Origin of the sequence: Enterococcus sp. AZ089, assembly GCF_050547225.1 — a bacterium.
GTDB classification, from domain to species: Bacteria; Bacillota; Bacilli; order Lactobacillales; family Enterococcaceae; genus Enterococcus_D; species Enterococcus_D entomosocium.
Genome location: NZ_CP172954.1, coordinates 2,621,229 through 2,678,899, shown reverse-complemented (window position 1 = coordinate 2,678,899; position 57,671 = coordinate 2,621,229). Strand labels below are relative to the sequence as shown.

47 protein-coding genes and 1 other annotated feature (2 of these 48 cut by a window edge) are annotated in these 57,671 nt (G+C 44.9%); of the genes, 36 read left to right on the top strand and 11 right to left on the bottom strand.

Going from position 1 to position 57,671, the window contains the following annotated elements:
• From rhaD to tkt, 9 genes are all read left to right on the top strand, one after another.
• Window positions 1-648, top strand: partial view of a rhamnulose-1-phosphate aldolase gene (rhaD, locus tag IGJ01_RS12360; protein WP_430601129.1) — the 3' portion only. It extends 177 nt beyond the left edge of the window; 648 of the gene's 825 nt are visible here — the last part of the coding sequence; the start codon falls outside the window, past its left edge; the stop codon is at window positions 646-648.
• 84 nt (window positions 649-732) lie between these two features.
• Window positions 733-1,884 (top strand): lactaldehyde reductase, encoded by a 1,152-nt coding sequence (gene fucO / locus IGJ01_RS12355; protein ID WP_430601128.1) that lies wholly within the window; start codon window positions 733-735, stop codon window positions 1,882-1,884.
• A 350-nt stretch (window positions 1,885-2,234) separates the two neighbouring features.
• Entirely contained in the window at window positions 2,235-3,713 is a 1,479-nt protein-coding gene (locus IGJ01_RS12350) for a BglG family transcription antiterminator (protein WP_142437606.1), read from the top strand.
• Entirely contained in the window at window positions 3,706-4,143 is a 438-nt protein-coding gene (locus IGJ01_RS12345) for a PTS sugar transporter subunit IIA (RefSeq protein WP_008380949.1), read from the top strand. The genes IGJ01_RS12350 and IGJ01_RS12345 overlap by 8 nt, the downstream gene beginning before the upstream one ends.
• 58 nt (window positions 4,144-4,201) lie before the next feature.
• Window positions 4,202-4,654, top strand: a complete 453-nt coding sequence (locus IGJ01_RS12340) for a PTS sugar transporter subunit IIA (protein ID WP_016612612.1) — start codon at window positions 4,202-4,204, stop codon at window positions 4,652-4,654.
• A gap of 24 nt (window positions 4,655-4,678) precedes the next feature.
• A complete protein-coding gene (locus IGJ01_RS12335) occupies window positions 4,679-4,999 on the top strand; it encodes a PTS fructose transporter subunit IIB (RefSeq protein ID WP_008380953.1) in 321 nt (106 codons plus the stop codon).
• A 24-nt stretch (window positions 5,000-5,023) separates the two neighbouring features.
• Window positions 5,024-6,124 carry a PTS fructose transporter subunit IIC gene (locus IGJ01_RS12330; RefSeq protein WP_005234436.1) on the top strand — a complete coding sequence of 367 codons (1,101 nt, stop codon included), beginning with the start codon at window positions 5,024-5,026 and terminating at the stop codon, window positions 6,122-6,124.
• 71 nt (window positions 6,125-6,195) lie between these two features.
• Window positions 6,196-6,888: a D-allulose 6-phosphate 3-epimerase gene (gene alsE / locus IGJ01_RS12325; RefSeq protein ID WP_008380955.1), complete on the top strand. Its 693-nt coding sequence runs from the start codon at window positions 6,196-6,198 to the stop codon at window positions 6,886-6,888.
• A 166-nt stretch (window positions 6,889-7,054) separates the two neighbouring features.
• On the top strand, window positions 7,055-9,070 hold the full coding sequence (gene tkt, locus IGJ01_RS12320) for a transketolase (protein WP_430601127.1): 2,016 nt from the start codon (window positions 7,055-7,057) through the stop codon (window positions 9,068-9,070).
• A gap of 85 nt (window positions 9,071-9,155) precedes the next feature.
• On the opposite strand, the gene IGJ01_RS12315 is transcribed toward tkt, so the two are convergent.
• Complete coding sequence (locus IGJ01_RS12315) at window positions 9,156-10,028, bottom strand: alpha/beta hydrolase (protein ID WP_142437531.1); 873 nt, start codon at window positions 10,026-10,028, stop codon at window positions 9,156-9,158.
• Window positions 10,029-10,197: 169 nt separating this feature from the next.
• On the opposite strand from IGJ01_RS12315, the gene allC reads away from it, so the two are divergent.
• The 7 genes from allC to arcC (IGJ01_RS12280) are packed head-to-tail and all read left to right on the top strand — an operon-like array spanning window position 10,198 to window position 18,165.
• A complete protein-coding gene (allC, locus tag IGJ01_RS12310) occupies window positions 10,198-11,427 on the top strand; it encodes an allantoate deiminase (RefSeq protein ID WP_430601126.1) in 1,230 nt (409 codons plus the stop codon).
• Between the two features lie 15 nt (window positions 11,428-11,442).
• On the top strand, window positions 11,443-12,228 hold the full coding sequence (gene allE, locus IGJ01_RS12305; RefSeq protein ID WP_005225360.1) for a (S)-ureidoglycine aminohydrolase: 786 nt from the start codon (window positions 11,443-11,445) through the stop codon (window positions 12,226-12,228).
• Between the two features lie 13 nt (window positions 12,229-12,241).
• Window positions 12,242-13,318 carry an ureidoglycolate dehydrogenase gene (gene allD / locus IGJ01_RS12300; RefSeq protein ID WP_005234452.1) on the top strand — a complete coding sequence of 359 codons (1,077 nt, stop codon included), beginning with the start codon at window positions 12,242-12,244 and terminating at the stop codon, window positions 13,316-13,318.
• 8 nt (window positions 13,319-13,326) lie between these two features.
• A complete protein-coding gene (fdrA, locus tag IGJ01_RS12295; RefSeq protein WP_430601125.1) occupies window positions 13,327-15,081 on the top strand; it encodes an acyl-CoA synthetase FdrA in 1,755 nt (584 codons plus the stop codon).
• A 12-nt stretch (window positions 15,082-15,093) separates the two neighbouring features.
• A complete protein-coding gene (locus IGJ01_RS12290) occupies window positions 15,094-16,356 on the top strand; it encodes a DUF1116 domain-containing protein (protein ID WP_005234461.1) in 1,263 nt (420 codons plus the stop codon).
• 37 nt (window positions 16,357-16,393) lie between these two features.
• Window positions 16,394-17,257, top strand: coding sequence for a DUF2877 domain-containing protein (locus IGJ01_RS12285; protein ID WP_430601124.1), 864 nt, complete (start codon window positions 16,394-16,396; stop codon window positions 17,255-17,257).
• Window positions 17,230-18,165, top strand: coding sequence for a carbamate kinase (arcC, locus tag IGJ01_RS12280; protein WP_430601123.1), 936 nt, complete (start codon window positions 17,230-17,232; stop codon window positions 18,163-18,165). The genes IGJ01_RS12285 and arcC (IGJ01_RS12280) overlap by 28 nt, the downstream gene beginning before the upstream one ends.
• 30 nt (window positions 18,166-18,195) lie before the next feature.
• On the opposite strand, the gene IGJ01_RS12275 is transcribed toward arcC (IGJ01_RS12280), so the two are convergent.
• Window positions 18,196-19,827 carry a PucR family transcriptional regulator gene (locus tag IGJ01_RS12275; protein ID WP_016613699.1) on the bottom strand — a complete coding sequence of 544 codons (1,632 nt, stop codon included), beginning with the start codon at window positions 19,825-19,827 and terminating at the stop codon, window positions 18,196-18,198.
• 130 nt (window positions 19,828-19,957) lie between these two features.
• Between IGJ01_RS12275 and IGJ01_RS12270 the strand changes: the two genes are divergently transcribed.
• The 4 genes from IGJ01_RS12270 (at window position 19,958) to abc-f (ending at window position 25,692) form a co-directional block, all read left to right on the top strand.
• Window positions 19,958-21,172 carry a pyridoxal-phosphate-dependent aminotransferase family protein gene (locus IGJ01_RS12270; protein ID WP_008379221.1) on the top strand — a complete coding sequence of 405 codons (1,215 nt, stop codon included), beginning with the start codon at window positions 19,958-19,960 and terminating at the stop codon, window positions 21,170-21,172.
• Window positions 21,173-21,323: 151 nt separating this feature from the next.
• Complete coding sequence (locus tag IGJ01_RS12265) at window positions 21,324-22,574, top strand: MFS transporter (protein ID WP_005225368.1); 1,251 nt, start codon at window positions 21,324-21,326, stop codon at window positions 22,572-22,574.
• Between the two features lie 18 nt (window positions 22,575-22,592).
• Entirely contained in the window at window positions 22,593-23,861 is a 1,269-nt protein-coding gene (locus IGJ01_RS12260; RefSeq protein WP_194188768.1) for a dicarboxylate/amino acid:cation symporter, read from the top strand.
• A 361-nt stretch (window positions 23,862-24,222) separates the two neighbouring features.
• Entirely contained in the window at window positions 24,223-25,692 is a 1,470-nt protein-coding gene (gene abc-f, locus IGJ01_RS12255) for a ribosomal protection-like ABC-F family protein (protein WP_430601122.1), read from the top strand.
• A gap of 156 nt (window positions 25,693-25,848) precedes the next feature.
• Here abc-f and IGJ01_RS12250 read toward each other — a convergent pair whose 3' ends face one another.
• From IGJ01_RS12250 to IGJ01_RS12240, 3 genes are all read right to left on the bottom strand, one after another.
• Window positions 25,849-26,994 (bottom strand): cation:proton antiporter, encoded by a 1,146-nt coding sequence (locus IGJ01_RS12250; RefSeq protein ID WP_429969722.1) that lies wholly within the window; start codon window positions 26,992-26,994, stop codon window positions 25,849-25,851.
• A 204-nt stretch (window positions 26,995-27,198) separates the two neighbouring features.
• Window positions 27,199-27,996 carry an alpha/beta hydrolase gene (locus IGJ01_RS12245; RefSeq protein WP_086316442.1) on the bottom strand — a complete coding sequence of 266 codons (798 nt, stop codon included), beginning with the start codon at window positions 27,994-27,996 and terminating at the stop codon, window positions 27,199-27,201.
• Window positions 27,993-29,570, bottom strand: coding sequence for a PucR family transcriptional regulator (locus tag IGJ01_RS12240; protein WP_430601121.1), 1,578 nt, complete (start codon window positions 29,568-29,570; stop codon window positions 27,993-27,995). The genes IGJ01_RS12245 and IGJ01_RS12240 overlap by 4 nt, the downstream gene beginning before the upstream one ends.
• A 116-nt stretch (window positions 29,571-29,686) precedes the next feature.
• Between IGJ01_RS12240 and fdrA (IGJ01_RS12235) the strand changes: the two genes are divergently transcribed.
• From fdrA (IGJ01_RS12235) to IGJ01_RS12185, 11 genes are all read left to right on the top strand, one after another.
• Window positions 29,687-32,695, top strand: coding sequence for a DUF1116 domain-containing protein (fdrA, locus tag IGJ01_RS12235; RefSeq protein WP_016613690.1), 3,009 nt, complete (start codon window positions 29,687-29,689; stop codon window positions 32,693-32,695).
• Window positions 32,685-33,506 carry a DUF2877 domain-containing protein gene (locus tag IGJ01_RS12230; RefSeq protein WP_420658023.1) on the top strand — a complete coding sequence of 274 codons (822 nt, stop codon included), beginning with the start codon at window positions 32,685-32,687 and terminating at the stop codon, window positions 33,504-33,506. The genes fdrA (IGJ01_RS12235) and IGJ01_RS12230 overlap by 11 nt, the downstream gene beginning before the upstream one ends.
• Before the next feature lie 15 nt (window positions 33,507-33,521).
• Entirely contained in the window at window positions 33,522-34,772 is a 1,251-nt protein-coding gene (locus IGJ01_RS12225; RefSeq protein ID WP_008379204.1) for an MFS transporter, read from the top strand.
• On the top strand, window positions 34,769-35,701 hold the full coding sequence (gene arcC, locus IGJ01_RS12220) for a carbamate kinase (RefSeq protein ID WP_008379201.1): 933 nt from the start codon (window positions 34,769-34,771) through the stop codon (window positions 35,699-35,701). Before IGJ01_RS12225 ends, arcC (IGJ01_RS12220) begins: the two co-directional genes overlap by 4 nt.
• Before the next feature lie 13 nt (window positions 35,702-35,714).
• The gene (locus IGJ01_RS12215; protein WP_081343838.1) at window positions 35,715-36,932 is read left to right on the top strand and encodes a dicarboxylate/amino acid:cation symporter; all 1,218 of its coding nucleotides are present in this window, start codon (window positions 35,715-35,717) and stop codon (window positions 36,930-36,932) included.
• 48 nt (window positions 36,933-36,980) lie between these two features.
• A complete protein-coding gene (gene allD, locus IGJ01_RS12210) occupies window positions 36,981-38,042 on the top strand; it encodes an ureidoglycolate dehydrogenase (protein ID WP_429969723.1) in 1,062 nt (353 codons plus the stop codon).
• Window positions 38,043-38,270: 228 nt separating this feature from the next.
• Window positions 38,271-38,753, top strand: coding sequence for a single-stranded DNA-binding protein (gene ssb, locus IGJ01_RS12205; RefSeq protein WP_429969724.1), 483 nt, complete (start codon window positions 38,271-38,273; stop codon window positions 38,751-38,753).
• 293 nt (window positions 38,754-39,046) lie between these two features.
• Entirely contained in the window at window positions 39,047-39,757 is a 711-nt protein-coding gene (locus IGJ01_RS12200; RefSeq protein WP_016621451.1) for a gamma-glutamyl-gamma-aminobutyrate hydrolase family protein, read from the top strand.
• Window positions 39,758-39,785: 28 nt separating this feature from the next.
• Window positions 39,786-41,429, top strand: a complete 1,644-nt coding sequence (locus IGJ01_RS12195) for a peptide ABC transporter substrate-binding protein (protein ID WP_008379190.1) — start codon at window positions 39,786-39,788, stop codon at window positions 41,427-41,429.
• Window positions 41,430-41,892: 463 nt separating this feature from the next.
• Window positions 41,893-43,647: an ABC transporter ATP-binding protein gene (locus tag IGJ01_RS12190; RefSeq protein WP_429969726.1), complete on the top strand. Its 1,755-nt coding sequence runs from the start codon at window positions 41,893-41,895 to the stop codon at window positions 43,645-43,647.
• Window positions 43,631-45,379, top strand: coding sequence for an ABC transporter ATP-binding protein (locus IGJ01_RS12185; protein ID WP_086332607.1), 1,749 nt, complete (start codon window positions 43,631-43,633; stop codon window positions 45,377-45,379). The genes IGJ01_RS12190 and IGJ01_RS12185 overlap by 17 nt, the downstream gene beginning before the upstream one ends.
• 137 nt (window positions 45,380-45,516) lie before the next feature.
• Here the strand turns inward: IGJ01_RS12185 and IGJ01_RS12180 are convergent, their stop codons facing one another.
• On the bottom strand, window positions 45,517-46,428 hold the full coding sequence (locus IGJ01_RS12180; RefSeq protein ID WP_429967307.1) for a LysR family transcriptional regulator: 912 nt from the start codon (window positions 46,426-46,428) through the stop codon (window positions 45,517-45,519).
• A gap of 134 nt (window positions 46,429-46,562) precedes the next feature.
• Window positions 46,563-47,402 (bottom strand): MetQ/NlpA family ABC transporter substrate-binding protein, encoded by an 840-nt coding sequence (locus tag IGJ01_RS12175; protein ID WP_429969727.1) that lies wholly within the window; start codon window positions 47,400-47,402, stop codon window positions 46,563-46,565.
• A 49-nt stretch (window positions 47,403-47,451) separates the two neighbouring features.
• Window positions 47,452-47,683: a binding site (T-box leader), on the bottom strand.
• A 201-nt stretch (window positions 47,684-47,884) separates the two neighbouring features.
• Here IGJ01_RS12175 and IGJ01_RS12170 point away from each other — a divergent pair.
• On the top strand, window positions 47,885-48,490 hold the full coding sequence (locus IGJ01_RS12170; protein ID WP_016613677.1) for a short chain dehydrogenase: 606 nt from the start codon (window positions 47,885-47,887) through the stop codon (window positions 48,488-48,490).
• 82 nt (window positions 48,491-48,572) lie between these two features.
• Here IGJ01_RS12170 and IGJ01_RS12165 read toward each other — a convergent pair whose 3' ends face one another.
• Together IGJ01_RS12165 and IGJ01_RS12160 are read right to left on the bottom strand one after the other, a co-directional pair.
• A complete protein-coding gene (locus tag IGJ01_RS12165; RefSeq protein WP_194188763.1) occupies window positions 48,573-49,157 on the bottom strand; it encodes an SOS response-associated peptidase in 585 nt (194 codons plus the stop codon).
• Window positions 49,158-49,376: 219 nt separating this feature from the next.
• The gene (locus IGJ01_RS12160) at window positions 49,377-49,523 is read right to left on the bottom strand and encodes a hypothetical protein (RefSeq protein ID WP_005234527.1); all 147 of its coding nucleotides are present in this window, start codon (window positions 49,521-49,523) and stop codon (window positions 49,377-49,379) included.
• A gap of 719 nt (window positions 49,524-50,242) precedes the next feature.
• Here IGJ01_RS12160 and IGJ01_RS12155 point away from each other — a divergent pair.
• The 3 genes from IGJ01_RS12155 to IGJ01_RS12145 are packed head-to-tail and all read left to right on the top strand — an operon-like array spanning window position 50,243 to window position 54,420.
• A complete protein-coding gene (locus IGJ01_RS12155) occupies window positions 50,243-51,100 on the top strand; it encodes a PRD domain-containing protein (protein ID WP_074534926.1) in 858 nt (285 codons plus the stop codon).
• Window positions 51,090-52,961 carry a beta-glucoside-specific PTS transporter subunit IIABC gene (locus IGJ01_RS12150; RefSeq protein ID WP_430601120.1) on the top strand — a complete coding sequence of 624 codons (1,872 nt, stop codon included), beginning with the start codon at window positions 51,090-51,092 and terminating at the stop codon, window positions 52,959-52,961. The genes IGJ01_RS12155 and IGJ01_RS12150 overlap by 11 nt, the downstream gene beginning before the upstream one ends.
• Window positions 52,962-52,989: 28 nt before the next feature.
• The gene (locus tag IGJ01_RS12145; RefSeq protein ID WP_244732261.1) at window positions 52,990-54,420 is read left to right on the top strand and encodes a glycoside hydrolase family 1 protein; all 1,431 of its coding nucleotides are present in this window, start codon (window positions 52,990-52,992) and stop codon (window positions 54,418-54,420) included.
• A gap of 117 nt (window positions 54,421-54,537) precedes the next feature.
• Here the strand turns inward: IGJ01_RS12145 and IGJ01_RS12140 are convergent, their stop codons facing one another.
• Window positions 54,538-56,142, bottom strand: a complete 1,605-nt coding sequence (locus IGJ01_RS12140) for an amidohydrolase (RefSeq protein ID WP_430601119.1) — start codon at window positions 56,140-56,142, stop codon at window positions 54,538-54,540.
• Window positions 56,143-57,222: an ABC transporter substrate-binding protein gene (locus IGJ01_RS12135; protein WP_086297646.1), complete on the bottom strand. Its 1,080-nt coding sequence runs from the start codon at window positions 57,220-57,222 to the stop codon at window positions 56,143-56,145.
• Between the two features lie 267 nt (window positions 57,223-57,489).
• Here IGJ01_RS12135 and IGJ01_RS12130 point away from each other — a divergent pair, with 267 nt between their 5' ends.
• Window positions 57,490-57,671, top strand: partial view of an NADP-dependent oxidoreductase gene (locus IGJ01_RS12130; protein WP_042890454.1) — the start only. Its footprint extends 787 nt past the window's final position; the window shows 182 of its 969 coding nt (coding positions 1-182); it begins with the start codon at window positions 57,490-57,492; the stop codon falls past the right edge of the window.

Genomic DNA, 57,671 nt, shown 5'->3' with positions numbered 1-57,671 from the left:
ATTTTTGATGCCACGGCACTAGCTGGCAAGTACTTTATCGTGACAGGTTCAGGAAAATACTTTAAAAATGTAGCGGCACATCCAGCGGAAAACCTTGGTGTGATTCGGGTCAAAGAAGATGGGAAAACATTGGAATTGCTTTGGGGCTTGGAAAATGGTGCGGTGCCAACGAGTGAATTGCCAAGTCACTTCATGAGTCATATCGCTCGCTTGTCGGTCGATCCAGAAAACCGAATCATCATGCATAACCACGCATCGCATCTTTTGGCCATGAGTTTTACCCATGAGTTGGATGAACGCAGTTTCACGCGGACCTTGTGGCAAATGTGTACGGAGTGTTTGGTTGTCTTCCCAGAAGGCGTTTCCATCATTCCTTGGATGGTCCCAGGAACGAATGAAATCGGCGAAGCAACGGCTGCTAAAATGAAAGAAACCCGTTTGGTTCTTTGGCCACAACATGGCATCTACGGTGCTGGCAAAGATATGGACGAAGTCTTTGGCTTGATTGAAACGGCAGAGAAAGCTGCGGAAGTGTACACCTATGTTAAAGCGCAAGGCCCAATCTTACAAACCATTACAGATGAAAATCTGAAAAAATTGGCTGACGCTTTCAAAGTCACTCCCCGAGCAGGCTATCTTGAGGTATAAGTAATGGTAGAAGAATAGAAAAGGCTTTCAGTCTTTTCTATTTAAATTATATTGTGAATAAACAAACAAATGGAGGTAGGAAGAATGGCGAATAGAATGATTTTGAATGAAACATCGTATTTTGGAAAAGGAGCGATCGAGAACGTACCGACAGAATTCAAGGCACGAGGGTTCAAAAAAGCGGCAGTGATCACCGACAAAGATTTGGTGAAATTTGAAGTAGCAACCAAAGTGACGAAATTATTGGATGAAGCAGGTGTCGACTATGCGTTATATGATGGGATCGTGCCCAACCCAACGATCCAAAATGTCAAAGACGGCTTAGCGTTTGTCAAAGAAGCCCAAGCTGATTGTATCATTGCGATTGGCGGTGGTTCACCGATCGATACGGCAAAAGCGATTGCGATTATTGCTACGAATCCTGAATTTTCAGATGTGATTAGTTTGGAAGGCGTGGCAGACACGAAAAATCCATGCTTGCCGATTTTAGCGGTACCGACAACTTCTGGGACTGCAGCCGAGGTAACGATCAACTATGTGATTACAGATGAAGAAAATCATCGGAAATTTGTTTGTGTAGATCCTCACGATGTTCCTGTAGTAGCCTTTGTGGACAGCGATATGATGATGGGGATGCCGAAGAGTCTGGCAGCTGCAACGGGGATGGATGCCATGACCCACGCCATCGAAGGCTTCATCACCAAAGGCGCTTGGGAAATGACTGACATGCTGCACATCAAAGCAATCGAGATCATCGGGCGCTCATTGAGAGATTCCGTGAATGGCGATCAAGCAGGACGAGAAGCGATGGCACTAGGGCAATACATTGCCGGTATGGGCTTTTCAAACGTCGGCTTGGGCTTAGTCCACGGCATGGCACATCCATTGTCCGCTTGGTACAACATTCCTCACGGAGTAGCGTGCGCGTCTTTGTTGCCAACCATCATGAAATACAACAAAGACTTTACGGGTGAAAAATACCGTGAGATCGCGATCGTTTTAGGCATTGAAGGGGCAGAAACGATGTCACTTGAAGACGTCCGAGATGCTGCTTGCCAAGCAATCGATCAGTTAAGCACAGATGTGGGTATTCCAGCGACCATTTCTGAATTAGGCGTCAAAGAAGAAGATATCCCAGCCATCGCCAAAGATGCCTTGAATGATGTCTGCACACCAGGCAACCCGCGGGATACGACTTTAGAAGAGATTATTGAGCTTTATCGTTCGTTGATGTAAAAGCTCAAATCGTTCCTTTCAATGAGCGTGCTTATTTCGCTTGCTGTATAGGCGCTCAAACCTGGATTGCTCCTTAACGACGGTTGAAGGGTTTCGATAAACGGCGTTTTCCTTCTCGTTTCAGGGGAACTAGCAGCTTTTCTTTTCTTATTCCAACAGTTGAACAATGAATATTCATGATAACACTGATTTTGTTACAGCCATTTTGAAAAATGGCTGTTTTTTTTGTCCTTAACGTTGTATTGTAATTCTTATTATCGATCGTCTTTGTCCCTTGAAGGGGACAAAGGATGATAGAACGCTTACATTTCCTGGTGCTATGATAAGTGTGTAGAAAGGAGAACGGTTACATGACTGTTATGGAACAACGAAAGAGAAAAATTATCCATATTCTTTCCAATACGAGAGAATTTGTCACAGCCGATGAACTATCCGCAGCGCTTCGACTTTCTACAAAGTCGATTTATCGCATCGTAAAAGCGATCAATGAGGATGCCGCGATTGACTATGTGATTCTCTCAGAAAAAGGGAAAGGCTACCGCTTAAGTTTCCATCATCAAGAAAAGCCCCAGAGTCAGAAAGCGGAAATGCCAAATGCGCTGACACCAGTGGAACGCCGGAACAAAGTGATGGAGGAGCTATTGCTTATTTCTCCAAAAAGAAAGAATATTTTTTCCCTGTATCAGCCTTTTTATGTGAGTGAAACGGTTATCAACAGTGATGAGAAATTAATTTCTGAAGCTTTGCAGCGTTTTGAGCTGACGGTTTCCCGCAAAAATAAAATGATCGGGGTGAACGGTGCAGAAAAAAATATCCGTCGTGCATTGCAGGAGTATATCCAACAAACCCGCAATATCCGCTTGGATGATCTGCATGTGACGAATGAGGCGTTCAACCGCTATGATGCGGAGTTTGTTTTGCGACAGCTGAATTTGATTGAAAATCACCTAGGATTAGTAATACCACATCCTTATAACATTAATCTTTTTTCTCACCTGTATATCTTATTGCGACGGTTTCGCAAAGTAGGGAATTCGTTTAACGAGGATATTTTAGATGAGAAAGAGAAACAGCAAATGCAAGAAAACCCAGAATTAGCCACCATCGCCAAAGAGATCATTGGCAATAGCGAACAGTACTTGCATACGAAATTACCGGAAAACGAAAGCTATTATATGTATCAATACCTCGTCTCCTCACGGATGCAAAAGGCCACGGATGAATTAGAGGATCTGTCAGAACAAGTAAAACTAATTTCTAATGCATTTATAGAAAAAATGAGCACTCAGCTGCAGCGGTCATTTGAAGACGAGGAGTTATTCGGTAAATTGGCTCGCCATATCAAACCAATGATCAATCGGTTGCGACATGGGATCGAAGTCAAAAACAATCTTTTGGAGCAAATCAAATTAGAATATACAGATTTGTTTTTTGCTACCGAAGAGACTGCAAGAGAAATCTGCCAAGTGTACGATTTGCCAGCGCTCACAGAAGATGAAATCGGCTTTGTCACCCTTTACTTTGCTCAAGCGATCGAAGAACATCCTCAACAACTCAAGGTCATGATCGTCTGTACTACAGGAATCGGGACCTCCGAATTATTAAAAGTAAAAGTGCATAAGAAATTTCGTGAGTTAGCAATCACCGCTGTCCTACCTTCTCGTGATGTGGAAGCGGCTTTAAAGCAACACCCGGCTACGGAGATGATCATCTCAACCGTTCAATTAACGATCGATAGTCCGATTCCGGTTGTGATCGTGAGCGCCATGCTGACGATGGAAGACCAAAAACGCCTTGAAGCGATGATTGGGAGGGTGAGAAATGACTAAATTCCCTTTGTCCCTTACGTTAGTTTCAACAGAAGCAGGAGAGACGAAAGTCGATGTTTTAAGGAAGATTGCAGGTGTTAGCCAAACAATCGGGCTGACGGAGAGCAAAACCCTGCTATTTGAAGCACTGCAAGCCCGAGAAGCGAGCGGCAATACGATGATTGCTGAAGATTTTGCGCTACCACACATTGAAAGTACTGTGTTGAAAAAAAGCGGAATCGTCCTCGTCAGAGGTGAAGAAGTCCTTTGGCAGGGAACGCTGCAAGCAAAAACGATTTTTGCGATCCTGATGAAGACTAACGAAACAACCGCGGTGAAACAAGCAGTCATCCGCTTAATGAAATGTTTCGCCTATGAAGAAAATCTGCAATTCATTGCAGAAAAATCAAAAGAAGAAATCGAAGCCTTCCTTCTCAACCAATGCGGCTGATAGGAATGAATGGTCAATTCAGTAAGGCAAGAGGTACTCAACTAGAGGAGGAAAACGAATGGATATTTCAACAGTGATTGATCCAAAAATAATCAAAACCAACATGGAGGCCGCTTCTAAAGAAGAAGCCCTGCAGCAATTGAGTCAGCTTTTATATACCAATGAGTACTTGACGGATCAGGCAGCATTTTTAAAAGATGTCTATGAGCGGGAAGCAGTTGGTCAAACAGGGATTGGCAATTACATTGCCATTCCCCATGGAAAAAGTGCTCATGTGAAGGAGATCGGCGTAGCAATCGGGGTTTTAAAACAAGAGATCCCTTGGGAAACGTTGGATGGCAAGGGAGTGAAAGGAATTATCTTATTTGCCGTCGGTGATGACACGGAAGGGGCGCAAAAGCATTTGAAACTGCTCTCTTTGTTCGCTCGGAAATTAGGAAATGACGAGGTGACGGCTGCCTTGTTGAAAGCAAAAGAGCCGCAGCAAGTGATTGAAGCATTTCAAGGATAACAGAAAATTTAAGGAGGAATTATTATGAAAATCGTCGGAGTATGTGCATGTACAGTAGGGATCGCTCACACTTATATTGCGCAAGAAAAGTTAGAAAATGCGGCAAAAAAGGCAGGTTACGAGATCCATGTGGAAACACAAGGAACGATCGGCCGTGAAAATGAATTGTCACCTGAAGCGATTGCGGCTGCAGATGTCGTGATTTTAGCAGTTGACGTCAAAGTAGCAGGACGAGAACGATTTGAAGGGAAACGGATCATTCAAGTGCCGACCGAAGTTGCCATCAAGTCCCCAAGCAAATTGTTGGAAAAAGCCAAAGAGGTCGTTCAACAGCAGGCGGTCTAAGCAAACCGAAGGAGGAAGGAAACTATGGAAAAAATCAAAGCATTGAATTTAAAAGGACATTTGTTGACAGCCATCTCCTATTTGATTCCGATCGTCTGCGGTGCCGGATTCTTGATTGCCATTGGCATGGCTTTCGGCGGCACCAGTCAGGGACAACTGGTGCCAGGTGAATTTACGATTTGGGATGCTTTAGCTACGATGGGAGGCGCAGGACTCGGGTTGCTTCCGGTGGTCATTGCGACAGGAATTTCTTATGCGATTGCCGAAAAACCGGGGATCGCGCCAGGGTTTATTATTGGTTTGACAGCCAATGCCATTGGTGCAGGTTTTATTGGAGGAATCTTGGGCGGCTACTTAGCTGGATATCTAGTAATTGCTATTTTACGATTTATTAAAGTACCAAATTGGGCGAAAGGCTTGATGCCGACATTGATCATTCCCTTTTTGACCTCTTTGATCGGTGGTCTGATCATGGTCTATATTATCGGTACACCGATCACTGCCTTTACGAACTTACTAACGAACGCATTAAATAGCTTAGGCTCCTCTTCATTATTGGTTTTTGGTGCGGTCATCGGCTTGTTGAGTGGCGTTGATTATGGCGGACCAATCAATAAAACGGTCTTTGCTTTTGTTCTGACGATGCAAGCAGAAGGGATCAATGGACCGATCACTGCGTTGCAATTAGTCAATACTGCAACACCAATCGGTTTTGGTTTAGCATTCTTTATTGCAAAATTGTTCGGCAAAAACATCTATACGCCTGTAGAAGTGGAAACGTTAAAATCTGCCGTACCAATGGGTGTGATCAATATCGTTGAAGGGGTGATCCCAATCGTTATGAACGATATCGTCCGAGGGCTGATCGCAACAGCTATCGGTGGCGCTGCTGGAGGTGCTGTTTCAATGGTCTTAGGGGCAGATGCAACGGTACCGTTTGGTGGTGTGCTGATGCTGCCGACTATGACTCGTCCATGGGCTGGGGCAGTAGCTTTGTTGGTAAATATAGTAGTGACTGGGATCACCTTGGCTTTGATCAAGAAAAATGTCACTGAAGAACAAGTAGCCGCGCAAGCAGAAGTGGAAGAAGAAGAAATCGATTTAGATGATATTCAAATTTTCTAAGAAAAGCGATTCAATTGAAAGAAGAATCGTTCCTCTCAGTACAAGACTGATCGAGGAGAAAGGATAAGTCTATGAACAAAGTTGAATTTTCACCGTCACTGATGACGATGGATCTAGATAAATTTAAAGAGCAAATCACTTTTTTGAATGACCAAGTGGACTCCTATCATATTGATATTATGGATGGTCATTACGTACCCAATATTTCCCTATCCCCATGGTTTATTCAAGAGGTCCGCAAAATCAGTACGTTGCCTTTGTCCGCTCATTTGATGGTCACTGAACCTGCCTTTTGGGTGCAGCAGCTGATCGATATCAACTGTGAATGGATTTGCATGCACGCTGAAGTTTTGGATGGGTTAGCATTTCGTCTGATCGATCAAATCCATGATGCCGGATTAAAAGCCGGGATCGTCTTAAATCCTGAAACGCCAGTATCGGTCATTTTGCCTTATATCGATCGTTTGGATAAAGTCACGATCATGACGGTTGATCCAGGGTTTGCTGGCCAACGCTTTATTGAAGGGGCGTTAGATAAAATTGTTGAACTGCGGGAATTACGGGAAGAATACGACTATCACTATGTCATTGAAATGGATGGTTCCTCCAATCGGAAATCCTTCAAACGGATCGATGAAGCCAATCCAGACATCTATATTGTCGGACGCAGTGGATTGTTTGGTTTAGATGATGACATTGCCAAAGCATGGTCGATCATGGTCGCAGATTATCAAGAAATGACTGGAAAAGTTTTGAGTAGCTAAGCAAAGCCGAAAGCAAAATAACCGGACGACTCAAGTTGCGGACTGTTAAAAAGAGGAGCATTAGATGACTCCTAGCCTGTAAACTTTGGGTGTCTGGTTCTTTTCTATTGTGAAAAGGCAGTGAATAGAAACATGCTGGCTGAAGAAAGTGAAGGAGGCAATTTAATTGAAAAAATTATTTGATAAAATCGATCAATTAGGAGTGAACACCCTTCGTACATTAAGTATCGAAGCCGTACAAAAAGCCAATTCAGGACATCCAGGATTACCGATGGGGGCAGCACCCATGGCCTATGCCTTGTGGACGAAACACTTGAAAGTCAATCCAACGACTTCTCGCAACTGGGTGGATCGTGACCGCTTTGTTTTGTCTGCTGGACATGGTTCGGCTCTATTGTACAGCTTGTTGCACGTGTCTGGTTACGATGTGACCATTGAGGATCTAAAAAACTTCCGTCAATGGGATAGCCGCACGCCAGGACATCCAGAAGTCGATCACACAGACGGCGTGGAAGCAACCACTGGACCTTTAGGACAAGGGATCGCCATGGCAGTCGGTATGGCGATGGCCGAAGCCCACTTGGCTGCAACCTACAATCGCGACAAGTATCAAGTCATCGATCACTATACCTATGCCTTATGTGGCGATGGGGATTTGATGGAAGGTGTTTCGCAAGAAGCTGCATCCATGGCGGGTCACATGAAATTAGATAAACTGATCGTCTTGTACGATTCAAACGACATTTCCCTAGATGGTCCGACCTCAAAAGCCTTTACAGAAAATGTCGGTGCGCGTTTTGAGGCGTATGGCTGGCAACACATTCTCGTTGAAGACGGCAATGATTTAGAAGCGATCTCAAAAGCGATCTCAAAAGCGATCGACGAAGCAAAAGCTGAAAGCGACAAACCAACCTTGATCGAAATCAAGACTGTGATCGGATACGGTGCGCCAAATCAAGGCACCTCTGCCGTTCATGGTGCGCCGATCGGTGCCGAAGGCATTTCAGCAGCTAAAGCGATTTATGGTTGGGAATACCCAGAATTTACCGTACCTGAAGAAGTTGCCGTGCGCTTCAAAGAAACCATGATCGATGAAGGGAAAAAAGCTGAAGCAGCTTGGAACGAAACTTTCCATGCCTATGAAGCAGCCTACCCAGAACTTGCGGCGCAATTCAAACAAGCCTTTGCGGGTGAATTGCCAGCAGATTGGGATGCAGCATTACCAAGCTACGAAGTTGGCAGCTCACAAGCTAGCCGGGTATCCAGCAAAGAGATGATCCAAGCGTTGTCCAAAGCCGTCCCTAGTCTATGGGGCGGATCGGCTGACCTTTCTGGCTCCAACAACACGATGGTGGCAGCAGAAAAAGACTTTGAACCTGGCCAATACGAAGGCCGCAACATTTGGTTTGGTGTCCGAGAATTTGCGATGGCGGCAGCCATGAACGGCATCCAATTGCATGGCGGTACCCGAATCTATGGCGGGACCTTCTTCGTCTTCGTTGATTACTTGCGTCCAGCGGTGCGCTTGTCTGCGATCCAGCATGCACCTGTGATCTATGTCTTGACACATGACTCCGTGGCGGTTGGGGAAGATGGACCGACCCACGAGCCAATCGAGCAATTAGCTAGCGTCCGTTGCATGCCAAATGTCCAAGTGATTCGTCCAGCAGACGGCAATGAAACCCGTGCTGCTTGGAAACTGGCTATGACAACAACGGATAAACCAACGGTCTTAGTCTTAAGCCGACAAAACCTACCAGTGATCGAAGGCACGCAAACTGGTGCGGATGAAAATGTCGCAAAAGGTGGCTATGTGATTTCAAAACAAGCCGGTGAAACACCAGCGGGGATTTTGATCGCCACAGGTTCTGAAGTGAATCTTGCGGTCCATGCACAAGCTAAATTGGCAGAAGAAGGCATCGATGTATCGGTGGTCTCCTTACCAAGCTTTGATCTGTTTGAAGCACAAAGCTCAGAATACAAAGAAAGCGTCTTGCCAAAAGCAGTGAAGAAACGCGTAGCGATCGAAGCGGCTTCCCCATTTGGTTGGGAACGTTACACCGGTTGCCATGGAAAAGTGATCGCGATCGATCACTTCGGTGCATCCGCACCTGGCGACAAAGTATTAACAGAATTCGGCTTTAGTGTTGAAAATGTTGTGAATACCTTCAACTCACTATAATCAAAAAACAGGCGATCTTTAGAGGGAACATTCCTTTGAAGATCGCCTGTTTTTGTTTACTAAAGAAGCATGGCCAAATCTGCGCTTAATTTTTCTCTATTGTTAAAAGGAGCCATGAAATCATCTCTCGATAGCACTCATCAGCGATCGCATTTGGTGTCCGATCAAAGTCATGCTGATCTAAATCGAGCCAAAGTGTTTTGGCACGGGGGACTTGTGCTGCGAAAGCTTCGGAGGCGCTGAAGGGAACGTCTGGATCTTTTTTGCAATGAACGACAAAGCAAGGAGGAAAGTCTTTGTAAGCGGCAGCAGGAATCGCCAAGGCTGCCAGCTGTTCCCGATTGCCTAAATAACGCTGCCAGTTGCCATATTGACGGGCGGAAAGGTACAAAGGGAATCGTTTTTCTAACGTGCCGTGGGTGATTGGTTGGCTTTCGATCATAGCTTCGGCGTCGAGTGGCGGGACTTTCGGAAATTGCGTGTAAAAGCGTGCCGGCTGCAAAAATTCTTTATAAAACAACTCTTGGTATCCGTAAAATCGGATCAAGCCTTTTTGCTCCGGATGCTTTGTGCGTGCGGTCAGTAAGGTCGCTAAAAAACCGCCGGCGGAGCGACCGAATAGAATGTACTCATTTGCACCAACGCCGCTGAAGTGCCAGCCCTCTGTCAAAAACCATTCCACTGCCTTTTTTGTATGAAGGTAAATGTCGTTCAGCGCTACTTCGGGAGCCAGTGGATAATCAAAGAGATAAAGGCTAACACCGGCAGCCAGCAATTGGTGGACATAATCCTGCGGAAGGTCTTCTCGCTGACCATAGAGGAAGCCACCACCATGAAAATACAAAAGGCTGATCCGAGGCTGCGCTGCTTTTAGGATCGTCACTTCTAACGGCAAAGTGCCGTAGGTGTCAAATTGGATTTTTTCTGTTTGCGCAAAGGCATTTTTAGGATAAACCATTGTTTTCTTCCTTTCTCTTCTTCGATAGTATAAGGAAGAGTATAGGAGAAGGAAGCGGTTTAGAAAACAGCGTTATGACTAAAAATAGAAACGGTTTTGTCGAAAGTGAACAATGATGTCCTTCAGTAACACGCTTACAATAACCGTATAAATCAAAGGAGGCAGAACAATGGAGTTGAAAAAAGAAGTAGCGGCAATGATCGATGCATTATCTCAGATTGGGAGTGATCCAACTGGAGGAATGACTAGACTGCTTTATACCGATTCATGGAAAGAAGCGCAATCATTTGTAGAAAAACAATTAAAAAAAACTGGCTTAACGACGTCCTATGATGCAGTCGGCAATCTCTTCGGCAGAATGGAAGGCAGCCAGTATCCAGAAGAAACGATTCTTTCAGGGTCACATATCGATACCGTCGTCAACGGTGGCACATTGGATGGACAATACGGGGTCGTTGCTGCTGCTTTAGCGATCAAGTATTTAAAAGAGACCTATGGACAACCTTTACGCTCCTTGGAAGTCATCTCAATGGCAGAAGAAGAAGGCAGTCGTTTTCCAACCGTTTTTTGGGGAAGCAAAAACTTTGTCGGAGAAGCCAAAAAAGCCGATGTTGAAGCGATCGCAGATTTTGAAGGCAACAGCTTCGTGGCAGAGATGCAACGCCAGGGCTTTGACTTTCGCGACCCACAAGAACCGGTTCGATCAGACATCAAAGCCTTTGTGGAAATCCATATCGAACAAGGCAGTGTTTTAGAAAAAGAAAACTTGCAGATCGGTGTCGTCAATAGTATCGCTGGTCAAAAGCGCTACACCTTTGTCTTAAAAGGACAAGCCAATCATGCAGGCACCACACCGATGGGCTATCGTCAAGATGCTGTGTATGGTTTTGCTAAAATGTGTGCCGCAGTGATTGACCGTGGCTTAGAGCTTGGGGATCCATTAGTAGTGACATTCGGTAAAGTTGAGCCAAAACCGAATACGGTCAACGTGGTTCCTGGTGAAGTGTTGTTTACGATGGATTGTCGCCATACCGATGGGCAACTATTGGATGCCTTTACTGCTGAAGCAGAACAGATCATTCAAGCGATCGCCCAAGAGCATGACCTGACAGTGGAGATGGATCTATGGATGGATGAACGCCCTGTGCCGATGGACGATACGATCGTTGCCACGGTGGAACAAGCGGTGAAGCAAACCGGCAAACGCTACAAAGTGATGCATAGTGGGGCGGGTCATGATTCCCAAATCATTGCACCACATTTTCCAACAGCGATGCTGTTTGTACCAAGTATTGATGGGATTAGCCACAACCCAGCCGAAGCAACAACTATCGAAGATTTAACAGCTGGGGTAGAAGTTTTAGCAGCTTCCCTTTACGAGCTAGCATACAAAGAATAGAAAGCAGGGACACACATGGGATACAAAAATAATAATACGGGCTATTTAGATGGATTGCTGCAATCACGTGCAGTCATTAGAAAAAATAATTTTGCGATCTTGCCGCATGACGGGTTAGTGAATAATGTCATTCCAGGATTCGAAAACTGTGAATGTTCGATACTCGGCACACCAAAATTAGGGGCGTCTTTTGTCGATTACATCATTTCATTCAAAAAAGATGGCGCCAACCAATTGGGCTTCGGCGGTCCAGAGATCGAGAGTTTCTTGTATGTCATCTCGGGCAAACTGGAAGTAAGTGATGGCAAAGAAACCCATACATTGACGGACGGAGGCTATATCTATCTGCCTGCTGGAGAAAAACTGTATATGAAAAATCTCCAAGAAGAAGCGACAGAAGTATTCTTGTATAAGAAGCGTTACCAACCGCTAGAAAATCACCAAGCCTACAAAGTAGTGGGGAATCTTTCAGAGTTGACACCGATCCAATACGAAGGGATGGCAGACGTCCTACTTTGGGATTTCCTGCCCAAAGAGCTGGGCTTTGACATGAATATCCATATCCTTTCCTTTGAACCAGGGGCAAGTCATGGCTACATTGAGACCCACTACCAAGAACATGGAGCGTACTTACTGTCAGGTAAAGGGATGTATAACTTAGATAATGAGTGGTTCCCAGTGGAAAAAGGCGACTACATTTTCATGAGTGCCTATGTACAGCAAGCGGCCTATGGTGTTGGTCGTGACGAACCATTGACCTATATTTATTCCAAAGATTGCAACCGCGATCCGGAAATTTAAAGGAGTTTAGAAAATGGAAGAGACGGTTATTGTACAGTCACAAGAGTTACAGCAATTGATCCAAAAAAAATTAGCGGCTGCTGGTTTGTCTGAAGCGCACGCAGCCATCGTTGCAGAGCATTTGGTCTTTGCCGATGCCAGCGGGATCCACTCTCATGGGGCTGTACGGGTAGACTATTACGCAGAGCGGATCGCTAAAGGTGGAATGAATCGCACTCCACAGATCACGTTTGAAGAGACTGGGCCTAGCAGCGGGATCGTTCACGGTCAAAATGGCGCAGGGCAGGTCGTTGTATTAGAAGCGACAAAGCATGCCATTGAGATGGCCAAACGTTCTGGGATCGCGGCGGTTGGTGTACGGAAAACGAGTCATAGTGGGGCGCTATCCTATTATGTCAAAAAAGCTGCAGAAGCTGACTTGATTGCATTATCTATGTGCCAATCAGATTCAATGGTGGTTCCTTTTGGCGGCAAAGAAAATTATTTTGGTACCAATCCAATCGCATTTGCCGCACCAAGAAAACAGGGGGCACCGGTGGTCTTTGACATGGCAACGACGGTCCAAGCGTGGGGCAAAATATTAGACGCTCGCTCCAAAAATAAAGAGATTCCTGCGACATGGGCCGTGGATGCTCATGGCAAGCCAACGACGAATCCACATCATGTCCACGGCTTACTGCCGATCTCAGGGCCAAAAGGCTTTGGGTTGATGATGATGGTGGATATCTTATCAGGAATGCTCCTTGGGCTGCCTTTTGGCAAGCATGTTTCCTCTATGTACAACGATCTGACGAAAGGTCGCGACTTAGGGCAATTTATTTTGCTGATCGATCCGCAACGCTTTACAGATTTAGACACATTTAAAGAGTCGGTGGAGACGATGGTTGCCGAACTGCATGACATACCGGCTGCTGAACAGTTCCAGCAAGTCTATTATCCAGGCGAGATCAATCAACTAACCTATGAAAAATATATGGCAGAAGGCATTCCCATCGAGAAGAACATTTATCGCTATCTCATTAGCGACACGGTTCATTTTGACCAGTATTCTGGGTCAGATGCCTTTGCACAGACAGGAACAGGAGAGTGAGGAGACCCATGTTACACACTATTATTCAAAAAAACAATTACCAAGATTCCATTGTTTTAATGCTTTTGACCAATCGTCTACTGACGATCGAAGGGATCAACAACGCTTCGGTCATGATGGGCACACCTGCCAATAAGGACATTTTCAAGACGGGTAGTCTTTATACCGAGGAGATGAGCAATGCGACATCCAACGATATGGTGCTCGTTTTAGACATCGAAGAGGAAGAAATCATTGAAACAGTCCTGTCAGAAATCGATGCCTTCTTATCGGACCAAAGCAATAGCGCAGGAGAGGAAACCCAAAGCGTCAAAACTTGGGAAAAAGCCTTAGATCTTGGAAAAGATGCGAAGGTCGCTGTCTTATCGATTCCCGGTACTATGGCAGCACCAGAAATTGAAACCGCATTAGCAGCGGGCAAACATGTATTTTGTTTCAGTGATAACGTTTCATTGGAAGAGGAAGTTCGGCTAAAGAAACTGGCGCATGAAAAAGGACTTCTTTTAATGGGACCAGATTGTGGCACAGGGATTCTCAATGGGATACCAGTAGCCTTCACCAATGCCGTCCGTAAAGGGAAAATCGGTGTTGTCGGCGCTTCGGGTACTGGTATCCAAGAAGTCACCACTATTATTCATAAATTGGGTGCCGGTGTGACACAAGCCATCGGAACCGGTGGACGAGATCTCAAAGAAGCCGTCGGTGGGATCACCATGAAAGATAGCATTCTTGCCTTGGAACACGATCCTGATACGGAGGTGATCGTGGTGATCTCCAAACCACCTGCACCACGTGTCCGAGATGAAGTGTTGGCACTTTTAAGAAGAGGAACAAAACCTGCAGTCACGATTTTTCTTGGGGAAGAGCCAACGGACCACGAAGAAAATCTTTACCGAGCCTACACGCTGGAAGAAGCGGCTCAATTAGCCGTGCAGCTGCTACGTCAAGAACAGATTGGACTAGAGCCAGTGAAAGAGGAAACAGCAGCTGCCACTTTTGGACCTGAACAACAAAAAATCAAAGCTTACTATTCTGGCGGAACATTGGCGTACGAAGCAGCGATGCTTGTTAAAGCAGGATTAAATCTGGAACAAGAAGATACCCATCAGGAAGGGTACATCTTAAAAGCAGCTGGCCATGAGATCATCGATTTAGGTGATGACATTTATACTCAAGGCAAGCCCCATCCGATGATCGACCCAACAAAGCGGATCGAACTGTTGAAACAAGCGGGGGAAGATCCTGAAACGGCAGTGATTTTGTTAGATATCGTTTTAGGGTACGGCTCTCATCAAGATATGGCGAGTGAATTGGCACCGACCATCAAATCATTGAAGGAAGAAGCACAAGCAGCTGGTCGGGAGTTAGCGGTGATCGCTACGATCGTTGGAACTGATTTAGACCCCCAAGATAGCAACGAGCAAGCAGAGATTTTAACCGCAGCTGGCGTGATTTTGTGTCAAAGCAATGCCCAAGCAGTCAAAAAAGCTTTAGCAATGCTCGGCCATCCCTTTTCCCCAATTAGTCGTAAGCTGTTGCCAAAAGCAGTGACAACTGCCGATGGGTTGCCAGAGCCATCTGAAAAGAGCCGCGAATTGTTGTCGAATGACGCGTTCATCAATGTAGGATTACGTAGCTTTGCAGAAGCGATCCAGACGCATCACGGTCAAGTCGTTCAATATGACTGGCAGCCAATTGCTGGTGGGAACGTAACGTTACAAAAAGCCTTACGTTTCTTAGCACAAGTGTCACTATCAGAGTAGGAGGAAGTTATCGTGTACGAAACTATTGAAGAAGCAAACCAAGCCGTTATTGCCAAGATCGTTGCCGGTTCGCCTTTTTTGTTGGATGTCGTTCCAGCAGTCAGTGTCATTCCAGAATTAGGTGAAGGAAAAGTCCTATTGCACGCAGGACCACCGATCCGCTACGACCAGATGATCGATCCGATTCAAGGCGCTTGTGTTGGAGCGGGACTTTTTGAAGGCTGGGGCGAAACGGAAGAAGAGGTACGTCATTTATTAGCATCTGGGGAAGTTCAACTGATTCCTTGTCACCACGTGCAAGCGGTTGGCCCAATGGGGGGCATCACCTCTGCCAATATGCCGGTTCTCGTGGTGGAAAACAAAACAGACGGCAACCGAGCGTACTGTACGATGAACGAAGGGATTGGGGCAGTTTTACGTTTTGGCGCCTATTCTCAAGAAGTCATTGATCGCTTGCATTGGATGAAAAATACGTTAGCACCAGTTTTAAGTGCTGCACTACAAACAAAACCCGATGGCTTGAACATCAATGTCTTAGTCGCAAAAGCAATCGCCATGGGGGATGAGTTCCATCAACGGAATATCGCTGCTTCGTTGGCGTTCTTAAAAGAAGTAGCACCAGCGATCGTTACCCTTGAAGGATTTGAAAAAGAAAAACCAGAAGTCATTCAGTTTCTAGCAGACACGGATCAGTTTTTCTTGAATATCATGATGGCTTCTTCAAAAGCGGTGCTTGATGGCGCCCGGACGATTGAAGAAGGAACGGTTGTGACAGCAATGTGTCGCAACGGGCATGAATTCGGTATCCGTATTTCTGGTATGGGGGACGAGTGGTTTACCGGTCCTGTCAATACACCAAAAGGGTTGTATTTCTCAGGATTCAGTGAAGAAGATGCCTCTCCAGATATGGGCGACAGTGCCATTACGGAAACCTTTGGTGTTGGGGGAATGGCGATGATTGCTGCCCCAGCTGTGACACGCTTCGTTGGTTCCGGCGGATTTCACGATGCGTTGAAAACCAGCAATGAGATGTTAGAGATCTCCATTGATACCAATCCGAATTTTCCCGTTCCTACATGGGACTTCAAAGGGATCTGTTTAGGGATCGATGCTCGGAAAGTCGTGGAAACAGGGATCTTACCGGTGATCAATACAGGGATCGCCAACAAACAAGCTGGACGGGGACAAATTGGGGCCGGGACAGTGACACCACCAATGGATTGCTTTGAAAAAGCTGTCTTGGCTTATGCAAAAAAATTAGGATTTGAAGAATAACTCAGGGTCTGAAAACGTGAAAAGGAGCAACCTAGCGATGATACAGGCAAAATGGATCGACCAAGCTTTATTTGAACCCGCATTTATCAATGGCACCTGGCTCGTTCACAGTGTGTTTCAGCATAGTTTCAATCTGCAAGATCCTCGTCAGGATCAGCTGATCTGTGTCTCCAAACAAGCGGCTCGCGTGCCCAAAGGGATGATTTTAGCTGCCGACGATTATGCAGCGTTGGCGACCGACTTGCTTGCTGGTACCACTCTTTTGGTTCAGCAACGAGTGATCCATTTTCCGCATCATCGTCTGTCTTTTCAAAAGGCAGCCATGTTTACAACCACCTTCCCAGCTGGCACAGTCCCATTTGATCGAGAACTGTTTTGGTCAACCCTCCAACATGTCACGGAAAAGACGGGGATTCAAGAAGCTGTTTCACAAACCATCAGCAGCAATCATCCGTTTTACGACGCAATCGATCAGCTATGCACGCCTTCATTTAAAGAACAACGGCAAGCAGTCGCTTATTTAGTCGGACGGGGTGTCGGATTGACCCCCACAGGCGATGATATGCTAGTTGGTCATTTGCTGGCTCGCCGAGTGATGGGGCAAGAAGATACCCGCTTGGTGGCTTATCTACAAAGAAGGCTGTTGACAGTCAATGATTTGACGACTGACGTCAGTAAACATTATCTTCTGCATGCACTGACAGGCGCATTCAATCAATCGGCGTTATCCTTGACTAGGTGTACCGATTCAGCAGCTTTTTCCCAAGTAATCAAAGAGATACTAGCGATCGGTCATACCTCGGGGGCTGACTTTTTGGCAGGGTTTGCTCGCAGTATCAATCAATTTCAAAACAATAGAAATGAGGAATTCATATGGCAAAACGAGTGGTCATCGCTCTAGGGGGCAATGCAATTTTAAAACCGAATCAACCAGCGACCGTAGAGACACAGCTTGCAAATATCCAGTTAAGTGCAGAACAGATCGCTAAAATCGAGAAACTTGACCATCAAATCGTCGTGACGCACGGCAATGGGCCGCAAGTCGGCAATATTTTACGACAAAATGAAGAAGCCAAAGAAGTCGTGCCGCCGTTTCCATTGGATGTCTGCAATGCAGAGTCACAAGGCTTTATCGGTTATTTGATGGAGCAAAGCATCAAAAATAAAATCGAGCAAGAAGCACTGACCAGCAATGTCGTGACCTTATTGACTCAAGTGGAAGTGGCAGCGGATGATCCCGCGTTTGAAAAGCCTACGAAGCCGATCGGCTTGTTCTACTCAGAAGAAGAAGCAAAAACGATGGCTGAGGAAAAACATTGGGTGATGGAAGAAGATGCTGGACGTGGGTACCGTCGCGTCGTGCCATCCCCACAACCTGTGACGATCCACGGCGTGGAATCAATGGTTCATTTATTGAATCAAAATACCATCGTGATCGCTGGTGGCGGCGGTGGGATTCCAGTCGTAAAACAAGCGGAAGGCTTGAAAGGGATCGAAGCAGTCATCGATAAAGACCGAACTGGGAAAAAACTGGCAGAACAAGTGGATGCCGATGTATTTATGATGCTGACCGACGTCAGCAACGTTTATATCAATTACGGAACACCGGAGCAAGAAAAATTAACGGGGTTATCCGTAAGTGAAGCGCAAGCATATTTTGATGCGGGGCATTTTGCAGAAGGCAGTATGGGGCCGAAAATGGAAGCGGCGATTGCGTTTGCCAAGCAAGGAAAGACGGCAATCATCTGCTCATTGGAAGAAGCAGACTTAGCATTGTTAGGTGAAGCAGGCACAAGGATCGCTGGGTAAAACCAACGATCCAACTGCTTGATTCGCCTATTAGTCGCCTTCTTCGGACAGCTCAAGGGCTAAGCGCAGATCCAGGCTAATGCTAGGATCATGCACGTTTTTTCCTAGTAGCTTTTGGCACTGTTCGATGCGGTATTTGATCGTATTGCGATGAACGAACAAGGCTTTGGCGGTGCGGGTGATCTCACATTGATAATCCAAGTAAGCCCGTAAGGTTTTGCGCAATTCGATGGTGGCATCTTCTTGCGGAAACGCCAATTCTTTGAGGATCGTGCGGCAGAAATAATGGATATCTTCAGGGCTCATTTTTTCAAATAGACTCCGCATTCCCCGTTGATGGTAGAAAGAGACGATGGGAGAATCATGTTGGCCTCTTCGTTCTTCATAAGCAGTCTTTGCTTCAATGTAGGAGCTGGCTAAATCATTGATGCTTTCACAGACACTCCCTACACCAAAGGCCATTCGAAAAGGCAACCGATTGGTCAAAGCATTGGCGGTCTCAATCAAATGGTCTTCTAAGGCATCACACTTATGCTGCACGAAAATCGCAAAGTGATTGCTGCCCTTTAAGCGAAAGAGACAAACATCTTTGATGCGATAAGGCAGTTGTTCACTAAACCACTGATAGACCAAGTCACTTTCTTCTTTTAGGTATTTGTCTTTGTCTTTGGTTTCTTTGGTTGGTTCACAGGCACCATAGATGACACGATAATGGCGGGCTTTGACCAACCCGTAAGTCTTTCCGAGATCTAACCAATCTTTTTGTTCCTGTTTGGAAGATTGCTGGTATTCGATCATCCGTGTTAAAAAGTCACTTTTTAAATCTTCAAAAGATTCTTGCACTTTTTGGTTTTTGTAGAGCATAAACGACAAGACCAATGCTGCTTGTTCCAGCGCAAAATCCGAGACAGGATAAGGAATCGCCTCAGGATTCAAAATGACTAAATAATGGGGGAAATAAGTGGAGGTTTCAATGGCATAATAAGAAATTTGTGACGTTTTTTCATGGAGATCTTTGATAGGGATCGCCCCGCTTTTTTCACCAGTAAAAACCCCTTTCGTTTGTCCTAATTGATGGATGTAGTACTCCGCGGGTTTTGACATGCGGGTGAAATGCTTGGAATGGGCAATCACTTGTTTGAAAGGATTCAACAAAATGATCGGTGTATTGACCATTTGGCCAAAATCAGCGATAAAGCGAGCGATGCTGACATCCTTCATCAAGGAAGCAGAGAACCGTTTTTGGATATCTAAGGCATAACTCAGCTGCTCGGTTTTGGTGTTCCATAGTAAATTCAAAAGCTGGTGCATCAAACGGCCCAGCGGCATCGTGGCAGGTACTTCTACGATGGGGAAACCTAAACTATCGGCGTAGGCGATGACTTCAGGATCGATGACATCCAAAAAACGACCGATCTTGATGCCTAATCCAGCGGCATTTTTGGCTACGAGGGAATCGATCAGTTCAAGCAGTGCTCCTTGATTATCTTTATAAACCATCGCCGTGCTTAAGATAAAGGTATGCTCAGGAATATAGTGGGCGATATCGGGGGTCTCAGTGATTTCGATACTGTCGACGGGAATTTCCGCGGTAATGGGATCTGTCAACAAACGCAAATTGGAAAAGCGTGGTGTAGCAAGCAATTCAGCAACTAACTTCATAGAGAAACTCCTTTTAGAATTGAACAAAACAAACAAAAACATGTCCTTTTTTAGCTTTATTGTACAACAAACTTGGAAACGTTGACAAGGCGTTGGGCAGTGAAATCAAAAAGAGAAATGAGGGGAAAAGATGTATAAAGAGTTAACGATCGCACAACGTACGATCATGACACCTGGGCCTGTAGAAGCCCATCCAGCTGTTCTTCAAGCAATGACCAATCGTATTTTGGGACAGTTTGATCCGAATTTTTTGGCGATCATGGATGAGGTCAAAGAAATGATCAAACAACCGTTTGGAACCAAAAACAAAGAGGCATTTGCCATTGATGGGACTTCCCGAGCTGGTTTAGAAGCGGCGCTGATCGCTTTGATCGAACCAGGGGACAAAGTCTTGATCCCCGCCTATGGGCGCTTTGCTTTCTTACTTGGAGAAATCTGTGAACGTGCCCAAGCGCAAGTCAAATATGTAGAAAAAGAATGGACGGCTCCTTTTGCACCCGCAGAGGTCATCAAAGAAATCGACGCATTTCAACCCAAGATCGTGGCGATGGTCCACGGGGAAACTGCCAATGGGCAAATGCAGCCGTTAGCAGAAATCGGGCAGTATTGTCGCGCAAAAGATATTTTCTTTGTCGTTGACATGGTGGCGACTTATGGTGGCGTGGCCCTGTCAGTCGATGATTGGTGTGTCGATTTGGCAATTGCCGGTACACAGAAGTGTTTAAGTGTGCCGTCTGGTCTTTCATTAGTGACCTACAACGATCGAGTCGAAGCCGTCCTTAATGCCCGTTACCAAAAAGAATTAGGCTTGAGCAAAACGGATCGAAACAAGCGGCACATTATGAGTAATTACTTGGATTTGAGTCAATTGCAACGCTACTGGAACAAAGAGCGAATCAACCATCACACAGAAGCGACGAGTATGATCTATGCGCTTCATGAAGGATTACGGATGTTGCTAAACGAAGGCCTCGATGCAGCCTATCAACGTCATTTGACGAATGAAGGGGCGTTGGTCGCTGGACTGGAGGCAATGGGGCTTTCGATTTATGGCGAAAAAGCAACCAAAATGCCGACAGTTACCCCCATCTTTATTCCAGAAGGTGTTGATGGCGAAGCTGTCCGAGAAGAGATGCTTCACTCCTTTGGTGTAGAGATCGCTAGTTCATTTGGTGATCTAGAAGGAAAAATCTGGCGGATTGGAAATATGGGCTACAGCAGCCGCAAAGAAAATATTTTACATGTCCTAGCCGCGTTAGAAGGGGCACTATTGTACCAGCAAGCACCAATTTCTGCCGGCAAAGCACTCATCGCTGCGTTAAATTACTACCAAAAAACGACTTAAATTTTTAGCACAAATGCACAACGACTGAAAGCGCTTTGTGAAAAATGACAAATGCAATCGTCGGCAAAAAAACGTACACTAAGACTATCTTAAAGCGCTTTCGTTGACGTGCTTCACAAACTTTACTTGTGTAACTGATGGAGGGAAAAAAATGGAAATCAATAAAGAACGTGGTGGGCTTGCCTACTGGAAACAAATTATTATCTTAATGTGTTCAGGCTGGGTCACTATCTGGATTTATCGCGCTGCGTTATCACCGGTCTATCCGCAAATCAATGAGTCACTTGGCGGCAATATTTCTGATACAGCATTAGGATCGATTGCCAGCTTTTACTTTTTCGGCTATGTGATCATGCAGATCCCTGCCGGCTTTTTAGTGGATAAGATTGGGAAGAAAACAGTTCTGCTTCCGGGATTTGTGGTATTTGCACTGGCAGCTTTACTGATTTCACAAGCCTCTTCAATCTCCATGATCTATACCGGTAGCTTTTTAGCAGGGATCGGCTGTGGATCATTTTATGGTTCCGCGTATTCTTTGACCTCACAGAACATTCCGAAAGAAAAGAAGAGCTTCTCAACAGCGATCGTCAATAGTGGTTCTGCCGTTGGTTCAGGGTTTGGGATGATCTTATCAAGCTTTATCGTTATTCAGATGAACATGCCTTGGCAAACAATGATGTATTTATCCGCTTTCTTGATCGTTTGTATGACGATCGCTTTCGCATTGGTGATCCGCAGCAACAAAGAAGACGTAGCTTTCTTGGAGAGTCAAGCAGCAGCTGAAGAAGAAACAACGGATCAGCCGAAAGAAAAAGTTTCCCTTTCGACCTTGTTCTCCCTGCGGATGCTCTTTACGTATGTGTTATATTTTGCGACGTGTTATGCCTACTATATGACGGTTACTTGGTTACCAAACTTCTTAGGAACAGAACGAGGCTTCCAAGGAGTCGCAATCGGCTTCTCTTCTTCATTGGTGGCATTTGCTTCGATTCCTGGGGCCTTGTTCTTTAGCCGCTTGGCAGACAAATACATGCATAAAAAAGTTACCTTTATCGTTATTTTAGAAGTATTAGCGGCGTTGATGTTATTAGTAACGGTGCAAGCAACAAATTCGACCTTCTTAATGATCGCGTTGATCTTGTACGGGTTCCTTGGAAAACTAGCGGTTGAACCAATCATCATTTCTTGGCTAGGGGAAAATGCACCAAAAGTTGGGGTCGGTACGACATTAGGGGTCTTCAACTTTTTCGGCATGATGTCTTCCGTTATCGCACCAACATTGACTGGATCGATCTCGGATGCAACAGGGTCAAAAGTAATGGGCTTTTATATAGCAATTATTTTGTTGATCGGTGGTACATTCTTATTCTTGACTGTAAACTCTAAGAAAACAGCAAAGTAGAAAAGTGAGGAACAACAGATGAAAAAACGATCCTTAAAAATCAGTTTGACCAGCCAAATCATGATTGCAACGGTATTGGGGATTTTTTGGGGCGTTTCCTTTCCCGGTTTAGGTGATCAAATGCAGCTAGTCGGGGACTTCTTCTTGCGACTGATTCAAATGTCTGTGGTCGTGTTGGTCATGGGCTCGGTGATTGAAGCGGTGGGGGGACTTGATCCAAAAGAATTAGGTGGGATCGGCGGGAAAGTCTTCCTCTGGTTTACCGGTTCGACCCTCGTCGCCGCTATTTTCGGTCTCTTGTTCGCCTTGATCCTCAAGCCCGGCGCAGGCCTTGATCAGTCGCTGCTGCAAAGTACAGAAACTGCATTAAGTACCAGCAGCATAGAAGAAGTCATCTTGAACTTTGTTCCACTGAACATTATTCAAGCCATGGTGGAGCAGAATATGATCCAAGTGATTATTTTTTCGCTCTTCTTTGGCCTTGCCTTGAGCTTAATCAAGCATGAAAAAAAGAATCAGCTGTTTCTAGATATGATCGGTAGTTTTAATCATATTTTGTTAAAAATGGTCAGCATGATCATGAAGTTGGCGCCGATCGGGATTTTCGGCCTTGTTGCTTCCTTGGTAGAAGATACCGGCATTCGTGTGTTGGGAATGTTAGCCAGTTTTTTATTGACGTTAGCAGCGGCATCTTTGCTCTTTTTGTTTCTTTGGTTTCTCTTGACGTCGCTCTATTGCAAAGTTTCCTTGTTTCGTTTGATAAAGAATATGTGGCGTCTATCGGTGGTTTCCTTTACGACCACCTCTTCTGCTGTTTCATTGCCGTTTCAAATCGAAGATGGCAAAGAACGATTTGGGATCAGTGATCGAATCAATAAGCTCGTGATGCCTTTAGGCATGACCTTAAATAGCAATGGGCTCTCCTTATTTTTAGCCCTGGCAATCGTAACCGTTGCTCAGGCGTACCAGATCCAATTGAGCTGGGGGGATCTTTTGCAAGTGGTCTTGTTGTCCTCGTTGGCATGCTTGGGAACGATCGTCGTTCCAGGCGGCGGATTAGTCACACTGGCTACGGTTTTACCTATGTTAGGACTACCTAATGAAAGCATCGCCTTACTGGCAGGGATCGATTGGTTTTCTGGGATGTTTCGGACCCTCTTGAATGTTGACCCTGACGTCACGGTGGCGTTGATCGTTGCTCATGATGAAGGAGAACTGGATCGTGCAATCTTCAATGGTGAAAAAGCCCAGGTCAAATTAGCAGAAAAAATCACCGATGGCGTATAAGACCAATCATTCTTGTGATGAAACTTTACTCTTTTTTGAAAACGTGCTACGATTGATTCGTTGATAGACTAAAGAAGCTTCCTGAAATACCGTAAACGGTAAACAGTAGCGGCTGATTTTCCGCTTGTCATTCAACAGACAACTACGACAAAAAGAGGAGGAAAAAACATGACAGCATCGATGAAATTGTGGATTGACCTTTTGAATAGCTAACTTAAATCTATTTCAAAAGTCTAGGCAATCGTGATTTCAAGGGATGAGTGTCCTCTTTTTTCCAATTTCTTATTAAAATCAGGGTATAGCGGTAGGCTATGCCCTTTTTTTTTGTGCTTGCGTTTTCCTAGACGGGAAGGACAGACTGATGGAACAATTAAGTGTAAAAATAAACAATCTAATCAAAAATTATGGGGCCAAAGAAGTACTGAACATTGAAGAACTGAGTGCCTATCAAACGGATCGTATCGGGATCGTGGGCGCAAACGGGCAAGGCAAGTCTACCTTGCTGAAGTTGATTGCGGGAGTGGTCGATCCTGATTCAGGAACGATCCAAAAAGAAAATTCGTTTCACTATTTCCCGCAAATCGCTGAGGTGACTGAAAAGACGGAGGCCCTTGACTGGGCGCTGTTCGGTCGTTTTTCGATCCCAACAAATGAATTGGCGACACTAAGCGGCGGGGAGGAGACCAAATACCGGTTGGCACAAACGTTATCTTCCTATCAGTTAGGACTTTTGCTCGATGAGCCAACGACCCACTTGGACCAGCAAGGAATTCAAGTCTTGATTGATGAACTGCAGTATTATTATGGCACCCTGATCGTGGTCAGTCATGATCGGTATCTATTGAATCAGCTGGCAACGAAAATCTGGGAAGTCGATCAAGGAAAAGTCACCGAGTATTCTGGTAATTATGACAGTTACCGACAGCAAAAAGAGCAAGCGGCACAGCGTGTTGCCTGGGAGGCTGCGCAGTATCAGCAACAAAAACAGCAGTTGACCCAAGCGATCCAAAAGAAAAAAGAACAAGCGATCAAGAGCAGTCGCATTTCTGAAAAAAAGCGGCAGCAGAACATCCGACCAGACCGTTTGTCGTCATCAAAACAAAAAGACACGGTGCAAAAGTCATTGCAAAAAACAGTCAAAGCCATGGAAAGCCGCTTGGATCACTTGGAAGAAGTGAAGGGTGTCGCCCGGCAGCAGGCGATTCGTTTTCCAGTAGTCCCTGCAGTGGAGCTGCATAATAAACGACCGATTCGTGGGGAGCAAGTAACCATTCAAAGAGGGGCGAAACGTTTGCTAGACAGCAGCAGTTTCCAGTTTGCTGCCGGGAAGAAAATCGCTATCGTGGGTCCGAACGGTTCGGGAAAGTCGACTTTACTAAAAGAAATCATCGCAGGCGGAGAGGGAATCTATGTATCACCGAAAATCGTCTTTGCGGTCTACGAGCAAATGGGCTATCGAAAAAACAGCACCACACCGCTTTTGACGGAATTGATGGCTCAAACAGACTATCAGGAACCACTGGTCCGCAGTATTTTACACAATCTGGGATTTAGCCAGATTGACGTGATGAAGCCAGTCAATGTGCTAAGCGGCGGGGAAGCGACACGGGTCGAGCTCGCACGCATCTTTACTCAATCTGCCAATGTCTTGATACTTGATGAACCGACGAACTTTATTGATCTACCGACAATCACCGTCTTGGAACAATTGATTCGCAGCTATCGAGGCATCGTTTTGTTCACATCTCACGATCAAGCGTTTATCGATGCCGTCGCGGATGACGTGTATCTAATCGATCATGGGAAATTAACATTGGTTTCTAGTAACTAGCAGCATAGTCGCTTTTATACCTGTATAGAGAAAAACAGCGCGGGAAAGGAAGCGACCGCCCAACGTTCGATCAACAATCGGCCGTTGAGCGGTCACTACAAAACCCGCGCTGTTTTTTTCGCAATCATCGGTATCGCCTAGCTGTTGCTACATCGCTTAATAAATCTTTTTCGTAAAGTATTTTAAGATCAGGGGAGAGATCAAGGTACTCAACAAGACAACGATCACCAAAGGGGAATACAATGCGGACGAAATCAATTGGTTTTGTTGACCAATCTGTAAAATGATCAATGCCATTTCACCTCGGGAAATCATTCCAGCTCCCACCATCCAAGCACTGTTGTTTGAGAATTTCGCGATTTTCGCCCCGACATAGCCGCCGACCAATTTGGTCATGATCGCGACCACGGTAAAGGCAAGAATAAAGAATAATTGCTCATTTAAGCGGGAAAAATCAACTTCTAAGCCAACGCTGACAAAGAACACCGGAATGAAGACGGCGTAACCTAATGCTTCGACACTGTGTTCCACTTCCTCACGAACCTTCGTTTGACTGACAGCGATCCCTGCGAAGAAGGCACCAATGACCGAGCTTAACCCAACGAGGTCAGCAAGATACGCCATTCCTAAGCAGATGATCAGTGACATGATGATCACCGCGGAATTTGCAAATAGCTTTTCTGCAAGTGCCAATAAGAACGGAGCAATCCATTTCACTAATAGAAAAATCAACACAAAATAAATCAACTCTACCAATAAGGTGACCGGCAGTGGTGTTGCTTGGCTGCTTTCGCCGCCTAAAAAGGAAAGGCTAAGACTCAAAACCAACACGACCAAAATATCATCCACGACGGAAGCACCAAGAATCGTCGACCCTTCTTTCGTATTCACCACATTCAACTCTTTCAATACTTCGACAGAAATACTGACTGAGGTGGCAGCTAATACGATCCCGAAAAAGAACGCTTCTGTGGGACTGCTTTGAAAACCGACCCCCATGGCATACCCGAAGAGCATAGGGAACACGATCCCCAAAAGGGCAACGAGCATCCCTGGACGAAAATAGCGTTTCAATAAAGAAATATCACTTTCCAATCCCGCTAAAAACATCAGCAAAATAACACCAATCTCTGAAAAATCATGAACCAGAATATCTGGATGGACCCAATTGAGTCCTGCGCCTCCTAATAAAACCCCCGCTAACAACTGCCCGATAACAGCAGGAACGCCCATCCGTCTCGCCAGATGCGAGAAGAGGGTCGTCGTGATTAGGATCAAACACAAAATCCCGACAAAATGCATAAAACATCATCCTTCTTTCCTATAACATACTCCCCTTTAGTATAGCATTCTCTCTTGAATTGAGCCTGTATCAAGCCTTTTTTTATTAAAAGAGTTTCATTAAACCACACGTTTTTTGAGATAAGGGGGAAGCGAAGGCAATCAGAGTTTTTCTGTGAACTCGTCGAAATAAAAAAACATTATTTTCACTTTACTTGTATCAAATTATTGTTTGAGCCAACGGGCGAGCTGCTGAAACACCATTTGGACTTGCGGTTCCTCGACGTTTTTCAAAAAGTCGTGGGGCAAATCATAGACAGGGACAAATTTGCTTTTAGGCACTTTCTTCAAGCCTTTGCTGTAACGAAAAGGAACTTCCTCATCGGTACTGCTGGCACTGCTGAAAATTGGAGGAAATTGAGCAAGCAGCTCAGGATCAATGGCATAGTCAGAAAGAGCTTCAGCTGTTAGACCATAGATCGTGGTGAGTTCTTGCTGTTGAACCCAATAAACATAAGGCAAATAGCGCTGAAACTGCGGATCATCCCAAACGATCTCGGTTTGATCCAAAGAAGGGACTTGCTCTTTGCTTAAGAGCGGCTGCTGCAAGACTCGTTTGTTTTCAATAAAAGAAAGATCGGTATACCCATAAAAATTGACCAGTTTTTCAGGCAATCTCTGTTGTTCCTTCAGTAATTGCTGGGTAAGCGCCAGCATCAAATAACCGCCAGCTGAGCGTCCGCAGAAACAAAACGGGTTATCTTTAAGCACAGTTGCTTGCAATTCTTGAAAATTTTGCCAGTTCAGCGCCAAAATCTCCGCTAACGAGGAATTGGGCGCCAGTAAATAATCGACTGTGAGGACGCTGTATTGCTGCGCTTGAAATAGTGTGATCAGTGATGCGGGAATGTCTTGGCGGGTTCCATAAACAAAACCGCCGCCGTGAAAATAAATCAGGTATTTCTCCGAAGCAGGATAGAGGGTCACGGAAGCACCGGTGGTCAATTGCCATTCTTTTTTCATTTTGCTTGACTCCTTTTCTGAAGCTCTAATAAATAGGTGCCGATCTCGTAATTGACTAATTGGATCGGACTTGTCAGATCGATCTCTAGTAGCTGTTCGATTTTGCTTAGCCGATAACGAATCGTTTTGGCATGAAGAAACAAGGTTTCAGCCGTATTTTTGTAATTGCGATTCGTGATAAAAAAGGTATACAGCGTTTTGAACAGCTCTTCATTTTCTTCCGAGAGTTGATACAGCTTCGGGGGAATGCTTTGCTGCAGCTTTTCCAGTTGGTTCTCCTTCATAAAGGAACTAAAGATACCTAAGTCGCTATAGGCAATGATCGGCGCCAAATAAAACTGCCGATTGAAGCGGATCGCATCCAAACACTCTGGCAGGATCTCTTTGATCTGTTCCTTGCGCAAGACTTCGCTGACCACCAAGCAGCCATGTTCATCGGCTAGCAGGGCATCATCAAAATATGTCTGCAGCATCTGTTTCGTCACCTGATGGGCGATCGATTGGAAATTATAGAGGATCACCAAATAATTGTGGTGTTCAAAAAAGACGTGGGGTGTTTTCAACGCCCGTAGCTTGTGCAAAACGACGGACTTACGCTCCTTATCTTTAAAGCTGTTGGAAGCAAAGGCGATGCCTTGGTAGAAATCGTAGCGATCCAGTTGCGCTTCTTCTAACAAAAGATCCAGCTCAGCCAAATTGCTAGGAGTGTTTTGCAAGATCGCATCGGCAAGATTGTTCATGCGATTGTAGCGCTCTTTCTTCAACAAATACGCCATTTGGAGGCGTTCATAGATGACGTCGATCACATTTTCAATAATCATGACTTTTGCCTCAGGGATCTGCGAATCTTTCTGATAAACGATCAAGGTACATAAATCATTGTAAGGATTGATGATCTCTACTTTGATGGCAGTCACATATTGATTGTTCTCATGAGAAAATAATTCCAAATATTCGTAGTGGTTCTTGGTAAACTCGACGGTTTTCATGGGTTCTTGTTTGGTCACCACGAAATTCTTAAAGGATTGACCGACGGACACATGCACATCTAAATGGGGGATGCGCAAAGAACAAGGCTTTTCGATCAATTGATAGAACTCTTGCATGATCTGATCGAAAGAAGAGTGGTTGCGCTCGACTTTCATGAAGCGCTGGCGAACTTCGTAATAGGTACGCAGCAGCTGGGTTTGGTGATTCAGCAATGGTTCGTAAACCGCTAGCATGATGGCTTCATAGCTGACTTCTTGCTGTACTTTGATTAAAGGGATCTGATAAGCAAAGCTAAGCTCAATCACCCAATCTGGAATCATAGGGATCAAGCGATCCACTTTGATCACTAAACCGCTGACACCGATTTGCTGCATTTTTTCAAAAAAAACACGCAGTTCCTCAGGCGATTGGTCTTTGAAGGCATAAAAAGAAGTCAAAATCAATTGATGGGCTTTGCTCCATTTTTCGATATCCATCGCTTCCAACACCATAACGGAACCAACGGAATTTGTTAAACCAATGGAGCCAGTCAGGACTTTACTTTTTTCAAAAAGCGGCAGTTCAACCAATTCTTTTAATTTCATAAAATGCTCCTTTTTTCTCTTTTGGATAAAAAGTATAGCATTTTTTTAGAACTTTATCCAATGAAAACGCAAACAAGGCTCGTTAGAATGAGAGTATAAGAAAAGGAGGAGAACAAATGCTGCACACAGTAATCTTAAAGAATAACTACCAAGATTCCATTAACTTAATGCTGCTGACGAATACGATCAATGATCTAGGCGATGTCGAAATGAGTCAAATCATGATGGGGACGGATGCAAACAAAGACATATTAAATAACACTGGATTGCTTTCTAAAGAGGCAGAAGGTGCTTCACCCAACGATATGATGATCGTGGTCGATAGCCAAAACGAACAGATCATGGATCAAGTAATGCCAGCGATCGATTCATTTTTAGCTGATCTTTCAGCAAAAGATCAAGGCAAAGAAACGCCAGCGGCGGCTTCATGGCAAGAAGCCTTGAGCGCAATGCCAGATGCCAATGTTGCATTATTTAGTATTCCTGGGGAATATGGCGCAGCCGAGATGGAAAAAGCGCTAAAAAATGACTTGCATGTTTTCTCGTTTACGGACAATGTCGCTATCGAAGATGAAGTGCGTTTGAAAAAGCTGGCTCATGAAAAAGGCTTATTGATGATGGGGCCTGACTGTGGGACTGGTATTATTTCTAGCATTCCGATTGCCTTCACGAATGTCGTGGCACCAGGAAACATCGGCGTCGTTGGTGCCTCTGGTACGGGGATTCAAGAAGTGACGACGATCATTGACCGATTAGGCGGTGGTGTCGTTCATGCCATCGGGACCGGCGGACGTGACTTAAGCGACAAAGTTGGGGCGATCACTGTCAAAGATGCCATCGTTGCTTTAGAAAATCATGAACCGACAGATGTGATTTGCGTGATCTCGAAACCACCTGCAAAAGAAGTGCGGGATGAAGTCGTTCAATTGCTGCAAAGTATCAGCAAACCTGTGGTAGCGATTTTCTTAGGAGAAAAACCAGAAGCCCATGAAGGAAAAGTCTATTTGGCACATACGCTGGAAGAAACAGCGCGTATCGCTGTTGATCTTGCCAATGAAGAACCCGTCAAAGCGAACTATTTTGAACGCGTGAAATCCCCAGATGTGCCCAAACTCGCTGAAGACAAAGTGGTCAAAGGTCTTTATTCTGGCGGTACATTAGCTGCCGAAGCAGGAATGCTGATCTCCGAAGCCTTGAATCTAGAAGGCCTTGTAAAACAAGAAGGCTATATCTTGCATTCCCACGGCTATGATGTGATCGACCTTGGTGATGATATCTATACCCAAGGCAAACCGCATCCAATGATCGATCCTGAAGTGCGCATCAAAAAAATCGAAGACTATGCGCAAGATGAGCAAACCGGGGTCATTTTATTTGATGTGGTGCTAGGTTACGGCGCGCATACAGATATGGTAGGAGCTTTGTTACCAGCTATCGAAGCTGCACAGCAAACAGCCCAAGCAGCTGATCGCGCGTTGTACTTTGTTGCTACCGTCTGCGGAACTGAAAAAGATCCGCAAAACTACCAAGAAGCAGTCAACCGTTTGAAAGCAGCTGGCGTCTATGTGGCACCGAGCAATGCTCAAGCAGTGCAATTAGCCCTAGCTTTAAAAGGGGCGACTCTTTCTGAAGCAGACAAAACAGTCAATGACTATACTGGTAGCAAGGTTGAGGTGCCGACAGTCAGCGAGAAAGTAATGGAGCTGTTGACCACCAAACCACGGATCATCAATGTTGGCTTGCAAAGCTTCAATGAATCGATCCTGCAATATGGCGGGAAAACAGAACAATTCAACTGGCGTCCTCGTGCTAACGGCAACAAGAAAATGATCCGTATTTTAGACGCGTTAGAAGAATTTGACGAAAAAATCACAGCTGAAAACCAAGCAGTGACGGATAAAATCAAAAATGCCCAACCATTCTTGATCGATGTCGTTCCAGCTAAATCAGTGATCGCTGAATTAAACGAAAGCCAGAAAACCTTGCTGCATGCAGGACCACCGATCCAATGGTCGGAAATGACGGGACCGATGCAAGGATCTTGTATCGGCGCTGCCTTGTTTGAACGCTGGGCGAAGGATGAAGACGAAGCCCGCCGCCTACTCGAAAGTGGGGAAGTCCGCTTTATGCCATGTCACCATGTCCAGGCAGTCGGTCCAATGGGCGGGATCACTTCAGGGAATATGCCTGTCTTTGTGGTTGAAAACCGCCTTGTCGGCAACAAAGCCTACTGTATTTTGAACGAAGGGATCGGTAAAGTCTTGCGATTCGGTGCTTATTCACAAGAAGTCATCGATCGTTTGGATTGGATCAAAGACGTCTTAGGACCAACCATTGCCAAGGCATTACAATTAACCGAAGAAGGCATCAACTTGAACGTATTGATTGCCCGGTCGATCACAATGGGGGATGAATTCCATCAACGAAATATTGCAGCATCATTGAACTTTTTGAAAGAAATCGCGCCGTTGATCATCCAAACAGAGATCGATGAAAAGCAAAAATATGAAGTGATCAAGTTCTTAGCAGATACCGATCAGTTCTTCTTGAATATCATGATGGCAACTGGCAAAGCCATCGTTGATGGTGCTCGTGTCGATGCCAAAGGAACGATCGTGACCACCATGACGAGAAACGGTGTTAACTTTGGGGTTCGTGTCGCTCAAACAGAAGACCAATGGCATACTGCACCAGTCAATACGCCGAAAGGTTTGTACTTTACTGGGTTTACCGAAGCAGATGGCAATCCTGATATTGGAGACAGTGCCATTACTGAAACCGTCGGCGTCGGAGCAATGGCGATGGTAGCCGCACCAGGGGTAACACGCTTTGTCGGCGCTGGGGGCTTTGAGGATGCGCTGGAAACTTCCAACGAAATGGCAAAAATCTGTTTCGGTCATAATCCGACCTTCTCGATCCCAACATGGGACTTCCAAGGGACTTGTTTGGGGATCGACATCCGTAAAGTCGTTGAAACAGGCATCACCCCAATCATTAATACTGGGATCGCCCATAAAGAAGCAGGTGTCGGTCAAGTCGGCGCAGGCACGGTGCGTGCACCGTTAGGCTGTTTTGAAAATGCCTTGACGGCTTATGCGAAGGATCTGGGGATCGATGTTGACTGAGAAAATCAAAATCAGTGATTATCTAGACCCACTGCAACGATTCGGTCGTACCGGTCGGGTGCATAGCGTGTTTGATCGTTCATTCAATGTGATGATCGGGCAGCAGCTGGTCAATATCAACAACTATCGCAACTATTTGACTGGCTTCGGGGTCTTTTTACCCGATGCATTGTTTGAACAAGTCTTGCCTTTGATCGAAGTCGGCAATCGCGTGCAAGTCCGAGAGCATGGTCTGACCTTTTACAGCACAAAAGGAACATTTTCTCTTTCATTAGAGGAGAAAGAATTGGTTTCGCTGCAGGTGAAGGAGTTATCCTTCACCTCTGCGGAATTGCAGCTTTTGAAAGAAATACTGCTTCAGCAAGAACTAGAAACCAAGATTGGGTTGCCAGAAGATGAGAAAACCCAAGCAGTGTTTGCGGCATTGCGGCAGCCTGTCTCAGATTGGGAACCAATCATTGCTCACCTGATTGGCCGCGGCAAAGGATTGACACCTAGCGGCGATGATCTTTTAGTTGCCTATCAAGCGATGCTCTATGCCTTGCAACAGCCGGAAGCTGACGCGTTAGCGCAAGCATTGGCAAAACCGCTGTCTACGACGGATGTCAGCCTTGCTTATATTCAAAGTGCCAGTCAAGGGTATGTCAATTCTCTGATGCTGCAATTATTCAAAGACTTAAAAAAGCAAAACCCACAAGTGATTGAAAAAGATGTGCAGCAGTTGATGTCCGTTGGTCATTCGTCAGGCAAAGATCTTAGTTTTGGGTTGTTGTTAGCGTTGGAGTCATTGTCACTTGAGGAAAAAGAATAGAAATGGGGAGAAATCATGGAAATCAGTAACCAGAAAGATGCGGTCAAAGTAAGCAATTCTTACTGGAAAAAAGTCGTTGCTATTTTCTTTGTCGGCTGGATTTTAATGTACGCCACACGGACGATCTTCAATCCAATCATGGGTGTGATCGGAGAAGAATTCAATTTAAGCAACACACAACTAGGACTTGCCAATAGTATTTTCTTTTTGACATATGCCGTTGCGCAAATTCCTTTTGGCATCATCGGCGACAAAATCGGTCGCAAATTGGTGATCGCCCTAGGTTTTGTTTTATTGGCGGTGACTACTTACTTCAGTGGGCTAGCCACAAGCTTCGTTTTGTTCTTAGTGATTCGTGCCATTGCAGGGATTGGTCAAGGTGCCTATTACGGTCCGCAATACGCATTGTCTACCGAAGCGATTCCCGACAACAAACGGACCGTCGGAAATGCCATTATCAACAGTGGGATGGCGTTTGGAACGTCTGGCGGGTACTTGCTTTCTAGTAAATTGGTCTTGGATAACGGGGGCCATTGGAGCCAACCCTTCTTCCTAATGGCGTTTCCGACCTTGATTGTCGGTGTCTTGTTCTATTTTGTTTTGAAAGAAAAAGTGATTCGTCCAGAAGATGAAGGACAAGAAATAAAAGAAGAGGGGCCAAAAGAAAAGATTTCCTTGAAGCAGATTTTTTCAAACCGCAATCTCGTGGCAGCCTTTGTTCTATGCTTTACCAGCATTTATGCAAACTTTGTGATTATAACTTGGCTGCCGCAATTCTTGATTGCCGAGCGTGGCTTTGAAGGGGCGAGTGTCGGCTTTATTGCTTCCTTAGTCCCATGGGCATCGATTCCAGGTGCGTTGATTTTTGCTCGATTGAATGATAAAACTGGCGCGACGAAAAAATTAGTCTATTTATTGGTCCCATTGGCGACCCTTTCCGTATTTGCCATTGCCTTTGTAACGGATCGTACCTTATTGATCACTGTTTTGATTTTGTATGGATTGACTGGCAAGCTGGCGCTTGATCCAATCGTCGTGACCTTTGTGACGAAAAACGCACCAAAAGGCGCCTTAGGAACGACCTTGAGTGCCTATAACTTTATCGGGATGTCGGGGTCGATCTTAGCACCTTATGTTACTGGCTTTTTAGCCGATTCTTTAGGATCGATGCAGGTCGGGTTTTACCTGTCTTGTCTATTACTGCTGATCGGATTAGGTGTTTTTGCCGTATTAGCAAAGGAAAATCAGAAGGAGAGCATAAAATGAGTTTGAATGTGATCGCGTTAGGCGGCAATGCTATTTTAGATAAAGACCCTAGTGATGAAGGACAAAAAGCAGTTGTTGCGCAAGCAGCACGTTATATTGCCGATTTTGTCGAAAAAGGGGAAAAAGTCATTGTTTGTCACGGCAATGGACCACAAGTCGGCAACTTACTGTTGCAGCAAAAAGCAGGGGAAAGTGAAAAAAATCCCCAATTGAAATTAGACAGCTGCGTGGCAATGACCCAAGGAAGTATCGGTTATTGGCTGCAAAATGCCTTGATCAATGAGTTTGCCACACGACAAGCACATCCATCGGTGATCTCATTAGTCACCCAAGTTCGTGTCGATCCAGCAGATCCATCCTTTGAGAAACCTTCCAAACCAGTCGGACCTTTTTATAGTGAAGAGGAAGCCAATGCTGCGATGGCAGCCAATGGCGGGGTATATCAAGAAGATGCTGGGCGTGGTTACCGGAAAGTGGTTCCATCCCCGAAACCGCAAGAAATCGTTGAAAAAGAAGCCATCAAAACATTGGTCGATGCTGGTGTGATCACGATTTGCGCCGGTGGCGGTGGCGTACCTGTCGTTCGCAACGACAATGGGTTTACTGGCGTGGAAGCCGTCAACGACAAGGACTTTACCGCCAGTGTCTTAGCAAAAGACGTGCAGGCCGATCGCCTAATCATTTTGACTGGTGTCGACAATATCTACATCAATTACAATCAGCCGAATCAGCAAGCCTTAGGGGAAATCAGTGTGGCACAAGCCAAGGGCTACATCGAGGAAGGCCATTTTGCAGCGGGAAGTATGTTGCCAAAAATAGAAGCTGCGATTGATTTTGTTGAAGAAGATGCAGCCAGAACCGCGATTATTACCTCAATCGAAAAGTTAGCTGAACTAGATCAGCATACAGGAACCATACTTCGAAAATAAAGAGGGGATCAAAGTGAAAGCAAAAAAACTACCGATGGTGACGCAGATCGTTATTGCCGTTCTTCTAGGGATTCTTTGCGGTTTGTTCTTTGGGCAAGCCGCTTCATTCCTAAAAATCTTGGGCGATCTTTTCTTGCGTCTGATGCAAATGGCGATCCCGTTATTGATCGTTGGACAAATCATTCAAGCAGTTGGGGGGATTGCCCCGAAAGAACTCACTCGTTTGGGTGGAAAAACGATCGCTGTCTTTGGGATTTCCTCCTTATTCGCTGCTGCATGGGGCGTGCTGATGGCGCTCTTCTTTGCTCCAGGCAAAGGGATCGACTTTTCACAAGCTGCCGGCGAACCTCTGCAAGCACAAGAAATTTCTATATCAGAGACAGTGATCAACTTTATTCCCACGAATATTTTCGATGCGTTGAGTAAAGGGTCAATTATTCAAATCATCGTTTTTGGGTTGTTCTTTGGTGTTGCCCTCAATCGCTTTATGCAAAAGAAACCTGAGTCATCTCTTTATGGGCTGATCGTGGATCTGAATGAGGTCGTCATTGCCATCATTCGTTACGTGATGATCGTGGCACCAATCGGTATTTTTGCATTGATCGCTTCAACGATCAGCTCCCTGGGCTTGCAGATCATTTTGCCATTAGGCAGCTATTTGCTCGTCTACGGTCTAGCCACCGTCACGTTCCTTGGGCTGTGGCTAGTCTTATTGACCGTGTATTGTCGGATCAATCCGTTACGATTGATCAAAAATATGAAGAATATGTCGGTCATGGCATTGGCGACAACCTCCTCTGCCATCACGCTGCCGATCGCTATGGAAGAATCCCAGAACAAATTAGGACTCAGTAGCCGCATCACCAATTTGGTATTGCCATTGGGCATGTCTTTGAACAGCAATGGGTCAGCGATGCATATGGCGATTACCGTCATGACAATCGCCCAAATGTATCAAATCAACTTTGACGGGATCCAAATGGTGACGGTAGCTGTAACTGCGACTTTCGTTTCTTTAGCCAATGCAGTTGTTCCCGGAGCGGGGTTAGTTTCCTTGGCAATCATCGTTCCCCAGCTTGGTTTACCAATCGAAAGCATTGCGCTATTTGCTGGTGTCGAATGGTTTGTTGGCATGCTGCGGACAATTTTGAACGTGAACTCAGACGTCTATTCAGCGCTGCTGATCGCTAAGTCAGCCGATGAACTGGATTATCGCGTGTTTAATCAATAAGAGAAGCCGTTGCCAAGCGTGCTTCTCTTTTTCTAAGGAGGAGAAAAGATGGAAGAAATGAGCAGACGTTCTCTGCTGGAATTAGAAGCATTGATGAAAAAGAAACTATTGGCTGCTGGTTTGCCAGAAGCCGCTGCCAGTGAAACAGCGGCGCATTTGACCTTTGCGGATGCTTGCGGGATCCATTCTCATGGTGCCGTGCGGATGGACTACTATGCCGAGCGTTTAGTAAAAGGTGGCATCACGCTGGAACCAAACATGTCTTTTGAAAAAACAGGCGCCGCTACCGGAATTTTCCACGGAGATAACGGCATGGGGCATTATGTGTGCAATGAAGCGATCGCGGTCGCCATTCATCTGGCGAAAGAAGTCGGGATCGCTGCAGTAGGAATCGAGCAGACCAGCCATAGCGGGACGATGGCGTATTACGTCAAACAGGCTGCTGAAGCCGACTTAGTGGCGATCGCCATGTGTCAATCGGATCCGATGGCGGTGCCTTTTGGTGGGATCGAAAACTATTTTGGCACCAATCCAATCGCGTTTGCAGCACCACGAGCCAATCATCCGCCGGTGGTTTTTGATATGGCGACGACGGTTCAAGCGTGGGGCAAAATTTTGGACGCTCGCTCGAAGAAGCAGCAGATCCCCGATACTTGGGCAGTAGACGAGCATGGCTTGCCTACCACCGATCCCTATGCTGTCCAAGGATTATTGCCAATCGCTGGTGCTAAAGGATATGGCTTGATGATGATGGTGGATATTTTAGCTGGCTCGATGCTAGGCTTGGCTTTTGGTAAACAGGTCACCTCCATGTATGCGGACTTGACGGAAAAACGCCGCTTAGGACAATTCCTTCTTGTGATCGATCCATCTCGTTTTACCAACACCGAAACCTTCAAGCAAAGCATCGATCAGATGGTGACTGAGCTGCATGCAATCCCGCCAGTAGAAGGGCAATCACAAGTCTACTATCCTGGAGAGATCAGCCAAATACACTTTGAAAAAGCCCAGCAAGAAGGGGTCATAATCCCCAAAGCGATCATCGATTATCTCGAAAGCGAAACCCTCCATTTTGATCGCTATGGTAGTCAAGATTCCTTTGCTAAATAAAAATCCGCAAAAGGCAGTTGGTTCAGAGGGGGATTGAACCAATTGTTTTTTTGCTGTGTGGAGCAAAGAGAAGTTTTCAGTCAGAAAATCGCACATTATTGGAAAGATTAGACGAATTCTTTGAGTTGGTTCATTTTGTTCAAAGCATTTCTTAAGCCATTCGACCTTTGATTGCTTGTTTTTTGTAATGTGGTAGAATAGGTCGCATAAGGTAAGATCACTCAAGAAATGAGAGAAAAGCGAGGATGCAACGTGGCAATGAATAAAGTGGTTCTTACTGGGAAAATCGCAGAGATGCCTAGTAAAGAAGCGTTTGATGCGGCGGACGATCAGGGCGTACGTTTTGATCTTGTCATTGTGTCTCAATGGCAAAACAGTGAAGAAGTGCACCATGAATGGTTTGCTTGCGTCATTCATGGAAAACAGGCAGAGACCTTTTTACGGTATACTCAAAAAGGGGCAAGTATCAAAATCAATGGACACTTGCAAGGCTGTCCTTATGAAACACCAGAAGGTCAGAGACTTTGTGCGGCAGAAGTGGTGGTGGATAGCTTCCAAATCTTAGAGTTGGCAGAAGAACAAGCGGCGCCTTTTCCTAAAAAGCGGCCATCGACACTTGATGAAACAACGCAAACAAAGTCGATCCGTAATGAAAAAGATCCCCTAAAAACACAGATGCTGGAGTTTTTAAAAGACAATCGATTATTTTAATGACGAAACATGCGGAAAGCAACGGCTTCTCGCATGTTTTTTTACGTAGAGAAAGTATTGGTAAAATTCAACTATATCTGACTAGCGGTGTTCTTTATTGCTTATCAAAGAGGGGGTTAAATAGAATGGTGATTGTAATAAATGATCGCGAAAGTGAAAATAGTGTTTCACAAAAAGTGCGGATTGGTTTAGAATAGTTGAAACATATCTTGAGAAAAAGTGCGGCGCTTGCCTTGTTCAACTGCTAGATACCGCTTTTTTCTGAAAAAATCGTTAATCAGGGAGGGATGTCGATGGGCAAATCAATTATAGGGATCGCTGCGAATGAAGTGCAAGATGCTGGCGATGTGCTGCATCATTTGCCGATCGCCTACACACCATTAGGGTATGTGCGAGCGATCCAGCAAGCGGGCGGACTGCCATTGCTCGTGCCAATCAGTGAGCCAGCTGCAGCCAAGGACTATGTTTCACAGATCGATAAACTGGTATTAGCTGGTGGACAAGATGTTTCACCCAAGTTTTATGGGCAGGAGACCCATCAGGCAACTGGAAGCGGCTTGTTGGCACGGGATGAGTTTGAACTAGCGCTGATCGATGAAGCGCTGCTGCAAAAGAAACCAATTTTTGCGGTTTGTCGGGGAATGCAGCTGGTCAACGTGGCATTCGGTGGCACGCTGCAGCAAGACATCAGTACCTTCAGTGAGATCATTCATATGCAGGCGCCGATTCCGAAAGAAGTGCCGACCCATGCCATCGTGACGGCTGAAAAAAGCATGTTGGCTCGTGTTTACGGTCAAAAAACAAAGGTTAATTCCTTTCATCATCAAGCGGTGGATCGATTGGCTCGTCCATTGCAAAAGACAGCTTGGAGTCCTGATGGCATCATTGAAGGCATTGAACACGTGGGTCAGCGCTTGTTGGCGGTTCAATGGCATCCTGATTTTGCCTATGATGCGCTTATACAAGAACAAGCGGTTTTCAAGTATGTCGTTGACGTATTGTAAGAAAGAGGATCACGCAAGGAGGAGAAAAATGAAAAAGAAAATGATGGGTATCACTGCTTTCACAGTATTGGTTTTAAGTGCCTGCAGTACCACGAGCCCCACGACGGATTCTGGACAGCAAGAGGAGCAAGGAGCCGTTGCGCAAGAAATTCAAGTGTCAACCGCTGGCGCCTTATCAACCCTTGATAGCGGACAATACACGGATGTCAATAGTTCCGATATGATCGGACAAGTGGCAGAAGGGTTATACCGTCTGGATCAAGAGGGGGATCCTGAGCTTGCGATGTCCGCTGAAGAGCCTACGGTATCAGAAGACGGACTGGTTTATACCTTCACCATTCGTGATGCAAAATGGAGCAATGGCGATCCTGTTACTGCGGATGATTTTGTCTACGCCTTTCAATATGTTGCTAATCCAGAGAATGGTTCTAGTAGCAGTAATCAAATGGATGTGTTGAAAAATGGCAGTCAAGTGCGTCAAGGGGACGCTGAGGTGAGTGAGTTAGGTGCAAAAGCATTGGACCAGCAGACGTTAGAGCTGACATTGGCAAGTCCAATCTCGTATCTGGATCAAATTTTGGTCGGGACACCTTTTATGCCAAAAAACCAAGCGTTTGCTGAAGAAAAAGGTGCCGATTATGGGTTATCAGCGGAAAATTTTGTCGGCAATGGCCCATTCTTGATCGAAGGGTGGAACGGGACCAACGAATCATGGACGTTAACGAAAAATCCTGATTATTGGGATGCTGAGAATGTCCAATTGACCAAGATCGACGTGCAAGTAGTGAAGGAAACGGCGACTGGTGTCAGCCTTTTTGAAACAGGAGAACTGGACTACACCACCTTAACGGATACTTACGCGCAGCAATACCAAAACTCAGCTCAAGCCAACTATGTGCCAAAGGCGCTGGTGGGGTATTTAAGTGCCAACCAAAAACGAGAAGTCACAGGCAATGTCAAGGTACGTCAAGCAATTTTACAAGCCATCGACAAAGAGGCATTTGCCGAAAATATCTTAGGTGATGGGTCCACTGCATTGAACGGCTTTGTGCCAAGCAACTTTGCCAAAGATCCTGAAACAGACCAAGATTTTCGTGAAGAAAATGGCGATTTACTGCCGTACGATTTAACAGCCGCACAAGAGCTTTGGGCACAAGCCAAAGAAGAGTTGGGACAAGAGGAAATCACTTTGGAACTGTTGTCAGCAGATACAGCAGCAGCCAAGAAAACCATCGAGTTTGTCCAAGGGCAGTTAGAAACCAATTTGCCGGGATTAACCATCGATGCCAAGTCGATTCCTTTACAAAACCGTTTGGACTTGCAATCCCAAGGTGAATTTGATCTCGTCTTTGGGACTTGGACACCAGATTACGCGGACCCGATCAACTTCTTAGAATTTTATGATTCAACAGGTGGTTTGAATACGTCTGGGTATGCTAGTGAAAGTTACGATCAAGGGTTAGCAGAAGCACGGACGACTTTAGCAAACGACCCAGCTGCCCGTTGGGACTTATTGAAAGAACTGGAAAAACAATTGATCGTTGAAGATACAGCCGTTTTGCCGTTATATCAAGGGGCGGTGGCGTATTTGAAAACAGATCGTTTGCAAGGGGTGCAAGTGTTTCCTTTTGGACGAACAGTATCCTATCGCCTAGCATCTGTCACAGAATAAACAGGTAGTAAGAAAACAGAGGAACTTTTTTTCAACCAAGTGTGCTGATCAAACAGCGTTTGTTGAAGAGAAGGGCATCTGTTTTTTTATTTTAGCCAAAATCGTTGCAACTCTTGGGGTAAAACAGGAATTCGTTTTCAAAAAAAGGTTGTTAAAAAGGGCTGTTTTCACATCTGTGTTTTTAGAAAAGTCAATCTTTTTTAAAGAAAATTAATAAAAGTTGTTGCATTCTCAGAAACTTATCTGTAAAGTGTTAGGTGTAGTCAGCAAAATAAAAAGAGAAGGAGGGATTACGATGCAAAAAGTATTTGATAAAAAAACAACCAAATTGAATAAAGTGAATCCCTCATTCGGTAACCATTAGTGTACAGATAATGTCTATAATAACGACGTTTATGCTCTGTCCTTTTTCCGAAGGGACAGAGCTTTTTTGTGTACTTTTTTAGAATGTGAGGGATAAAACATGAAGTATGTATTAAAACAATTAACAACGTATTTTAAAGAACATAAGGTGCGCTATACCTTCGTATTCGTCTTTATGGTGATTGCTAGTGCGATGTATGTCGCACCAATCTATATCTTGCGCTTATTCATTGATGCGCTGATCCAAGATAATTTTGATTATTCGGTACTGGTCCAATACGTGACCCTCTTTGCCGGAGCTATCTTGTTAGGATATCTGGCCGAATTTGTTTGGACGTTTAATTTATTTATTGGTTCTTACGATTTGCAAAAACAATTGCGGGAACAATTGATGAGCCACTTTCTTAAAATGGGGGCGCCGTTTTACCATCGTTTCCGAACAGGCGATTTAATGACTCGTTCCAGTGACGATGTCCAAGTGATGGGGATGACCGTTGGGTATGGACTGATGGTTTTCTTAAATACTAGTTTGTATCTAAGTTTTATCGTGGCGATGATGGCTGGGACGGTTTCTTGGCTATTGACCTTGATTGCCTTGATTCCAATGCCGCTTTTAGCCTATTACATTTTCAAATGGGGCTCGCAAGTCGATAAGGCGTTTACGGAAGCGCAGAATTCTGTTTCTGAGATGAACAGTGAAGTGTTGGAGATCATTGATGGCATTCGGGTCGTCCGAGCTTATGGACTAGAAGGAGCCACCACGGAACAGTTTCAAAAGAAAACACTGGAAACAAGAGCAAAAAACAATATCGTTTCTGAGATCGATTCCCGTTTCGGGCCGCTGATTACCATCATCTTAGCGATCAGTTTTGTGATGAGCTTTGGTGTTGGGGCGTTTCTTGTTGCCAACCAAACGATCACCATCGGTGCGATGGTCTCTTTCCAAGTGTACTTGACAATGGTCGTTTGGCCGATGATCTCAGCAGGAGATCTTGTGAATGTGATGCAACAAGGTGCCGCATCTTGGCGTCGGATCAATGAAGTGCTGCAGACGGGTGATGAATTAGAAATTCCTGGTGAAGCCGACCTGCAAGCCATCAATACGATCCGTTTTGAAGCATACCATTTCCAATACCCACAAGCAGCTCGTTATGTGTTAGAAGGACTGGATTTGACGATCACTCGTGGAGAAGTCTTAGGCATCGTTGGGAAGACCGGTAGCGGAAAAACGACGCTGCTAAGACAATTCGGTCACCGCTATCCATACTCTGATCAAGTACCCTTGATTAACGAGCAGCCGTTGACGACCTATCAAACAACAGCAGTGCGCAACCACTTTGCAGAAGTGCCGCAAGAACATACCTTGTTTTCACGAACAATTCGCGAGAACTTGCTATTCGGACAGCCAGATGCTTCAGAAGAAGTGTTGTGGGAAGCACTGGAAGCCGCTTGCTTTAGTGAAGACATCAAGCGGATGCCAGAAGGGCTCGAAACGGTCGTCGGTGAGAAAGGCGTTTCCCTGTCTGGTGGACAAAAACAACGCTTGTCCTTAGCACGGGCGTTTTTACGAAACAGTGAAGTCCTCTTACTGGATGATGCCCTTTCGGCAGTTGATGCCAAAACGGAACAAGCCATCATCACGAATTTGAAAACGATGAAGCAGGCACCGACCTCCATCATCGTGACCCATCGATTGTCCGCCATCACCGAAGCGGATCAAATCATCGTCTTAGAAGACGGACGGATCACACAGCGTGGTACCCATCAGGAGTTGATCGAAACGCCAGGCTGGTACCAAGAACAGTATTACCATCAACAGTTAAAGGAGGACGATACAAGTGTTCTCAACGATTAAGCGTTTGCTCACGTATTTGAGCTATTATAAAAAACAATTTACCGTGGGCGCGATCTTGCTGTTGCTAGCAGCAGCGCTCGAGCTGACTTCACCACTGATTGCCAAACAGCTGATCGACCGAGTGATGACACCGGCGGTTGACAGCAGAAACCTAAACACGATGCTTTTGATCCAATTACTCGCTGGGTATTTGCTGGTCAATTTGATTGGTTCCCTCTTTCGTTATATCAGCTTGCTGCAATTGCGAAAAATGTCCAACAGTATTGTCAAAAAAATGCGGGATCAGCTTTTTGACCATATGCACAAATTACCGGTTTCTTACTTTGACCAGATCCCAGCTGGTAAAGTCGTCGCACGGATTACGAATGACACCGAAGTTTTGCGGTCTAATTTCTACGTGATCGTGATCAGTAATTTGTTAAGCAACATCATCCAAATCATTGGTGCGTTTATTGCATTATTTCTTTTGAACCGCACCTTAGGAGCAGCGATGCTGATCCTGATCCCGATTTTAGGAATCTGGCAGCATTTTTACACCAAATATGCCTCTCGTTACAATTTAGCAATGCGGGAATACATCTCACAAATCAGTGGGCAGTTAAATGAATTTGTCCAAGGAATGGCGATAATCCAAGCCTTCCAACGAGAAAAGCAGTTGCAGAAAGAATTTAATGAAACAGTAGAGAAATGGTTCAAAACTGGACGTAAATACCTCTTACTCGATTCAAGTATCGCTTGGGGATTAGGCAATTTGTTGCGAAACTCAACGATCTTGATTTTGATCACGACCTTGGCCGCCTTTTTCCTTGATGGCCGCTTGGCGATCTCAGCAGGCTTGCTGTATGCCTTTATTGATTACATCAACCGCCTGTATGATCCCATCGAAGGGCTTGTCCAAACCATCACCAATGTGCAGCAATCATTGGCTGCCGGACAGCGGGTCTTTGAGTTTGCTGATCAGCCGGTTGAAAAACAACAAAGTGAGCAGCTGACTGTCACGAATGGCGATGTTTCTTTCCAACAGGTGACCTTTGGCTACGATCCTGAGCAAGCGATCTTGCACGATATCAACTTTGACGTTGCCGCAGGAGAGACCATTGCTTTAGTCGGTCATACTGGTTCTGGAAAATCGAGTATTTTGAACCTGTTGTTCCGTTTTTATGATCCGCAGCACGGAAAAATCGTTGTGGATGGACAAGTGATCGCTGATTTTGATCGTCATAGTTTAAGAGATTCAATGGCGATCGTCATGCAAGATCCCTATCTATTTACTGGAACGATCGCCAGCAACATCGGAATGAACGATCCAACGATCACCGAAGCGATGATTATCGATGCCTTGAAACAAGTCGGCGCTGACTACCTTTTGAGCCGCTACGAAAAAGGCATCCATCATCCAGTCGTTGAAAAAGGCAATGAGTTTTCTAGTGGAGAACGCCAGCTGATCAGTTTTGCCCGTGCATTAGTGTTTGATCCGAAAATCTTGATTCTGGATGAAGCGACGAGCCATGTGGACACTGAAACAGAATCCATCATTCAAAAGGCGATGACCATCTTGCAAAAAGGACGGACGACCTTTATGATCGCTCACCGTTTGTCAACGATCAAACAAGCAGATCAAATCTTGGTCTTGGATCAAGGGAAGATCGTGGAACGGGGAACCCATTCGAGTCTTGTCCAAGGGCAAGGAATCTATCAGCAAATGTATCAAATGCAGGCAGAGCAGCTGTAATCAGCGGTGATTGCCGACAATGTTAACCGTAAAAGAAAATCCTTGAGCCTCCTGCATGGGAAGTGGCTCAAGGATTTTTTATATAATGCGAAGGAGCAGCCAATCATCTATGGGGAGTTGGAAGAGGAGGCCTTCGCTTATATATCACTAGGAAAAGCTGTAAGATGATGCCGTAATTTTGCTAAGAAACGCTCGCCGATCACTGATAACGGGCGATCGTTCTTTTTAATGAGGATGATCTCACCCTCGGACGCGTCGATCAAAGGAAGAAAAGCCAAGCCTTGGCGTTCTGGTTGGGCAACGATCCCCGAGCCGGTTCCATAAAGATCCGTCTGTTGTAATAGCTGGACCATCGTGCCTCGATCGCTGACATGCACCACTTGAGGGCTTTGAGCGAAATCGATCAAATCTTCTGAGAAGAACGAATAGCGTTCATCTTCTTGCAAAAAGCGTACTTGTGGATAAGGGGCGAGATCTCTTAAGGAAAGCTGCCTTTTTTCTGTCAAGGGATGAGCTGCTCGCAAAAAGACATGGGGGCGAAACCGTCCCAACGCCTCGAAGGACAATTGGGCGCCTTGCAGCAGTCGTTCCAATCCTGCTTGGTTTTGCTCATTCAAATAAAGGATCCCAAATTCACTTCGATATTGTTGCACGTCCGTGATCACCTTTAAGGTCGTGGTTTCTAATAAGCGAAACTGGCGGCAGTCGGGAAATTCCTGCAGCAGCTCACTGAAAATTCCAGCCGTGAAATCATAGTGCTGGCTTGCGATAGCGAAGGTTTGACTCGCTGCTTGCTTGCTGGAAAAACGCGTTTGCAGCTGCGCCACTTGACTCAAGATCGGCTGGGCATGGTCTAGAAATTCCGAGCCTTCGGCAGTCAAGTGGGCGCCTTGATTCGTACGCTCGAAAAGCTGGACCTCCAATTCTGTTTCCAACTCTTTCACGGCTTGGGAAAGACTTGGCTGCGAAAGATACAGCCGTTTGGCTGCTTCACGAAAACTTCCATGGTCAGCGATCGCTTGTACGATCCGCATTTGTTGAATATTCAATTTATGACCTCCTTTACAAAGATTCAGACGGAAAAGAGTCTACCAATCAATAGTAGTCAGTTCTTTTTCTTCTATAATAGAAGCTTCTTAAAAAATAAGACGACAGTTGCTGCTTATTGCTACTTTTCAAGCGGTCATTGCAATTCCTCAGGAATAAACCAATAACCCGTTTGATTCTCTTCTGCCAGCAGTTCTTTAAAGGCTTCAGAATGATAAGCTGCCACCACTGCCTGTGCCCAATCACTATCTTTATTGGCTTCTTTTACCGTTGCCACCAGTTCATATTCTTGCAAAATGTCTTCACTTAATAGGCTTTCCTCTGCAGCGATTCCAGCACTATAAACGATGCTGCCGGGAATCACCGCATAGTCTAAATCTGCTAAGCTGCGGGGGATTTGGGCAGAATCCATCTCGACGATGTCCAGGTCATAAGGATTGTTAGTAATGTTTCTCAAAGTCGCGTCAATGGGCGCCACTTCGGAGTCAAGCTCGATCCAGCCGGCTTTTTGTAGCAGCAACAGGGCCCGGGCACTATTTGACGGATCATTGGGGATCCCGATGGTATCGTTTGCTTCAATCGCTGTTAAACTGACCTTTCTGCCAGGATACAAGCCGGCTGGAACGGTAGGAATCGGTGTGATACCCACTAAATCGGCATCCGTGTTTTCATTGAAGTTTTCTAAATAGGCGGTGTGCTGATCGACGTTTAAGTCGATCTCGCCATCGTTCAATGCAATGTCCGCTTCCAAGACCCCAGTAAAGCCAATATCCGTCACAGTATAGCCAGCTTCTTCTAAAATCGGTTTGATTCCTTTGAGAAACAGTTCGCTGTAAGGCCCTGGTGTCGTCCCCAATCTGATTTCTGTCTGCTGTTCCTCGGCATTTCCCGTTGCTTCTTCTTGATTGCCACAACCGGCAAATAAAACTAAGGACAATAAACCAATGCCCACACCCAATCGAATCTTTCGTTTCATAACTTTTCCTCCTTTTTTATAAAAAAAGCCTTCCCAAAGAATAGTCTTTGGGAAGGACGATCATTTCGCGGTACCACCTTCGTTTGTTTTTTGCTGAAACAAAAAACCTCAGTCAGTTCATCAAATAAACTGCATTGCGCTATCGGGCTTTCTCCGTCGGGGATTGTTCGTCCACGAATGCTCAAAGGTCATTTTCGGATCGTCTTCCTTACTCGTTTCCACCAGTTCCGAGTTCTCTTGAAAGAAAGGGGGGATCGTACTCTTCTTCTCACTGCATGTGTATGAAATTAGTAGTATCTTAGAACAAGATGAGAAAGTTGTCAATTGCTTTCGTGATAGGTGATTCCAATCACTACGCAGGTAGTAGGGGAACAAATGGACAAGGGCAAGAATAGACCTAAAAAGCAGGAAAAGCAGATGAATGGTCGAAATCGCTTGGTTGGGTTAGAATCGAAACACAAAACAAAAAAAGAGGCGAGCAAATGAAATTACTTTTGATTGGACATACCGGCACACTTGGGCAGCTTTTAGTTGAAGGCTTTCAGCAGCTACCAGAGGTGGAGCTGATCACGGCTAGCCGTAGCAGCGGCGATCATCAAGTCGAAATTGCGGATGCAGACAGTGTCAGCCAGCTATTTGCAGCCACTGGGAAAGTGGATGCCATTGTTTCCGCTGCGGGAAGCACAGTGTTTAAACCCTTTGAGGAATTGACGCCAGCAGATATTCAACAGTCGGTGGCTTCGAAGCTGCAAGGACAAGTCAACCTTGCGTTGATTGGCCAGCATTTTCTCAATGAAGGTGGCAGTATCACGCTGACTTCTGGAATTATCAAAGACGAATTTATCCCAATGGGCACGCCTTCAGCACTGGTCAACGGCGGTTTAGAAGCCTTCGTGGCATCGGCAGCTTTTGAGATCGGTCAGGGGATACGAATCAATGCAGTCAGTCCCAATGCGCTTGTGGGCTCTTGGGAAACCTTCGCCGATTCTTTCAAAGGCTTTATTCCCGTTGGTGACGCACCCGTTTTTGCAGCGTATCAAAAAGCAGTCTTTGGAATCATGACTGGCAAGACCTTCACCGTTTATTAAGAAAAAGCAGAAGTAGAAAAAAACCGCCAAATCAAAGCTGACTTGGCGGTTTTTGTTCTGCTGAAAAAGAAGTAGCAAGCAGTTAAGAAGAGAGCAATTGGGTTTTCAGCTTGGGCATTTCTGCTTTGAGTTGTTGGCGAGCAAAAGCCAAGTCATTGATCCAAGAAGCAATCGCTTCTTTTTCTAAGAACAGAGGCATTCGATCATGGACTGGTTCAACAGAAGCGTTCGCGGCAGTCGTCAGAATGATTGATTCGGTTTCGATCTGATCCTCTTTTTGAAGGATGCGATAAAAACCAGCAGCATAAATCACGTGATCTTGCGAAAAGAGGAACTTTTCCTTTTCATGATTCCATTCATAGAAACCAGACATCGGAAAGACACAGCGATGCTCTTGGAAAGGCTGGCGAAAAGTCGGTTTTTCTTCAACAGTCTCAGAACGCGCATTGATCATCAAATGCCCTTTTTTAAAGCCGGTAAAGCCCCATCTTGTCACACCGGCTACAACTTGTTGTTGTTGATTTGCACCGATGGTTACGACGTGATTGGAGGGGAAAACATCATTGATAGCGACAGTCTGTTGGCGCTTGCGGGCTTTCGCCGCGGCTTCTTGATAATATTCTGACAATTCGCCAGTTGATGGATCAAATAAGTATCGGCCGCACATGGACAGGTCACTCCTTTTTTTGGATTGGCTGGTGCCTTTGTTTCAGTATAAAGACTCAAGGCGTCAAAACCAACTAACTTGCTTCACAGCGTGATTCGACAAGGAAAGGATAGGGACGGTTATGTAAAAAGTTAGTACCGCGAAAAGAGTTAAAAGAAATCAGATAACAAAAAAAGGCAGTCACCTACTGAGGTTGACAGCCTTTTTTATTCTAGTTGGTTAGCCAATTTTTTTAACTCTCCCGCCGATTTTATTTGCGAAACGTTCAGCATCTTCTCTGCAAGTATAGGTCAATGCAATTGTTTTGTCCCGTGTTCTTTTTCCTTCGGCGGTTAGATAACCATGAAAGATTTTAATCGCATACAATCGATAAACACCTCCTTATCCTTCGTAATAATAACAAATTTACCGCTTACATTCAAGCGATATAGTAAAAGTTTATTTTTTGTTAGTTATTTTATTAAGAAATTGTTCAAACGCTTAAGAAAAGATTGAGGGATAAAGGGAGGAGGGGGATAGACCAATGCGCATTTGAAAGGAAAGACGAAGGAACCTAGATGTATAAAGTTACTGCTACTTGCTTTCCAGCATAGAAGGACAAAGAATGAAAGCTGTTTTGTTTTGAAATTTAAACAAATAGACCAATCGAGGAATAGCTAAGATAGGTGTCAAAAGTTGAGAAGAGAAGCTATTTTCGTTTTTTGCGTGTTATTGATACATTTTCCCCTCAAAAAATGATTTGTAGAAAGAAACGATGATTCAAGCATTATATAAGCACGAAGCTTGTTGTTTATTGTGTTGGCAAGTTGCTGGTTTTAGGGGATTAAAAAGCAAAAGTTATTCTTAAAATGTCCGTCTGACAAAAATAGCTTTTGTGAGAAGCTCAACGGGGGCTTAACGATCGTGTGAAAAAATTTAAGGAAGCGATTGACAAGTTTTTTTTGAAGTGCTATGATACCGATGTAATTAGATAACGGTTACAGAAGTGCTGTGACCAAGAGGCGTGTTACTGTAAGAAGGCAAACCTCATATTCCACCAAGGGTGGAGTATGAGGTTTTTTAGTGTTTTTAAGGTGGAGGAAATCATGAAAATAAAGAAGTTTTTAAATAATAATGTTGTCTTACTAAAGAAAGGCAGCAATGAAATTATCGGATTTTCTACAGGCATCAGCTTCAATAAGAAGGTAGGAGATGATGTAGAAGAACAAGATTTTGAAAAGATTTTTGTATTGGATACTCACGCAATGTTGGAACATTTTAGCTATCAATTAGGAAAGTGCGATCCAAAATACGTAGCGATCGTTGCTAAAATCGTGGCTTATGCCAAACAGAATTATCGCTTAGCAGTCAGCGACTATATTTATTTGACTTTGCTGGATCATATTGATTTCACTGTTCATCGTATCAAGCAGCAAATGACTTTTCATAGTCCTTTGCAATGGGATATTCGGCGATTTTATCCCGATGAATATGCCATTGGGGTGTATGCTGTCCAGCTTATGGAGCAAGAACTAGCGATCGATGTACCAACAGAAGAAGCGATCTCCATCGCATTGCATTTTGTAAATGTCCAATCACAAAAGAAGGATATGGCGGTTACCAATCAAATCGCGAAGTTTATAGAAGACGTACTGACGATTGTAAAGTATGAGTACAAACAAAATTTTGATGAGAATAGTTTCCATTATTCTCGCTTTGTCACGCATCTGCACTATTTCGCACAAAATGTGATCAATCATACACTACCCAGCTATGAAGCGTCGACGCTCTATGCACAAATTGAAAAGATGTATCCGCAAGCATTTCACTGTGTGGAAAAAATCAAGGTTTATATCAAAAATACGTATGATATCAATATCTCAGAAAATGAAGAAATCTATCTATCACTCCATATCCAGAAATTGACGGAACAAGGAGAAAGGGAGAAAAACAATGGACTATAAACAACTAGCCAATGAAATTTATGAAAATGTCGGCGGTGGTAAAAATATCCAGCACGTGACCCACTGTGCAACAAGACTGCGTTTCACGCTGGCCGACGACAAAAAAGCTGACAGTGAAGCAATCAAACAGTTAAAAGGAGTGACTGGACTCGTTCAGGGAAATGGTCAATACCAAGTGATTATTGGGCCAGATGTATCGAGTGTATACGCTCAACTACCGACGACAGAAACGACGGCTGATCAAAGCAGTAGCGATCAATCGATCATCTCACGACTCCTTGACTTTATCGCAGGCTGTTTTACACCGATGATTGCAATCATAGCAGCTGGAGGAATGCTGCAAGTGGTCCTTTCACTATTGGAGTTATCAGGAATTTTAGCTGCAACTGACGATACGTATCTCGTATTGTATCAAGTATCGCAAGCAGCCTTCTTTTTCATTCCCGTTTATTTAGGAAATTCTGTGGCCAAACGATTGAAAATTGATCCTTTCTTAGGAAGCTACGTCGGAGCGATTTTTGTGATGCCAGGATTGACGGCCCTTCTTAGCCAAGAAGGAGGAATCACATTGTTTGGATTGCTCGTACCGAATGTGAGCTACAATGCCTCCGTTTTGCCAGTCTTATTAAGTGTCTGGGTTATGTCTTATGTCTATCGGTTCGCCGATCGGATTTTACCGAACAGTGTCAAATTTATTCTACGTCCATTGATCGCCATCATCGTGATCACACCGCTGGCTCTATTGCTAATCGGACCATTAGGTGTGACGATCGGCAACTATGTGTCACAGTTTTTGAACTACTTAACAAACAATTTTGGTCCGTTAGCCGTCTTGTTTATGGGTGCCTTTGCTCAATTGCTAGTAATGACGGGCATGCACACGACGCTGACCCCTATTTTATTAACTTCTTTGGCAACGTACGGGTATGATGATTTGATCGTCCCTGGTATGCTGCTTGGATTGGCTGCCGAAGCAGCGATTTGTTTAGCGGCTGGAATCAAAGCTAAGGATACGGAATTTAAACAAGTGAGTTTTTCATCGGCAATTACTGCCTTGATGGGTGTGTCTGAACCTGCTTTGTACGGAGTAACATTACGTCTGAAAAAACCGATTGTCGGAATGATCCTTGGGGGTGCTGCTGGGGGACTTTATTTTGGTTTGATGAAAATCAATACGCCAGTAGTCATTGCTTCATTTGTGGCGCTTCCATCATACAGCAGTGTGTTTCATGCGCTGATCGGCTCGTTGATTACTTTTGCGATTGCCTTTGCTTACACCTGGGTCATGGTCAAAGATGCAGATTTTCCTAATAATAATCAGCCGCAAGCAGTCAAATCTGGAGCGCAAGATGTGACAGCCAAAGCAACTGATGTTTCTTCTGAAACGAAGAAAGAACAATCAGCGATTGAAAAAATTGTATTATCACCTTTAAAAGGAACTGCCGTTCCATTGACAGAAACCAATGATCAGGCGTTTGCTTCATTGGCATTAGGTAAAGGAATTGCTGTTAAGCCACAAGATCAACAGGTGATTGCCCCATTTACGGGACAGGTTTCTGCCGTTTTTCCAGGAAATCATGCGATTGGACTTACCAGTACCGAGGGGATTGAACTACTGATCCACATCGGTATTGATACGGTGAATATGCAAGGAAGTGCCTTTGAACGACTAGTCAATGAAGGTGATCAAATCACTATGGGAGAAACATTATTGCACTTTGATGCAGAAAAAATCGCTCAGGCAGGGTGTGAAGATACCGTTATGATCACTGTTACCAATACGGCAGACTTCTTAGATGTTGTGGCACTTGCCCAACAGCAAGAAATTAAAGCTGGCGATCAGTTATTAGCCATTTTTTAACCATTAGAAAGAAGAAAGGATGACAGCAATGAGTTTCCCAAAACATTTTTTATGGGGCGGCGCTTCGGCGGCAAACCAATATGAAGGCGGCTATAATGAGGGCGGAAAAGGGCTCGCTTGTGCTGACTTGATCAGCGGTGGCAGCCATACGACTTCTCGGAAAATCACAGCAAAAATTGAAGAAGAGTTGTTGTATCCAAGCCACGAAGCAACTGATTTTTATCATCATTATCAAGAAGATATTGCATTGTTTGCAGAAGCTGGATTTAAAGCTTTCCGCATGTCTATCAACTGGACCCGGATTTTTCCCAAGGGCAACGACGCTGAACCGAATGAAGAAGGCCTGGCCTTTTATGATCGCGTGTTTGACGAGTGTCGGAAGTACGGGATTGAACCAATTGTAACCATTGCTCATTTTGATGTTCCCGCATATTTGAGCCAAGAATACAATGGTTGGGCGAGTCGTGACGTGATCGACTTTTATGCGAGATATGCGGCGGTGTTGTTTGAACGCTATCACGAAAAAGTAAACTATTGGATCACTTTTAATGAAATCAACACGGCCACCTTAAGTATCGGAAACTTTTTATCACTGGGACTGCAAGTTGGTGAATCTGAATTTATCAATCAGCCGGATAATCTACAGCAACGCTACCAAGCCCTACATCATCAATTTGTTGCCAGTGCAAAGGTTGTCGCTTACGGACATGAACACTATCCAGATTTGAAAATCGGCTGTATGATTTCTTATATGCCACGCTATCCTTATACTAGCCATCCAAATGATGTACTACTAGCCAAACAAGAAGAAAATATGCACTCGAAATTTTGTGGCGATGTGCAGGTCGCAGGAAAATATCCTTATTATGCAAAGAAATATTTTGCTGATCATGGCTTTGCAATCGAGTTTGCACCAGAAGATCAAGCGATCCTAGCTAAGGGAACAGTGGATTACTACACGTTTAGTTACTATCTAACACTTTGTGTCTCTGCAGATGAGAAAGTTACCAAAAATGGACACAGTATGATTGGCGGCTCTGGCGTAAATAATCCTTATCTAGAGCAGACGGAATGGAATGCGATGATTGATCCAGTAGGATTGAGAATTGCGTTGAATGATATTTATGATCGCTACCAGCTGCCATTGATGATCGTGGAAAATGGGATCGGGGTTTCAGAAACTGTTGCTGAAGATGGACAGATTCATGATGATTACCGTATCGATTATTTAGAAAAGCATATTGCTGAAATGGAGAAAGCCATCGATGATGGTGTCGATTTGATTGGTTACACGATTTGGAGTGCCGTTGATATTGTCAGTGCTTCTACAGGAGAAATGAAAAAACGGTATGGCATCATTTTTGTGGATAAATATGACGACGGGACAGGGACTTTAGATAGAAAGAAAAAAGACAGTTTCTATTGGTATCAAAAAGTGATTGAACGAAACGGCTTATGATTAAATACTTCAGTACTTGCGGTGTACAAGTGCTGGAGTTTTTTTGCGTATCAATTTCAGCGCGTACAAAACAAAAACCACGCGTAAAACACGCGTGGTCCATATCAGGGGTTCATGTTAGTTGCCCCAATAAACAAATCGTCCATCAAATACGGTGGCTTCAACGGTCGTTTGAAGCAATTCTTCGGCAGTTAAAGGCAAGATGTTTTGTGACAAAATACAAAGATCGGCTAAACAGCCAACTTCTAATTGACCGATATCTTGCCGACTCAAGGCTTTGGCGGCGCCTGCGGTGTGGGCATAGAGGGCATCGGCGATGGTGATTTTTTCCTGTGGCATCAATCCGCCTGCTGGCTGGCCATTTTTTTCTTGCCGAGCAACCGCATAATACAGCGAGTCTAAAGGGGTCACGTCGATCACGATCGGCGTATCAGTCCCAAAAGCCAAGGTGGCACCTTGCTCTAGAAAGGATTGAAAAGGAAACATTTGACTGGCACGCTGAGGTCCTACTTCTTCATCGAGGGTCTCATAACCGACTAATAGATGGCTAGGCTGTACGGAGAGTACTAGTTGTTCTTGGCGAACTAGTGGCAAATCGGCGGCATCCATCACTTCCAAGTGTTCCAAGGTATTGGCTTTGCCTTTAGAAAGCGGGTGAGCAGCAGCACTTTCTTGATAAAAGAGGAGTGCTTGTCGAATCGCTTCATCACCGATGGTATGGATGCGCATCGGCCAGTCTTGCTGGTTAGCTTGTAATATAAAGCGGCGCATCCGTTGAACATCGATCAACGGCATCCCGACATCACCGGCAAAATACGGTGTTTCATATTCCGCTTTTAAAAAAGCCGTGTGCGTACTCGTCACGCCGTCAAAAAATTGTTTGACGCCGCCCATCTGTACTTTTTCGGAGCGATACGTACGGTAAGTTTCTTTTAGTTGCGTGATGTCTTCTCGCATGGCTGGATAAAAGACAGCGCGCAGGGTCGCTTCTGCTTCCGTTTGTCGATAAAGAGTGGGATAGACTAGATCGTCCCAGCTTTCTCCTGTCAAGGCAACATCGCCGATCGTCGTGATGCCGTATTGATTGAGCTGTTTCATATAGGTCAGAAAAGCAGCAGGGCTTTGCGCTTGGAATGACTGTAAGACCTTTGCTAAATAATGAATGGCGATCGCTTCTAAAAAGCAGCCGCTTAATTGTCCGCTGTTTTCGTCAAGCAATGCCTCCCCGCTGATCCCCGTTGGCAAGTTCTCAGGTGTGATCCCTAAAGCAGCGATCCCTTGGCTATTCAACCAAATGCTGTGGGCATCACCGGAAATCAGCATGACAGGCGTGTCGGCACAATAGTTGTCGATCGAATCTTTCGTTGGGTAGACTTGCTGACCGAAATCACTGCTGAACCAGCCGATGCCGATTTTCCATCCATGGGTGATGGGCAGCGCGGGCACTTGCTGGGCAACGGCTTCTTCTGTCACTCCCGTAAGATGGGTCAGTGCCCCTTGATGGAGTAATGCGGAAAGATAAAAATGAACATGAGCATCAATAAAGCCCGGGATGATCATTTGTTCTTTGAGATCAATGACCTGGGTGTCTTCAGCAAGTGTTGGCAGCGCTGAAAGAGGACCCACAGCCGTGATTTTCTGGTCTTCTATCAGGAGAAAGCCCGCAAAAGTCGTTTTCGTTTTGGTATCAAAGATGTGTTCAGATTTTAGTAATAGTGACAATTATAATCCCAACTTCCATTCAAGGAAAAGGTCGTTGTAAAGCTCAACCGCTTCTTTTCCTAAGTATTCATAATGTTCCATTTGTTCCATCGCACTTGGCTCAGGGTAGAAAGCTTTGTCAGCAGTCAGTTCAGCCGGCAGCATGGCTTTGGCCGTTTCACTCGGCGTGGCATAGCCTACGTATTCGGCATTTTGTGCGGCATTTTCTGGGCGGAGCATAAAATTGATGAAGGCGTAGGCTCCTTCAAGATTACCAACGGTTTTCGGAATCGCAAAATTGTCCGTCCAAATCGCACCGCCGTCATTGGGAACGATATAGGTGACGGCAGGATTTTCCGCCATCACATAAGCGGCATCGCCCGAATACCCGATTCCTAAAGGGGCATCGTTGTTGATCATCAAGGTTTTGATCTCGTCGGTCAAAACTGCTTTGACATTGGGACGGATACTTTCAAGCTTCTTCAAGGCTTTGGCGACTTTGGTCGGGTCTTTTTCATTTTGGGAAAGACCGAGCGTCTGTAACGCGATTCCTAAGGTTTCACGAGCACCATCCACCATCAATACATCATTTTTAAATGCAGGGTTCCATAAATCCCCCCAGCCATGGATCGAAGAAACATCGACTTCTTCAGTATTTGCCATGATCCCGATCGTGCCCCAAAAATAGGGGATCGAGTAGGTATTGTCCGGATCAAAGGTTTGGTCCATCAAAAAAGGCGACAGATCTTCCGTTCCCGTCAATTTCTGATGATCTAAAGGCACTAACAGTCCTTCTTCGATCATTTTCGGAATGATCGATTCGCTAGGGAAAACCAAATCATAGCGTGAGCCGCCTTGTTTGATTTTTGTTTCCATCGCTTCGTTGGAGTCAAATGTATTATAAATCACTGAGTAACCAGTCTCAGTTTCGAATGTTTTGATCAATTCGGGGTCAATATATTCGCCCCAATTGTAAATAATCACTGTATTTTTGTCGGACGACGTTGCTGCCCCCGATTCTTTCGTTAACACCGAAGCACCGAAAAACAGCAATGCGGTGATGCCGATCACACCGCCAAAAAATACCCACAACCTTTTCAATTCATCAATTCCTTCTTTCTTTACAATTTCGTATTTCTTGAGTAGCGTAATTGATTTTTAAAGAAAAGGCAATAAAAAAATGAAGAAAAAATAAACCCGTTTCTTTCAAGGCTTAGCAGGAGGAATGGCCAGGTGGCTGCGGCAGTTTCCAAACATATCATTTGTCAAATTTCTTCCTTTTGCCTAAGCTAGGGAAGTGAGAAATCAAGGGATGGAAAAACAGGAACCTCTCTTTGATGAAGAATGAATGTAAGGAGTGAAGCATCAATGGAAACACGTGCTGTCGTTATTGAAGCCTATGGTGGAAAAGACCAATTAAAAGAAGCAACGGTCCAATTACCAGAATTAAAAGCAAATCAATTATTAGTCAAAGTTGCCGCAACATCCATCAACCCAATCGATTGGAAATTAAGAGAAGGCTATTTGAAACAAATGTTTCCATGGGACTT

Bases quoted from the DNA above. Each gene is read 5' to 3' on its own strand.
- fdrA (WP_016613690.1), top strand. From the start codon at position 29,687: ATGCTGCACACAGTAATCTTAAAGAATAACTACCAAGATTCCATTAAC.
- IGJ01_RS12145 (WP_244732261.1), top strand. From the start codon at position 52,990: ATGAGTTTCCCAAAACATTTTTTATGGGGCGGCGCTTCGGCGGCAAAC.
- IGJ01_RS12240 (WP_430601121.1), bottom strand. From the start codon at position 29,570: ATGAAATTAAAAGAATTGGTTGAACTGCCGCTTTTTGAAAAAAGTAAA.
- arcC (WP_430601123.1), top strand. From the start codon at position 17,230: ATGGCAAAACGAGTGGTCATCGCTCTAGGGGGCAATGCAATTTTAAAA.
- IGJ01_RS12175 (WP_429969727.1), bottom strand. From the start codon at position 47,402: ATGAAACGAAAGATTCGATTGGGTGTGGGCATTGGTTTATTGTCCTTA.
- IGJ01_RS12315 (WP_142437531.1), bottom strand. From the start codon at position 10,028: ATGGTTTATCCTAAAAATGCCTTTGCGCAAACAGAAAAAATCCAATTT.
- IGJ01_RS12340 (WP_016612612.1), top strand. From the start codon at position 4,202: ATGGATATTTCAACAGTGATTGATCCAAAAATAATCAAAACCAACATG.
- abc-f (WP_430601122.1), top strand. From the start codon at position 24,223: ATGGAACAATTAAGTGTAAAAATAAACAATCTAATCAAAAATTATGGG.
- fdrA (WP_430601125.1), top strand. From the start codon at position 13,327: ATGTTACACACTATTATTCAAAAAAACAATTACCAAGATTCCATTGTT.
- IGJ01_RS12150 (WP_430601120.1), top strand. From the start codon at position 51,090: ATGGACTATAAACAACTAGCCAATGAAATTTATGAAAATGTCGGCGGT.
- IGJ01_RS12335 (WP_008380953.1), top strand. From the start codon at position 4,679: ATGAAAATCGTCGGAGTATGTGCATGTACAGTAGGGATCGCTCACACT.
- IGJ01_RS12190 (WP_429969726.1), top strand. From the start codon at position 41,893: ATGAAGTATGTATTAAAACAATTAACAACGTATTTTAAAGAACATAAG.
- IGJ01_RS12200 (WP_016621451.1), top strand. From the start codon at position 39,047: ATGGGCAAATCAATTATAGGGATCGCTGCGAATGAAGTGCAAGATGCT.
- IGJ01_RS12275 (WP_016613699.1), bottom strand. From the start codon at position 19,827: ATGAAGTTAGTTGCTGAATTGCTTGCTACACCACGCTTTTCCAATTTG.
- IGJ01_RS12270 (WP_008379221.1), top strand. From the start codon at position 19,958: ATGTATAAAGAGTTAACGATCGCACAACGTACGATCATGACACCTGGG.
- allE (WP_005225360.1), top strand. From the start codon at position 11,443: ATGGGATACAAAAATAATAATACGGGCTATTTAGATGGATTGCTGCAA.
- ssb (WP_429969724.1), top strand. From the start codon at position 38,271: ATGAGAGAAAAGCGAGGATGCAACGTGGCAATGAATAAAGTGGTTCTT.
- arcC (WP_008379201.1), top strand. From the start codon at position 34,769: ATGAGTTTGAATGTGATCGCGTTAGGCGGCAATGCTATTTTAGATAAA.
- IGJ01_RS12260 (WP_194188768.1), top strand. From the start codon at position 22,593: ATGAAAAAACGATCCTTAAAAATCAGTTTGACCAGCCAAATCATGATT.
- alsE (WP_008380955.1), top strand. From the start codon at position 6,196: ATGAACAAAGTTGAATTTTCACCGTCACTGATGACGATGGATCTAGAT.
- IGJ01_RS12225 (WP_008379204.1), top strand. From the start codon at position 33,522: ATGGAAATCAGTAACCAGAAAGATGCGGTCAAAGTAAGCAATTCTTAC.
- fucO (WP_430601128.1), top strand. From the start codon at position 733: ATGGCGAATAGAATGATTTTGAATGAAACATCGTATTTTGGAAAAGGA.
- IGJ01_RS12170 (WP_016613677.1), top strand. From the start codon at position 47,885: ATGAAATTACTTTTGATTGGACATACCGGCACACTTGGGCAGCTTTTA.
- IGJ01_RS12245 (WP_086316442.1), bottom strand. From the start codon at position 27,996: ATGAAAAAAGAATGGCAATTGACCACCGGTGCTTCCGTGACCCTCTAT.
- allC (WP_430601126.1), top strand. From the start codon at position 10,198: ATGGAGTTGAAAAAAGAAGTAGCGGCAATGATCGATGCATTATCTCAG.
- IGJ01_RS12155 (WP_074534926.1), top strand. From the start codon at position 50,243: ATGAAAATAAAGAAGTTTTTAAATAATAATGTTGTCTTACTAAAGAAA.
- IGJ01_RS12330 (WP_005234436.1), top strand. From the start codon at position 5,024: ATGGAAAAAATCAAAGCATTGAATTTAAAAGGACATTTGTTGACAGCC.
- IGJ01_RS12230 (WP_420658023.1), top strand. From the start codon at position 32,685: ATGTTGACTGAGAAAATCAAAATCAGTGATTATCTAGACCCACTGCAA.
- IGJ01_RS12165 (WP_194188763.1), bottom strand. From the start codon at position 49,157: ATGTGCGGCCGATACTTATTTGATCCATCAACTGGCGAATTGTCAGAA.
- IGJ01_RS12345 (WP_008380949.1), top strand. From the start codon at position 3,706: ATGACTAAATTCCCTTTGTCCCTTACGTTAGTTTCAACAGAAGCAGGA.
- IGJ01_RS12250 (WP_429969722.1), bottom strand. From the start codon at position 26,994: ATGCATTTTGTCGGGATTTTGTGTTTGATCCTAATCACGACGACCCTC.
- allD (WP_429969723.1), top strand. From the start codon at position 36,981: ATGGAAGAAATGAGCAGACGTTCTCTGCTGGAATTAGAAGCATTGATG.
- IGJ01_RS12285 (WP_430601124.1), top strand. From the start codon at position 16,394: ATGATACAGGCAAAATGGATCGACCAAGCTTTATTTGAACCCGCATTT.
- IGJ01_RS12350 (WP_142437606.1), top strand. From the start codon at position 2,235: ATGACTGTTATGGAACAACGAAAGAGAAAAATTATCCATATTCTTTCC.
- IGJ01_RS12195 (WP_008379190.1), top strand. From the start codon at position 39,786: ATGAAAAAGAAAATGATGGGTATCACTGCTTTCACAGTATTGGTTTTA.
- IGJ01_RS12265 (WP_005225368.1), top strand. From the start codon at position 21,324: ATGGAAATCAATAAAGAACGTGGTGGGCTTGCCTACTGGAAACAAATT.
- allD (WP_005234452.1), top strand. From the start codon at position 12,242: ATGGAAGAGACGGTTATTGTACAGTCACAAGAGTTACAGCAATTGATC.